Source organism: Glycomyces tarimensis (genome assembly GCF_054776215.1).
Genome location: NZ_BAAHCB010000019.1, coordinates 1 through 57,671, shown reverse-complemented (window position 1 = coordinate 57,671; position 57,671 = coordinate 1). Strand labels below are relative to the sequence as shown.

Here is a 57,671-nt window from a genome sequence, read left to right as displayed (position 1 = left end):
ACAGCGCCTACTCCGAGGGCTTCTGGGAGGACGAGACCGTCGAGTGGGCCGAGTTCGCGCCCTTTCACTACCGCTACTCAGAAGTCCGCGACGACCTGAGCGTCGGCGCCGATCTCCGCGAAGCCCTGGACGGCATCACCGCCCCCGTCTCCGACACCGCCGGAGCCGATGACCGGCTGCCGTTCGCCACCTGTGAACTCGGCGGCGGCATGCACGTGGCCTACCACCGCAGGCCCCTCGTCTCGCCTGAAGACGTCGCCAACCTGGCACTCGCCAAGATCGGCTCGGGCTCGGCCTGGCAGGGCTACTACATGTACGCCGGCGGTACCCAACGCACCGGACCCCTGGGGACCGAGCAGGAATCGCACGCCACCGGCTACCCCAATGACGTGCCGGCGCTGAGTTACGACTTCTACGCGCCGATCGGCGAGCACGGCCAGATACGCGCCCACCACCACCTCCTGCGCCGCCAGCACCTGTGGCTGCGCGAGGAAGGCCACCGCGTCGTCGTGATGGCCGCCAATGTCGGCGGTGGCAGCGAGGACCGCGACGAGCTGCGCTGGGCCGTCCGCTCCGACGGGCGCAGCGGTTACCTCTTCCTCACCACCTACCAGCCGCCCAAGCGGCCCTTGGCATCACAGGACCAGGTCCAGTTCACCGTCCACTTCGAAGACGGGACGGTCACCGTCCCGAGTGCGCCGGTGGACGTCCCGGCCGGGCTCTCCGTGGTGTGGCCGCTGCGGTACGCGCTCACGCCGGACCTCGAATTGCGAAGCGCCACAGCGCAACTGCTGACCCGCATCAGCGATGACGAGGGCGACATCGTGGTCCTCGCCGCGACCGAGGCGATCCCGGTCGAGATCGTCCTCGGCGATGGCACCGCCGTCGACCTGCCCGCCGAGCCGGGCCCGGACTGCGTCATCGAACTTCCGGGCGTTCGCCTCCTAGTCCTCGACGAAGCGAGCACGAACCGCCTTTACAAGCTCGACCTGGCCGGGCACGAACGCCTCGTCCTCGCCGACGCGCCGGTCTGGGCCGACGGCGGCGACCTCGTCGTCCAGTCCGAGCACGAGCAGGCGACCGTCGCGATCCTCCCCGCGCCCGAGGGCCTCGAAGCCGACGGCGCCGACCTCGAATCGCCTCGTGCACGAGGTCTCTGGCGGTCCTGGACCATCGGCCTCCACAACACCGGTCCCCTCCCGCTCGTCCTCGAGGCCCCGCCCATTCACGGTCCCGCGCCCGAACCGCGGCGCGGCGGCCCCATGAACCGCCTCAGCGCCCCCGACGACTACTCCGGTGCGGCGACCGTCCACATCGATGTCCCTGCCGAAGCGCTCGACGCCGACCGGACCATCCTCCGTCTGGAATGGACCGGCGACGCCGGACGCGCCCACATCGGCGACCGGCTCGTGTCCGACCACTTCTGGCACGGCCGCTCCTGGGACATCGACCTCACCGCGCACCGCGAAGCCGTCGCCGAGCACGGCGTCCGCCTCGAACTGCTTCCCTGGCGACGCGAGACCGGCGTCTGGGTCGACCCGTCCGTGCGCGGCATCGAAGACGGCGTCGCGATCACCTCCGCCACCGTGATCCGGGTCAGCAAGGCCCGGCTCCGCGCATCGAAGGAGCCGTCATGACACTCGACCGAAGGCGACTGCTGCGGATCGCCGGGCTCGCCGGTCTGGGGGCGGGGGCCCTGACGGGTTGCACCGCCGCCGATGAGGGCTCGGCGCTCGCCTCCGGGGCGGTCGATCTGAAAATGTGGACGCACGACCCCGGATACGCCACCTACTTCACCGGGGCCGCCGGCGATGCCGCGCTCGTCGGCGACAGCGCGTGGACTTACACCGTGGACGTCACCTCGATCGCGCCGCCCGACATCGTCTCGCGCCTGATCAACCAGGCCGTCGCCGGGCGCCCGCTGCCGAACATGACCGGACTGGTCATCGACCAGTTCCCGCGGCTCATGCGCGCGGACATCGCCGAGAACCTCCTCGTCGACCTCACGGCACTGACGGAGCCGCTGGGGGACCGCCTGCTCAAGACGCAGCCCTACACCGTCGACGGCAGCGTCTACGCGATCGAGTCGGACAACTCAGTCTCGGTCATGTTCTACCGGGCGGACCAGTTCGCCGAGTACGGCATCCCCGAGGACATCGCGACCTGGGAGGAACTGCTGGAGATCGGCGCCGAGGTCGCCGCGGGGACGGGCCAGGCCATCGGCATGGTCGCCAACGGCGACAACGGATCGATCGTCAACGGCTTCACGCAGATGCTGCTCCAGCGCGGCGGGAACCTCTACGACGCCGACGGGGAGTTGACGGTCCTGTCCGACGAGTCGATCGAGGTCCTCGAGCTCATGGCCGAAGGGGTGCGCTCCGGCGCGCTGCTGTCGATCGCCGACCCCTACGGGGGAGCGGCCGCGGCCGCGCTCAAGGACTCCACGCTCATCGGCACCGTCATGCCCAACTGGTACAAGGTCTACGGGCTCGAAGCGAACGTGCCCGACCAGGCCGGGCTGTGGCGGGCCCGGACCATCCCGGCGTTCGCCGGGGGCGGGCACATCGCCTCCACCATGGGCGGCACCGCGTTCGGCATCGTCAAGGACCAGGCCGAGACCGACGCCGCGGTCGACTTCCTCGAACGCGCCTACCTCACTCCCGAGGGGCAGCTCGCCCGCTACGGCGCCGGGGCGTACCTGCCGACCCTCGTCGACCTCTACGACACCCCCGACTTCCAGGAGATCACCGATCCCTTCCTGGGAGACCAGCGGGTGTTCGAGGTCTACGGGGCCGGGGCCAACGACATGCCGATCTTCTACCAGGCCGCCGGCGCGTCCGTCCTGCGCGACAGCCTCGGCGGACCCCTCCTGCGCGCGATCAACAGCGAGGCCGACCCCGAAGCGGCCCTGCGTGAAGGACTGCGCGCCTACGAAAGGCAGGCACCGGCATGAGCGCCGCAACCGCCGCACGACGACCGCGGAACGGAGCCCGCTGGGCGCCCTACGCCTTCATCTCGCCGTTCTTCATCCTCTTCGCCCTGTTCATGCTCGTGCCCGTCATCGCGGGAGCGTACCTGAGTCTCACCGACTGGGCCGGACTCGGCTCACCCGAGTACATCGGCCTCGACAACTACACGCGCCTGTTCCAGGACCCCAGCTTCGGCGCGGCCCTGGGCAACACCGCGATCTACACCGTGTTCGCGCTCGCCGTCGTGCTCCCGGCCTCGCTCCTGATCGCCCAGGCGCTCAACACCCGCGGCCTCAAGCTCCGCGACTTCTTCCGGCTCACCTACTTCATGCCGGTCGTCCTGTCGCCGATCATCATCGCGCTCGTCTTCGGGTTGATCTTCGACGGCGAGTACGGCCTGTTCAACGCCGTGCTCGAAGCCCTCTTCGGCTTCGGAGGGGTCTCCTGGCTGACCGACCCGTTCTGGGCGCGGGTGGTCGTGGTGGTCCTCGTGCTCTGGCGCTGGACCGGCTACCTCACGATCTTCTTCCTCGCCGGCATGCAGTCCGTGCCGAAGAACTCTATGAAGCGGCCGAAGTCGACGGCGCCGGACCGGTACGCCGGTTCTTCTCCGTCACGCTGCCGCAGCTCAAACCGATCACCGCGTTCATCGCCGTGATCATGCTCGTGAACACCGCGCAGATCTTCGAGGAGCCGTTCCTGCTCACCCAGGGCGGACCCGGCGAATCGACCCTCTCAGTCTCGATGTTCGTCTACCGCGCCGCATTCCAGCGACAAGAACTCGGCTACGCCGCCGCCGCGGGCGTGGTCATGTTCGTCATCGTCTTCGCGCTCGGGCGCGCCAGTTCCAGCGCCATGGGCGTGGGGAGGACCCGATGAACGCCACCGCCACCCGCACCGACGCATCACGCACACCGGACAAGACGCCCCGGCGACCGGCGCGCCCCGGCCGCATCGCCCTCTACGCCACCCTGCTCCTGCTGGTCGCGATCTACCTCGCGCCGCTGATATGGGCCCTGTCGTCCTCGTTCAAACACCGCAGCGAGATCTTCTCGTTCCCGCCCGAACTCTGGCCCGACCCCGCGACCCTGGACAACTACACGCGGCTCCTGGCCGAGCAGCCGTTCTGGCGGTGGATGCTCATGAGCACCGGCGTCGCCCTCGCCAGCACCATCGCCGTCGTGTTCCTGTGCTCGCTCGCCGGCTACGGCTTCGCCAAGTACGAATTCAAAGGCAAGCGCCTCCTGTTCGACGTCATGTTCTCCTCGCTCGCGATCCCCTTCGCGGCCATCGTGGTCCCGCTGTTCATCCTCGTCGCCAAACTCGGGCTCGCGCATCCGCTGTTCGCCCTCATCGTGCCCTGGGTCGCCCCGGCCTTCGGGATCTTCATGATGCGCCAGTACATCGAGCAGTCCATCCCCGACGAGATCCTCGACGCCGCCCGCATCGACGGCTGCTCGGAGTTCCGCATCTTCTGGACCGTCGTCCTCCCGCTCCTACGGCCCGCCCTGGGCGCGCTGGCCGTGTGGAGCTTCCTCGGCGCCTACAACAACCTGCTGTGGCCGCTCGTCATCGTCTCCGAACCGGAGTACTACACCGTCCCGCTCGGACTCCAGGCGCTGTTCGGCGCCGAAGGCCGCCAGTACGACCTGGTGCTGGCCGGCTCCGTCCTCGCGGCGATCCCCGCCATAGCCGTGTTCGTCCTGCTGCGCAAGCAGCTCGTCTCCGGCCTCACCGCCGGGGCGGTGAAGTCATGACCGCAACAGAAGGAGCCGCAGTGAACTCCCGCCATCCCGACCGCCTCGCCATCACGCTCTGGGACTTCTCCTGGTACGTGCGCACCGGCCCCGGCGAGCCCTTCGAAGACCTCGACGCCGCGTTCGCCCGGGCCGTGGACCTCGGCTACAACGCGGTCCGCATCTGCGCGATGCCGTTCCTGCTCTTCAAATCCGGCCTCGACACCACCGCCCTGCGACTCGGCCCGATCGGCGGCGGCTACGCCTCCCGCGTCCGCTGGTACGACGTCGAGCAGCCCACCCTGATCGACGCGAAAGCCCACCTGCTCGACTTCTTCCGCGCCGCCGACCGCCACGGCGTCGCGGTGATCGCCTCCTCCTGGGAGTACCAGCAGAGCCCGGCCTTCGCCCAGACCCGCGACTGGTACGACGCACTGCACACCGTCGACCCCGAGGAGCGGTTGACCGTGCTCGGCGAGGCCATGGCCGACCTCGTCGACCTCCTCGCCGCGCACGGCCTCGACCACACGATCGCGCTCGTTGAGCCGCACAACGAGGTCCAGGCCGGGCACCTCACCGCCGGGCTCCCCGGCGACGAGGACCCGGTGGTCGAACTCCAGGGCCGCCTCGAAGCCGGGATCGAGGCGTTCCTCATCCGCCACCCCGAGATCCCGTGCGCCCCCAACTACGCCCACGTCCCGGTCGCTTCGATGCGCGGCCTGCCGCGCAACGCGACCGCGCTGGCCTTCCACCCGTACGTCTACGGCGTCCTCGACGACCTGGTGCGGGAGTTCGCACTCCGCGGCGACCCCGAGGACTTCCCACAGGACCGCGCCGACGCCGAACTGCTGCGCCCGGGCGCGCCGCGCCTCGCCGATTGGGCCCCTCCCGCCGAGTCGGAATGGAAGCGGCACGCCTCCATCGTGGGGCACACCGAGATCTACGTGCACGACTGGTGCGACCCGGAGAAGGTCGACCGCTGGCTCTACGACCGCTACGGCGCGCACCGCCTCGCGATGGCCGCGCAACTGCGCGACTGGATCGACGTGGCCGCCGACCACGCCGCCCGCATGGACGTCCCGCTGGTCTTCGGCGAAGGCTGGGTCGGCTACACGCCCCGCGACTGCCGTTTCGAGGAAGGCCCGGTAGGCGCCCAGATCTGCCGCGACGCCGTCGCCCACTCCGTCCGCGTCGGCGCCTGGGGCTCGATCATCTGCTCCAACGCCGCCCCCCAGCACGCGATGTGGGCCGACCAGGACCTCCAGCGCGAATGCAACGCCCTGCTGCGCAAGGCGTAACGCTCGCACCGGTGCCGCCGTGTGCGGAGGGTGGTGGGTCGTGATCGATATAGGCGACCGTCATCACCGCAGTCGCGAAGAAGGAGGGTGCAGCCGGTGACCCAAGGCGTCCGAGAGGGACGTCATCCTCGATGGTGATGCCCTCGCTCGTCACTCCCTGCTGATGGATCGGCTGGTCTGGATCGCTGAAGACATGGTTGGCGGGAACGATGACCACGTGGGTCGCGATCCGGACCTGGTTGCCGATCTGCACGCCGCCGTGCCCGTAGATCGCGGTGTACGGGTTCACCGTGCAGTGGTCGCCCATGAGCAGTTCGCATCCGGGCGCAGCCATGCGGTCACATCGACCGCGAGCACGATCCGCCCGCGCACCCTCTTGATCGGTCCCCTGCCAGCAGCGGTCTCAGGCAAGGCAGCGAGCGCGGCCTCCTCGGCCGAGCGCGCACTGACGGCGAAGTCCAGCACGGCTACTGGGTAGCCGAACTCACCGCCCTGGCCGCCAAACCCGGCTGGCCCGAAGGCATGCGCCTGATTCGTTCTAGTGGCTGTCAGCGATCACAGGCCGATCGGGCTGTGTGCATATACCGATGTCTAGCGCCGAACGCGGCACCCGACGTGGCAGAGGAGCGAGAGTCTTCGTTCGAGGCGATACGGTTAGAAAGTGAGCGCTAACAGGACATGATGCTCGTTCACACCGAATTTCTCAGTCAAGGGGTAGACGCGAGACCCATGGAAAGCCTGAGGGCGACGTATGGAATGACGAGAGGCCACTCCTGGAAGGGGTCCGAGGTTTTCTCCGAACAGAGGTTGACGGATCATGATCGTGAGCGCTAACATCTGTCTCTGTCGATCCAGTCACTACCGATCAGCTGGGAATCATGCAGACCCTTCACGACACCGAGCCTCGCACTGTGAGCGCTCACGAGTCGGGGCGGCTCACGGCCCGACGGAGGCGGTGGCGCACCGCCCCCGAGGCCTACGGGATGCTCGCGCCGAGCATCATCGGCTTCGCGCTCTTCCTCATCACACCCATCGTGGTGGTCGTCGTCCTGAGCTTCTACGAGTGGAACTTCCTGTCCGACCCCGAGTTCGTGGGCCTGGAGAACTACCGAGAGCTCAGTGGCGACGAGCGCGCGATGCAGGCGATCGGCAACACCTTCTACTATGTGCTGCTCAACATCCCGATCCAGACAGTCCTCGCCCTGCTGCTGGCGTTGGCCGTGAACGCGAAGATCAAGGCCCGCAATGCGTTCAGGGTGATCTACGTGCTGCCGTGGATGGCGATGCCGGTCGCACTGGGCGTCATCTGGAGGTGGGTCTTCGACCCGGTGAACGGGGCGCTGAATCGCTTCCTGGCCGCGATCGGGATCGACGGCGCCGCCTGGTTGACCGACTCGACCTGGGCCATGCCGGTGATCGCCTCGGTCAATGTCTGGCAGTACACCGGCTACACCATGCTGTTCTTCCTCGCCGGGCTCCAAGCCATACCGAGCCAGCTCTACGAGGCCGCCAACGTCGACGGCGCCTCGAAGCCCTACCAGTTCTTCAAGATCACCCTGCCGCTGCTGCGGCCCGCGATGCTCTTCGTGCTCATCACCAGCGTCATCGGCTCGTTCCAGGTCTTCGACACCATCCACGTCATGACCGCAGGCGGCCCGGCCGGGGCCACCGCGACCCTCAACTACCAGATCTATCTGGAGTCGTTCACCCAGCGCAGTGCCGGATACGCCTCGATGCTCGCGGTGATCCTGTTCGCGATCATCGCCGCGATCACGCTGCTGCAGGTCCTGTTCTTCCGCAAGCGCACCCTCTACGACTTCAGCTAGGAGCCGACCGTGGTCAAGAAGATCCTCCTCTACCTCCTGCTCGTCGCGGGAGCCGCGGTCTCGCTCGCTCCGTACCTGCTGACCTTGAACGCCGCCTTCAAGTCCAAGCAGGAGATCCTCACCTCCGAGCCCTGGGCGCTCCCGGAGCACCCGATCCTGTCGAACTTCGCCGACGTGTGGAGCCGCTACGACTTCGCCACGTTCGTGGTCAACTCGATGATCGTGGCCGTGGCGGTGACCATCGGCCAGCTGGTGTTCTCCACCCTCGCCGCCTACGCCTTCGCGAGGCTGGAATTCCCCGGACGGGACCTGCTGTTCTGGGCCTACATCGCCACCTTGATGGTCCCCCAGATCGTCACGCTGGTGCCGACGTTCATCATCGTGCGCGAGCTGGGCCTGGTCGACACGCACCTCGGGCTGATCCTCCCGTTCGTGTTCGGCTTCCTCATGCCCTACGGCGTGTTCCTGGTGCGCCAGTACTTCAAGACCATCCCCGAGTCCATCGAGCACGCCGCCCGCATCGACGGCGCCGGAACCTTCACGATCCTGTGGCGGGTCATGATCCCCATGGCCAAGCCCATCCTCGGGACCCTGGCGATCATCAGCTTCGTCAACACCTGGAACAACCTGCTGTGGCCGCTGATCATCACGCACTCCGAGTCCACAAGAGTCATCACGCGCGGCATCGCGCAGATGCAGAGCCAGTTCAACCAGGAGTACCACCTGGTGCTCGCGGCCTCGGCGATGGCACTCCTCCCGCTGGTGGTGGTCTTCCTGACCTTCCAACGGCACATCGTCCGCTCCATCGCCCTCAGCGGCATGAAGTGACCCACGGCCGTGAACGACAACCTCTCGATGAGAAAGGCACAACGATGAACAAGACGCGCTTGGCGGCACTGGCCGCCGCCGCGATCACGGCACCGCTCGGGCTGGCAGCCTGCGGCGACGAGAGCGGCGACGGAGACGTCACGCTCCGGTACGCCTTCTGGGACGACAATCAGCGCCCCGCGCTCGAGGCGATGATCGAGGCCTTCAACAAGGAGCACCCCGATATCACCGTCGAGCTCGAGCAGAACCCCTGGGACGACTACTGGGCCGGCCTCGACACCCAGTTCGCGGGCGAGAGCGCGCCGGACGTGTTCTGGAACCACGTCTCCCGCTTCCCGACCTACGCCGACTCGGGCGTCCTGCTGCCGATCACCGACCAGGTCGAAGAGGACGGCGTCGACACCTCGATCTACCCGGCGAACCTCTACGACTCCTGGCAGTTCGAGGACGAGCAGTACGGACTGCCGAAGGACTGGGACTCGATCGCGCTGGTCTACCGGACCGACATGCTCGAAGCCGCGGGCATCGACCCGGCCACACTCGACGACCTGGAGTGGAACCCGGTCGACGGCGGCACCTTCGTCGAGTTCCTCCAGAAGCTCACGCTCGACGGGAACGGCAACAACGCCCTTTCGCCCGACTTCGACCCTGACAACGTGGTGCAGTACGGGATCGCGCAGACCTCCGCGACCGGGCAGACCGACTGGTGGAACTTCGCCGTCCAGAACGGCTGCGAACTGCAGTCCGAGCCGTGGGGCGAGTACACGATCGACTCGCCTGAATGCGTCGAGGCGATCCAGTTCACCGCCGACCTGTACAACAGGTGGGGCGTCGCCGTCCCGGCCGAGGTGACCAATCCGCCCAACGGCGGCGAGGCCGCCGAGCAGATGGTGGCCGGCAACGCCGCCACCGTGATGGACGGTTCCTGGATGCTCGGCTTCTACCGCGACGGCCTCGAACCGGGCACCTGGGCCGTGGCCGACAACCCCTCGGGCCCCGCTGGCTCGGGCTCGGTCATCAACGGCCTGTCCAACGCGATCTACGCCGGCACCGACCACCCCGAGGAGGCGTGGGAGCTGGTCGAGTTCCTCGGCTCGCAGGAAGCGCAGCGCATCGCCGCCGAGATGGGGTCGGTGTGGCCGGGCGTGTCATCGCTGAACGACGTGTTCGCCGAATACTGGAGCGGCCAGGGCGTCGACGTCAGCGGATTCCAGACCGCCGCCGAGGGCACCACCATCGGCTACCCGCTCTCGATGAGCGACGCCGCCTTCTCCACGGCCGCGCTCGACGAGTTCAATCAGGTCTGGCTCGGGCAGAAGGACGCCCAGGCCGCGGCCGAGGCGGTCGTCGAGATCGCCAACGCCGAATAGCCGCAACACGAATGGAAAGGTGACCGACCGACATGAGCGCAGCCGAATCCAGAGCCGTCAGCATCTTCGACGTCGCGAAGCTGGCGGGGGTGTCGCACCAGACCGTCTCGCGGGTGATCAACGATTCGCCCCAGGTCGCGGACGCGACTCGCGCCAAGGTCAACGCCGCGATCGCCGAGCTGGGCTACCGGCCCAACCGCTCGGCGCGCACCCTCGCCGGCGGCGCCGTCCGGTCGGTCACCGTCCTCACCACCGACACCTCCCTGTACGGGACGGCCGAGACCCTCCGCGGCGTCGAGGACGCCGCACGGGCCGCCGGGTTCACCGTCCTGATCTCGGTCCTCGACCCCGAGCAGACCTACAGCGAGGACGACATCCTGTCCCGGCTCCCGCACGACGGCGCCCCCGCGATCGTCATCGCCCACGACGAGACCACCACCCGAGCCATGCAGGCGCTGCAGAAGACCCAGGCGCACGCCACCGTCGCCACCGGCGGCGAGCACCTCGGCATCGAGTTGGACGGCGCAGACTGGCTCGTCTCGCTCGACGACCGCACCGTCGCCGCACGGGCGACGAAGTACCTGCTCGACATGGGCCACCGAACCGTCCACTACCTCGCCATCCCCTCCAGGGCCAGCCGCCAAGCCGGTTGGACCGCCGCGCTGGACGAGGCCGGGATCGAGCCGCCACCGGTCGTCCACTCCGGATGGACCGTCGGCTCGGCGTACGAGGCCGCGCTCGAGCTGGTCGCCGACCCCGACGTCACCGCGATCCTCTGCGGCAACGACGACCTCGCCTTCGGCGTCCTGTACGCCGCGCACCGGACCGGCCGCACCGTCCCCGGCGACCTGAGCGTCATCGGCTTCGACGACAGCCCGCTGGCGGCTTACCACGTGCCGCCCCTGACCACCGTCGACCTCGACTTCAGAGGCGTGGGAAGGGGAGCCTTCGAGCTGCTGCGGCAGAAGCTCGAAGGCGGCGGGCAACCCCGCCCCACCTGGCGGTCCCCGGAACTGATCGTCCGAGAGACGACCGGTCCCGCGGACCGACGATCCACACCGAAAGGAAAGCCATGAAATCCCATCTACGAAGCGGCCTCACGGCCGCGGCCGCGATCGGTCTGCTCGGCAGCCTGACCGCCGCACCGTCGGCCATCGCCCAGGAGGCGCCAACCCTGACCGTGGACTTCGGCACCCTGACCGGCGAACCGACGCACGGCGCCATCGGCTCCCTCTACGGCATCTCCGACGCCGGCGTACCCGGCGACAACCTCATCGACCCACTGAAGATCCCCACCATGGCGGGCAAACCCACCCTCGGCACCCAGCACCCCAACGGGGACGCGAGCGCGGTGCTGGAGACCCTCGCCCGGCACGACGAGGGCGACGCGTACATCAACCTGCAGGACTGGTACCCCGACTGGCCCTACCAGAACGACGGCATCGAGGCCTACCTCGCCGAGATCGACCAGATCGTGCCGCTCATGGAATCCGATGAGCACGCCGACCGCCTCGTATACGTGCCGTTCAACGAGCCCAACTGGATCTGGTACAACCGGGGCGAGGACTACGAGGGCACCGTGGAGCGCTTCCTCCACGACTGGGACCTCGTCTACAGGCACCTCAAGGAGATCGCGCCCGACACCCCTCTCGCCGGACCCAACGAATCCCACTACGACGCCCGGTTCATGCGCGACTTCATGGAGCACACCGCCGAGGCCGGCACCGTGCCCGACGTCATCACCTGGCACGAGCTCTCCCCGAACTCGCTCCAGTACTACCAGGACCACTTCGACACCTACCGCGCACTCGAAGCCGAGCTCGGCATCGAGCCCCGGCCGATCAACATCAACGAGTACGGCAACAACCGCGACTTCGGCGTGCCGGGCCAGATGGTGCAGTGGGCATCGATGTTCGAGGACACCGACGCCTACGCGGACATGGCCTACTGGACCGCGGCCGGCGGCTTCTCCGGCAACGCGCCGCAGACCAACGTCCCCAACGGCGGCTGGTGGTTCCTCCACGCCTACTCGAGGATGACCGGCCAGACCGCCGAGGTGACGCCGCCCCAGGAGAATGAGATCGACACCCTTCAAGGCATCGCCACGTTCGACGAGTCCAAGGAACAGGCGCACGTCCTCCTCGGCGGCGCCGACGGTGAGGCCGCAGTCGACCTCGAAGGCCTCGACCTCGGCAGCAAGGTCACCGCCACCGTCCATGAGATTGGCTGGACCGCCAACGAGGGCTCCTCGGGACCGCCGCAGGTCGTCGACCAGATCGCGCTGCGTCCCAAGCACGGCGAAGCGACCATCGACCTCCGGAACCTGGACTCGATGTCCGCGTACTGGATCACCCTGACCCCGGGCAAGGGCGAGGTCGACCCGGTCGAGGCCCCCTGGAGCGGCACCTGGGAGTCCGAGGACGCCCGGATCACCGCCGGCGTCGTCTACGACGAGGGCGGCGTCGCCAACGGCAACGGATTCCCCGCCTCCAGCGGCCAGTCCGTCGGCTCGCTGAACCAGGCCGACAGCCGCATCGAGCACGACGTCGAGGTGCCGGAGGCCGGAAACTACGATCTCACCATCACCTACGGCAACACCTACGGGCGCGGCCTGCCCGAGGGCGGCTCCCCGACCGAGCAGTTCCTCACCGTGAACGGCGGCGAGGCGACCACCGTCACCTACCCCTCGACCATGCAATGGGCCGCGCGAGGCCAGGTCACCGTCCAGATCGAACTCGAAGCGGGCGCGAACACCATCGCGCTGGCCAAGTCCGACCCCGAGGCCGGCACCGCTTACGGCGAGGCCGGACTCGACAAGATCGACCTGACACCGTCCGAGATCCACGAGCACACGTATCCGGCCGTGCTCGCCCGCACCGAAGGCGAGGTCGAATTCGACTACGGCAAGAAGGAAGGCGTCACCGTATCGGGTGACGCCAGGGTGGTCTTCGACGTCTACGCCCCCGCCGACGGCTACTACAACGTGACCGTCGATGCCGACGGCAAGGGCAAGGGCACGGGCGGCCTGACCGTCCTCGGCCCGCATGGCGAGGACGCCGAACTCGACCTCGCCGATGAGCAGGTCCTGGCCCTCCACCACGGCGTCAACCGCATCGCGATCGACGCCGGCGACGCCAAGCGCCTGAACGTGCACGGCCTCACCCTCACCGGCGACGGCGACACGAACGGCTTCACCGAGACCGCCGCGGCCGACGCGGAGCTGTCCGGAACGGCGAGCTTGACCGACAACGAGTGGGCAACCGACGGCGAGACCATCACCGGCGTCGGCGGCGGCGAAGGCAACACCGCGACCATCACCGTCCAGGCCGACCAGGCCGGTCCCCACATGCTGTTCGTCCACTACTCCAACGACGAGCGCACCGGAGGCCACGCCTACAACACCGACATCATCTCCCGCTACGCCGAATTCACCGTCAACGGCGAGGTGATCCGCACGGTGCCCATGCGCGGCACCTGGAGCTGGAACGACTTCTGGTCCTACCCGCTCATCGTCGACCTCGAGGCGGGCACCAACACCATCGAGATCGGCAATCCCGGCCTGTACACCGACATCGGTGACCGCGAAGGGCGCACCGCCGACTTCGACCGCTTCGAAGTCGCACCGCTGAACCCATAGCCGCCGAACGAAGGAAGCCCGCCCCGCCACCTCGGGGCGGGCTTCCGCCCGAACACCCAATGTGAAAGGAAAGCGCATGCCAGCGCTCGACTCCCGACTCTGGGCCGTCAACACCCCGAACACCACCTACGTCGTGGTCCTCGACCCCGACGACGGACTCCGGGGGCTCCACTGGGGCACGAAGTTGACAAAGGCGCAGGCCGACTCGCTCCTGGAGTCGCCCCGAGCAGTGCACCGGTCGGTCACCGACGGGCGCGACGCCGTCCTGGACCTGACCCCGGCATCGGCGTTCAGGTACGGCGCCAACGGCCTGCAGGTCCAGTTCGTCGACGGCACCCGCGACCTCGAACTGGCCTTCACCGAGGCGGTCGAGACCGAGCGGGAGCTCACCCTCGTGTTCACCGACGCCCACTACGGACTGGAGGTCCGTACGACCTACCGCACCCACGCGGACACCGATGTGATCGAACGGTCCACGGCGCTGCGCAACCGGAGCGACGAGCCGATCGAGGTGATCCGGGCCGACTCGGCCACCTGGGTCGTGCCCGAACGCGAGGACTACCGGCTCACCCAGCTGTTCGGCGAATGGGGCGCCGAGACCCGGCTCAACCGCACCTTCCTGCCGTACGGCGAGACCCACCTCGGGTCGCGGCGCGGCCACACCAGCCACCAGGCCAACCCGTGGGTCGCCGTCGACGACGGCACGGCCGACCAGACGCGCGGCGAGGTCTGGTCCACCGCGCTGGCCTGGAGCGGCACCTGGCGGCTGACCGCGGAGCGGGCGCCGACCGACCGCGTGGCGGTCTCGGTGGGCTTCGGACACGACCCGGTCTCGGTCGCGCTCGCGCCCGGGGAGACGCTCGAGACCCCGGTGGCCGCCGGCCTCTACGTCCCCGACGGCTTCGCCGCCTCGGCCGCGGCCTGGCACGACTACGCCCTCCGGCACGTCCTCCCGCATCCCGAGGAGGTCCGGCCGGTCCTCTACAACTCCTGGGAGGCCACCGAGTTCGACATCTCGGCCGACGGCCAGGCCGCGCTCGCCGAGCGCGCCGCGGCGATGGGCTGCGAGCTGTTCGTGATGGACGACGGCTGGTTCGGCTCACGGGTGCACGATCGCGCGGGCCTCGGCGACTGGCATCCGAATCCCGACCGCTTCCCCGACGGGCTCGGGCCGCTGATCAAACGGGTCCACGATCTCGGCATGCGGTTCGGGCTCTGGGTCGAGCCCGAGATGGTCAACCCCGACTCGGAGCTGTACCGGCGTCGGCCCGACTGGGTGTACCACCAGCCGCACCGGCGGCGCAGCGAGATGCGCAACCAGCTGGTGCTCAACCTGGCCCGGTCCGATGTGGCCGAGTGGATGCACGGCCGGCTCGACGAACTGCTGGCCGGCGACGAGATCGACTTCCTCAAATGGGACATGAACCGGCCGTTCAGCGAGGCGGGGTGGCCCGGCGCCGAGGACCCCGACCGGCTCTGGTTCGATCACACCAGGAACCTGTACCGGATCATCGACCGGCTCAGGGCCGACCACCCGAATCTGCGCATCGAGTCCTGCGCCTCGGGTGGCGGAAGGGTCGACTTCGGCATCCTCCGCCGCACCGACCAGGTGTGGACCTCGGACAACACCGACGCGGTCGACCGGATCGAGATCCAGGAGGGCTTCGCCCAGGTGTACCCGGCCCGGGTGATGGGCGCTTGGGTCACCGACTCGCCGAACCCGTTCACCCGCAGGGAGGTACCGCTGGACTTCCGCTTTCGCGTGGCGATGGCGGGGGCCCTCGCGGTCGGCGGCGACCTGCTCGAGTGGACAGAGGCCGAGTCCCGGCGCGGCGCCGAGTTGGTCGCCGACTACAAGCGCATCCGCGAGACCGTCCAACTCGGCAGGAGGCGTCCGCTCCGCGTCGGCGAGATCCGTGGCGCGCAGTACAGCCGCGGCGACGAGACCGTGGTCCTGGCCTGGCGCCGCTCGCGCCGCCTGGGCTACCGCGACCCGCTGGTGAAGCTCGCCGGCCTCGAATCCGGCGCCCGCTACCGCGACGAGCGAACCGGCCGCGTCCACCACGGCGCGGTCCTCGCCGCGCACGGTCTCGACCTGGACCTCGAACCGGGGGACTACGCCTCCACGATGGTCGAGCTGATGCGCCTGCCGTGACCGCGCCTCGGCGCCACCGCAAGACGATTGTGGAGGAACCGCCTCGGACAGTGCCTATCGTGGAAGGAGCCATCCAGGGGTCGAGGGCACATCATGCAACGCTCAGATACTCGGGCCGAGACTGCGCCGCTGGCGACGTTCTCGAGCACCGTGAACGAGCCGGTCCGCAAGCGGACCCAGATCGGCCACGTGCAGTCGCTCCAGATCGGCGTGACCGAGCCGCGCGCCTCCGCTTGTATGGATCAACGCCGCCTCCCGCCTCCGCATGGAGTCGGGCTAGCTGTTCCAGATGGTTCGGTCGGTCAGTGGGACGATGCTCGGGCGTTCGCCGGAGGTGACCACGGGGAGGCGTCGGCCGACGGCCGCCGACCGAAGCACTGCGGTCATCACTTCGAGGATGTGGAGCGCGAGGGCACCGTTCGCCCGGGCCGGGTGGTCCGAGTCGGCGAGCAGCATGTCGACGAGGCCGATGCCGCGACCGGCGTCCGCGTAACCGGCGCTCACCGGGAGCGTAACGCTCTGGTCGCGGCCGAGGGGGCGAAGCGTCACGTCCCCTTCGAAGCGGTTCGGGTCGGGGATCGCGAGTGACCCCTCGGTGCCGTGGACTTCGATCGGCGGCGCCGCCGTGGCGACCCCGTCGAAACTCATCAGGACCGTGCTCATCGCGCCGCCCGCATGCTGGAGGATGCCGGTCACGTGGGTGTCGATGGTGACCGGCACTTGTTCCCCGGCACGTGGGCCGGTGCGAATCGTGCGCACATCGCGGGACCGGCTCGTGGCGCCGGAGACCGAGACGACCGGGCCGAGCAGGTGCACTAGGGACGTGACGTAGTACGGTCCCATGTCGAATAGTGGTCCGCCGCCGTCGGTGTAGTAGAAGTCGGGATTCGGGTGCCAAAGCTCGTGCCCTGGAACGACCATGGTGGCGGTCGCGGATGTGGGCGTTCCGATGCGTCCGGAGTCGACGGCGGCTCTGGCCGTCTGGATTCCCGTGCCGAGGACGGTGTCGGGAGCGCAGCCGAGCGCCAGGCCCGCGTCGCTCGCTGCTTCGACCACGCGCTCGGCATCGTCGAGGCTCGCCGCCAGCGGCTTCTCGCCGTAGACGTGTTTCCCGGCCGCAAGCGCGCGCATGGCGACGTCGGCGTGCGACGCGGGGATCGTGAGGTTGAGGACGGTGTCCACTCTGGGGTCGTTGACGAGTTCGTCGACCGTGACCGCCTCCGCTCCGATCTCGGCGGCGACATCGACCGCCCGGGTCACGTTCAGGTCGGCGACGGCGACGATCTTGATGAGCGGGTGCGCCGCGATCGTCGCCAGGTATTGGGACGAGATCGCACCCAGTCCGACTATGCCGATACCGTACGGGTCGCCCATAGCATGCCTCTCTCGATGATGATGCGGACGCTTTCGTGGCGAAGGATGTCGACGCTGTGGCCCGGTGTCGCGACGACGATGCGTCCGGCGCCCCATTGTCGCGTCCAGACGGCCGGCGACACGATCGGCCGGTGCCACTGGTGCCAGGGCCGGGTGGGGTGCGTGGTCGTCGCGAGGATGTCGATCAAGTCGTCGTGCAGCACCCAGTACTGCTCGGTGTGCAGTTCGAAGGCGTCGATGCCGCGGGTGATCGGGTGCTCTCGGCCGAGGTCGGATATCTCCACGGTGTGCGGCAGGTAGTAGTCCGCCTGGGCGCCGGTGCGCAGTTCGGGCTCTTTGGCAGGGTGGCAAGCGAACTGCCCGCCGATGAGCTGGAGGTAGTCGGAGGAGGAGCGGTATGAGTCCGCGATCCCGCCGTGCCAGCCGATGAGTCCCGTTCCCGCCGCGACCGCGTTCCGCAGGCCGTCGAGCTGCGGTTCGGTTATCTCGGACATGGTGACGCACTGGACGATCAAGTCGACCGCGCCGAGGTCCTCGGCGTACGCGGCCGGGGATGCTTCGATGCGGACGGTGTAGCCGTTGTCCTCGAGGAAGGGAAGAAACAACTCCGTCGCTTCGACCGGCGCGTGTCCCTCCCAACCGCCTCGGACGATCAGCGCGTTCGGTCGTTTCATCGGGACTCCTCGTCGATTTCGGTCCATCGCGATCCGTCACCGGCCGGCACAGCGTCGACCATCAGATCCCACTTTCGAATCTCCTCACCGGGTGAGGCGGCGCACCGACGTCGCGCGCGACGCGACGGCCTACCGGCGCACGGTAACAGACGGACCGCGACCCAGCGAGCTCCGAGTGAGGTGCGTTGTCGTGCTCCGATCGACCTCGAGAGCAAAGTTTCCGGACAGTTCCGGAAATTACCGTACCGCATATAGGGTGATCGCGGCACGTTGGCCGGAGGTCGAAGGGATGGGAACCGGCTGAGCGGCGCCCCGCGCCCTCGCTCTGCGAGCCGATCCTGGACGCGACGAAAACGCCACCGCCTGCGGAATCTTTCGTCCAATCCCTGGCAGGTCAGTGTCGCTCCGGCTCTACGGCAGCGAGTATCGGCGATTGGTGCTCGCTCAAAGTGATGCGTCAGTTTCCCGCGGGGACTCATTGACATCAATCTCCCGGGCCACTAGGCTCTGGAAATTATCGGAACGAGGCCCGAAAATTTCGACAGAAGCGATCATGTGATCGTACACATATGTCGGATTTTCGAGCGATAACCCCCCAATCCCCAGGAGAAACGTCATGTCGGAAGTATTCGGGCATAAGCCCCTCCAGGCGAGCCGTCGCAAATTCTTCGGCATCTCGGCCGCCGTGTCGAGCGCCATCGCGCTCGCGTCGTGTAGCAGCGACGACGACGGCGGCGAGGTGGACGTCGACCAGCAGTCGAAGGGCGCGATGGACGACTTCACCGCGGACATGCAGTTCACCGCGACAGAGGCGTTCACACTGTCGCTATTGTGGACGGACTGGCCCGAGCTCCCGATCAAGGACTCGTGGCAGTTCTTCGACGAGCTGGAGAAGCGCACGAACGTGAAGTTCGAGCTCACCAACGTTCCGTTCAGCGACGTGGAGGAAAAGAGGAGCTTGCTCATCAGCGCGGGCGACGCCCCCACGGTCATCCCACTGATCTACACCGGTGACGAGACCTCGTTCGTCTCCTCGGGCGCGCTCCTGCCGATCAGCGACTACGTCGAGCACATGCCGAACTTCCAGAAGTACGTGGAAGAGTGGGACCTCGCTGAGATGATCGAGAACCTCAAACAGGCCGACGGCAAGTACTACATGCTGCCCGGCCTGCAAGAGGTGTCGGTGCCCGTCTTCACACTCGTCATTCGCAAGGACGTGTTCGATGCCGTCGGCGCGGGCGTGCCGGAGACCTGGGAAGACATGCGCGAGGCACTCCTGAAGATCAAGCAGGAGTATCCCGACTCCAAGCCCCTCGCCGACGGATTCGAATCCGCCTCGCTGCTGAACTTCGCCTCGCACGCCTTCGGTGCTCGGGCCGGATGGGGCTTCGGCAACGGCATGGTCGACGACGGCAGCGGGAACCTCGAGTACACCGCCGTATCCGCCGGCTACAAGGAGATGGTCGAGTTCTTCCGCGGCCTCGTGGAAGACGGCCTCGTCGACACGGAGTCGTTCACGGCGTCCAACGACGGAAGCGGCGGCGGGAGCGTGGCCGAGAAGTTCGCGAACGAGACCGTGTTCGCGGCATCGGGTTCGGCCGGCACCGCGATCGAGTTCCAGCAGGCCTTGAACGAGACGGTCGGCGAGGGCAACTTCGAGGTCCTCCAGATCGCCCCGCCCGGAGGCCCGGCCGGCCAGGTGGTCGAACCGCGCAACTTCTGGAACGGGTTCATGCTGAACTCCGAGGTCGCCGAGTCCGAGAACTTCCTCGCCACCCTGCAGTTCCTCGACTGGCTCTACTACAACCCCGAAGCCCGCGAACTGCTCCGTTGGGGCGTGCTCGACGAGACGTACACGAAGGACGCCGACGGCAATATCGAGCTCAAGCCGGAGTACTCCCTCAAGGCCTTCAACATCAATCTGGAGGGAGCGACCGACATCCAGGAGGATCTCGGCTGGTCGAACAACGTGTTCGCCGATTCGACCGAGTCGCGAGCACTCAAGGAGTCGTACAACACCGAGTCTTTCGTGGCGTACATGGACACCGTGCTCTCGACGCGCACGCCGCGCGATCCGTACCCGCCCGCTCCGCTCGACGAGATGGAACTCGAACGGGCGTCGCTCCTGGCCACGCCGCTCCAGGACACGGTCGACACGAACACCTTGAAGTTCATCCTGGGCGAACGCGACATCGCCGAGTGGGACGACTACGTGTCCGAGCTCGAATCCCAGGGCCTCGCGGACTACGTCGACCTCATCAACGGCGCGCGCGAGCGCTTCGAGGAGGAGAACTCCTGATCCGCGGTCGGGGCGCCCTCGCGCCCCGACGACGCGGACGGGAGGGAGTGGACATGCCCCTTACACAAGACGAGAAACCCCCGCAGCCGGTCACCGGCGAACCGACCGACGGTGCCGCATCGGACATGACCGAACGCGCCGCGGCGCCGCCGCCGACAGGACCGCGCCGGCTGTCCAAGCGCAAGCGCCAGACCTGGCGAGAGGCGTTGCGGCGTGACTGGCAGCTGTACAGTCTCGCCGTACTGCCCCTGATCTTCCTCGCGATCTTCAAGTACGGCCCCATGGTCGGAAACATCATCGCGTTCCGAAGGTTCCGGCCCGGCGGAAGCATCTTCGGCGACGAGTGGGTCGGCCTCCGCTACATCGAGCTGTTCATCAACGACCCGACGTTCTGGCACGTGTTCGCGAACACGGCGATCCTGGGAGGACTGACCCTCGTGGTCGGCTTCCCGCTCCCGATCGTGCTGGCACTCATGCTGAACGAGGTGCGAAAGAAGTACTTCAAGAGGATCGTGCAGTCGATCTCCTATCTGCCGCACTTCCTGTCGGTCGTCATCATCGTCGGCATGCTCATGCAGCTCTTGTCATTGCAGGGCACGGTCAACCAGGTCATCGAGGCATTCGGCGGCGAGAGCATCCCGTTCTTGCAGCGACCGGAGTGGTTCCGCGCCATCTACGTCGGGTCCGAGGTGTGGCAGACCGTCGGTTGGGGGACCATCCTCTACCTGGCGGCGCTCACCACGGTCGACGACGCCTTGTACGAAGCGGCGAAGATCGACGGGGCGGGCCGCTGGCGGCAGACCTGGCACGTCACCGTGCCGGGCATCCGCCCGATGATGGTCACGCTCCTGATCCTCAATATCGGGATGTTCCTCCAGGTCGGCTTCGAGAAAGTCCTCCTGCTGTACAACCCGCTGACGTATGAGACGGCCGACGTTATATCGACCTACCTCTACCGGGTCGGCCTCGTGTCGAACAATCTCAGCTATGCGGCGGCGATCGGCCTGTTCCAGGCGCTGATCGGACTGGTGATGGTGCTTTCCGCGAACCTGATCTCGCGGCGGATGGTGGGGACGAGCCTGTGGTAACCGAGATGAGTACGAAAAGCTCGACGAAGCCGGCGGACCGCGGGCCGCGACGGAAGAAGGAGACGACCGGAAGGCGCGTCTTCGTCGCCGTCAACGCGACCTTGCTCGTCCTCCTGTGCGCGGTCATGCTGTACCCGTTCGTCACGGTGCTCGCCCAGTCGTTCAGCTCGGCGGGAGCGATCAACGCCGGCAAGGTGAACGTCTGGCCCGTCGGCTTCAACGTCGACACCTACACCGCGGTGATGTCCAACAACACGTTCTGGCGCAACTACGGCAACACCGTCATGTACACCGCGGTGGGCACGACGATCGCCATGGTCCTGACCACGACCTACGCGTACGTCCTGTCGAAGAAGCATCTCAAGGGACGCAACGTCCTCATCGGGATCGCCGTGTTCACCATGTTCTTCAACGGCGGCCTCGTGCCGAACTACGTCCTCATCTCCTCGCTCGGGATGAAGAACACCATGTGGGCGATCGTGCTGCCCAACGCGATCTCGGTGTTCAACCTCCTGGTCATGAAGTCATTCTTCGAGAACCTGCCCAAGGACATCGAGGAGGCCGCCCAGATCGACGGGCTCGGCTGGTACGGCATCTTCGGGCGGATCGTGCTGCCCCTGTCGAAGGCGGTGATCGCCACGATGGTGCTCTTCTACTCGGTCCAGTACTGGAACGACTGGTTCCTGGCGTTCCTCTACCTCGACAAGAGCGAGCTGTTCCCCGTCACGCTGTTCCTGAGGAACCTCATCGCGGGAGCCTCCACCTCGGCGTCCGAAGGAGCGGCGGCCGCGGGGTCGACCACCGCGCTGGTCTCCACGAATATCCAGGCGGTGACGATGATCCTCACCGTCATCCCGATCCTGTGCGTCTATCCGTTCGTGCAGCGCTACTTCGTGTCGGGCATCATGCTGGGCTCGGTCAAGGGATGACGGGGACCGCGCACTGTACGGGCACGACGCTCGAGAACCGGGCGGGACTGGCCGAAAGGGGAGGAGCATGAGCACGGAGCACGCCGGCGAGATCGGCCCAGGGGTGCTCTCCCGGCTGACCGCCGCGGTCTATCGGTACCTCGTCCTGGGATTGTTCCTCGCCGTTTTCGGTCTGCCGACCCTGCTGTTCTGGACCCTGTTGTCGCCCGAACCCTCGAACGTCGTGCTCTTCATCGCCGCGCTCCTCCCGGTCGCGCCCGCGCTCTCGGCGGCCTTGTACGCCCAACGGGCATGGTCGGCCGAACCGGACCTGAGCCCGGCGCGACCGTTGCTCCGCGGATTCCGACTGAATCTGCGGGACACGCTTTCCTGGTGGATTCCCGTGCTCGCGTTCACGACGGTGCTCGCCGTGAACGTCCTCTTCGCGGAGGGAGTCGCCGGAGGCGAAATCCTGAGACCCGTGTGCGTCGTGCTCATCGTGGTGCTCGCCGTGTGGTCGGGGCACCTGCTCGTGGTGACGTCCTTCTTCTCGTTCCGTTTCCGGGACGTGCTCCGCGTCGCGGCGGTGGAGTTCTTCCTCTCCTGGAAGTCGTCCCTCGGCATCCTCTCGCTCCTCGTCGTCGCGACGGCCACCGTAGTCGTGAGTTCCGAGGCGCTGCTGCTCCTGCTCGGGTGGGCGTTCTCTCTCTCGCTGTGGCTGGTCACACGGCCGGTCACCGCGGACATCACCGAAAGGTTCACGAGACATGACTGACGCGAGACGGCGGTGGAGAGGCCCTCCCCTCCGACCGCCGATCTCCTCTGCTGTCTAGACGAACCTCCACAGGTGGTCGTCGGTGCCGTTGTCGTCCCAGATGACGATCTCGGTGCCAGCGGTCCTCGATCGGTCCAGCACGCCCAGCATCCTGCCGCCATTGGCGCATTGGATGCGGAAACACCCATCGGTGCCGTAGCGCAGGCGCCAGAGATGGTCGGCGGTGCCGGTATCGGACCACTGGATCGCCCGGGAACCGTTGCCGGTGCCCATGTTCGCGACACCGAGGACCTTGCCGCTGTGTGAGTTGCGGAGTTTGAAGTAGCCGTCTTCGGCGGGTTCCGCGGTCCAGAGGTGGTCGGCGGTGCCGGTGTCGGACCACTGGACGACGGCCGCGCCGTCGGCCTCGGACATTCCCTGGATTCCGAGGACCATGCCGCTGTAGGCGTTGACAATGCGCCGAGCGCCGGAGGGCATGATCCGCCACTGGTTGTCCCGGGTGCCGTTGTCCGAGTCCTGGACGGCCGCCGCTCCGGCGGCAGTCGACCCGTTTTGTACCGCGAGGAGCTTGCCGCTGTTGCCGTTCCGAACCTGGTGCGTCCCGTCCTCGGAGTCGACGAGCGTCCAGAGGTGGTCGGCGGTGCCGGTGTCGGACCACTGGACGACGGCAGCGCCGTCGGCGGTCGACATGTCGCGCACACCGAGGACCTTGGCGCTGTGGCTGTTGCGCAGCTTCAAGGCCGAGCCCACGGTGACCATCTCCCACAGGTGGTCGGCGGTGCCGCTGTCGTGCCACTGCAAAGCGGCCGCGCCGTCTGCCGTGGACATGTCCTGGACACCGAGGACCAGGTCGCTGCTGGCGTTGTACAGCTTGAACGCCGCGGCCCCGCCGCCAGTGCCGGGAGCGTTCCAGTAAACGGTGTAGTTGTGGCCGTGGGCGTCGTAGAACGGTCCGAGGTGCACCGTCGAGCCGTTCGCGGTCGCGGTGAAGGCGAGCGAGTCCTCGCCGACCCGCTCGATCGAGTCGGCCTCCAGCTCCGGCAAGGTCCCGAGGTCCGTGTTCCCGTAGTTCCCGGACAGGACCGTCGGGCCGTAGAGGATCGCCGAGACGTTCGGGTCGTCGCCTGTCGCCTCCGCCACGATCCGCATCGGCAGGCGCACGGTGACGGTGTCGCCCGAGTTCCAGGAGCGGTTGAGTGAGGCATAGGTCCCCGGCGTCGTGTCGACGTCCTGGGTCTGGCCGTTGACACTGATCGTCGCGTCCTCGGTCCAGGCGGGGATGCGCACCCGCAGCGTCCACTCCCCGCCGGACCCGCCGGAGACGGTCAGGGTGGTGGTGTCGCCTACGGGGTAGTCGGTGGCCTGCGTGACGGTGACGCCCCGGTCACTCCAGTCGAGGACCGAGGGCATGAACAGGTTGACGTACAGGCCGGCCTCGTCGAAGCCGTAGACGGAGTCCATCAACCTGGTGAACGTCTCGAGGCCGGTGCCCTGGCAGCACCAGAACGAGTCGTAGTCGGTGCTCCAGGTGCCACCGCCCCACGCGGGTCCCACGCCGCGACGGCCTCCTGGATTGAGCGGCGTGAAGTAGGTGATGTGCCCGTGGGAGTCCTCCGGGTTCTGCCAGCCGAGCATGTGGCCCAGCAGCGCGCGTTCGTAGAAGTCGAAGTAGGCCGTGTCGTCCGGGTCGAGCGCCCACAGCTCGCGGGTGAGCTTGAGCATGTTGTAGGTGTTGCAGCCCTCGCAGGTGTCCTCCTCGAGGTACGCGGCGATGGCGTTCGGAGGCCTGAAGTGCTCGGCCTGGCTGTTGCCGCCGATGACATAGGAGTGGGTGCCGACGACCATCCGCCAGAAGTTCTGTGCGATGTCGCGGTACCGGTCGGTTCCGGTGGCCTTGAACTCGCGGGCGGCACCGACGGCCTTGGGCACCTGCGTGTTCGCGTGCAGGCCGTTGAGCCGGTCCTGGTTCGAGGCGAGCGGGTCGAACACGGCGGCGTGGTCGAAGCGCTGGGCGGTCGTCAGCCACCGCTGATCGCCGGTCTGCTGGTACAGGTCGGTCAGCACGTCGTTCATGCCCCCGAACTCGGTGCCCAGCATCGCCTGCATCTGGCTCGAGCTCAGTCGGCCGGTGCGCCGGTCGACCCATCCGGCGAATTCCAGCAGTACGTCGCGGGCCTGCGTGTTCTCCAGGTACCGCCAGGCATCAAGCAGTCCCGCCAGGGTCTTGTGGACGCAGTAGTACGGCACGTTGCCGTTGGAGAGCGTGCGGTCCTCCAGGGCGGTGAACTCGGACTCGGGGAATCCCGAGAGGTAGCCGGCGGAGAATCCGGCGGCGTTGTTGTTCGCCTGGCACTCGGCGAGTCCGGCGACCATGTGGTTCGCCTTGTCGCGGCACGTGGTGTCGCCGAGGACGACCCCCGCGTAGGCCCAGGCGGTGAGGAAGTGGCCCTGAAAGTGCGTGCGGAACGGGAAGGTCGGGGAGTCCCAGCCGCCGTTGGAGGAGGCGCCGTTCGTCGACAGGCGGTGGTTGGAGCGGAAGTTGTACAGCAGCCGGTCGACGTCGACGTAGCGCAGGTATGACAGGGTGCGGTCCTGGCTGCCCTTCCATCGGCTCGAGGTCAAGGCGACCTCACCGAGTGCGAACTGGTGAGCCGAGACGCCGATCTCGGATCGGGCGGGCGGGAGGACGGCGTGCGCAGCGGTGCCGCCGATGCCGGGTGCGGCGGCTGTGGCAACGGCGGCCGCTCCGGCGGCATGAAAGAGCCGACGGCGGCTCAAAGGTGATGACTGCACGGTGAGGGTGTCTCCTTCTCCTGAGATGTCAGCCGGGCAACGCGGGGCGCACCGGCAAATGTTATCGGTCACAGTTCAATGGTCGTCAAATCGGTCGCTGGGGCGTGATCGGTTGCGGCAGGATCCCACCGGCGCATGTGGATTGGGCGAGTCGAGATGACCCGAGGTAAATTTCGAATATTTCCCCGAAAATTACGGTGGCAATACCATAGACATTTATCGATGTCGTGTCAAGCGGAGCGGCTCGGGCGCAGCGCTCAGGCCGAGGGGGCGGGGCCCGTCGAGTCCCGGACGCTGAGCGCCGTCGCCAGTTGGAGATGCCGGAAAGCGGGCTGGACGCCGTCCGCCATGCCGAGGACGGTCTCGACGGCCATGCGCCCCATGCCCGCGAGCGGCTGGCGCACGGACGTGAGACTCGGCGTGGTCCACTCCGTCTGCGGCGTGTCGTCGAATCCCGTGACCGACAGCTCGCCTGGGACGTCGATTCCCAGTTCCTTGGCGGCGGCGAGGACGCCGATGGCGATTTCGTCGTTGCCCGCGACGATGGCCGTCGGCCGGGCCGTGAGCGCGAGGAGGTCACGGCCGTGCCTGAATCCCGCCTCGACGGAGAACGTGTCGTGGTGGACCAATGCTCGATCCGGCGTGAGGCCAGCGGCGTCGAGGGCGGCCTGGTACCCGTGGAAGCGCTCGGATGAGGGAGAGGAGCTGAGCGGGCCGCCGATCCAGGCGATCCTGCGGTGGCCGAATCCGAGCACGTGCTCGGTCGCCGAGCGGCCACCTTCCCAGTTGGTGGAGCCGATGCTGACGACGCGGGAGTCCGTCGCGTCGATCGGGTCGATCGTCACCACCGGCAACTCCAGCTCCTTCGCGGCGTCGAGCACCGGATCGGCGACGGCGACGGCGAGTTCGATGATGCCGACGGCGCCCGCCGCCTGCAGCCCCGCGAGCCAGGCGTAAGACGCGTCGGGGCCCGTGCCGATCAACCGATCGGGCGGAAGCCGGAGGAGGAGCTCGGTTTCGGCGGACGTCGCGGCGACGAGAATGCCTTGGAGCACCGTTCCGGCGTAGCGCGACTCCACGAAGTCGAGCACCGTGACCAGGGCTCGATCCCGCACGCGCTCCCGCCGTTCCGTCGTCGGTCTGTAGCCGAGCTCGTTGATGACGCGGAGGACGTGGTCCCTGGTGCCGACCGCTACGTCGCCGCGTCCGTTCAGGACCTTCGAGGCGGTCGCCGAGGAGACGCCGGCCGTCCGTGCGACATCCGCCAAGGTGACTCTCCTGGAATGGGGTCGACGAGCCATCGCGGTTCCTTTCACTGTTCGAAAGTTTTTCGAGCCTACCATGGCCCCTCGTCCAGCCTCCGAATGCACGAGAATCCGCACGCCAAAGTGGCAATTGACTTCGATTGATGTCGCGCGGTAGTGTGACGAGCAGTCGAATAGTTTTCGAAATATTTTCGAACGATCCGAAACGAAGTGAGACCATGACAGGCACGAGTGCGTCCGAATCCCGAATCCGCATCGACGGCGAGTCGCACGAGGAGAAGGCCCTGCCGCACGTCTGGAGCGAATGCGTCGGCGCCGGACGGGCGAACGAAGCGCTGCGCGCGGACTGGCAGCGGCAGTTCGCCGAGGCCGTCGACACGCTCGGGTTCCGCTACATCCGCTTCCACGGGCTGTTCCACGACGACATGTTCGTCTACCGGGAGAGCGACGGCGGCGGTTTCGGCCCGAACACGCCCCTGGAGTCACCGGTCCACACGTTCAGCTATGTGGACAAGGTGTTCGACTTTATCTTGGACACCGGAGCCCGCCCGTTCGTGGAACTGGGCTTCATGCCCCGCGAACTCGCGACCGAGACCGAGACGCTGTTCTGGTGGCGCGCGCACTGCAGCCCGCCCAAGGACATGTCCCGCTGGACCGAGATGGTGACGCGGACGGTCGAGCACTGGATCGGCCGGTATGGACTCGCCGAGGTCCGCAGGTGGCGGTTCGAGGTGTGGAACGAGCCGAACCTGGTGCCCCACTTCTGGACCGGAACGAAGACCGAGTACTTCGAGCTCTATGAGCAGACCGTGAATGCGATCAAGCGGATCGACTCCGACCTGCTGGTCGGCGGACCCTCCACGAGCGTCTTCGTCCCCGACGACCGCTATAAGGGCGAGTTCGAAGACCGCTCCAAGACTCACGAGACGGCCGCCGCCGACGACGTGGACGCGCTCGACTGGCGTCCGGTGTGGATCGAGGACTTCCTGGCCTGGTGCGAGAAGCGAGCGGTCCCGGTCGACTTCGTCACGACCCACCTGTACCCGACCGACTTCGCGTTCGACTCCGACGGAGCCGGCGTGCACATCTCCCGCTACGCCGATGCGACCCTCGACGACCTCACCCTCCTGCGGAAGCTCATCGCGGACAGCGCCTATCCCGACGCGGAGATCCACATAACGGAGTGGTCGACGACCCCGTCCTCCCGCGACCGCATGCACGACACCGTGTTCGCGGCCGCCTCGATCACGCGCTCGTACCTCCAGTGCGCCGCACTCGCCGACTCGATCTCCTACTGGGCCTTCACCGACGTGTTCGAGGAGGGAGGCGCCGGTATCGGACCGTTCCACGGAGGGTTCGGCCTGGTGAACGAGGCCGGCGTCCACAAGCCCACCTACCACGCGCTCAGGATGCTCCATCGACTCGGCGACCGGCTGCTCCTCACCACGCCCCACGGTGCCGTGTCCCGCGACAGCCGGACGTCGGCGGTGTCGGCCGTGTTCTTCAACTACCCCGACGACATGGGTACGAAGGCAGTCGGCTCGGCGGGCTCGTACCAGGAGACCCGCGCACTGGCGGACATGGGCCCGAGCCGGCGGATCCGGCATTCGATCAGTGGACTCGAGCCGGGCACCGTCTTCTTCGTCGAGATCGTGGACTGGGAGCACGGAAACCCCGCCGAGGCCTGGTACCGGCTGGGAAGCCCGATCAACCCGTCCCGTGAGGAGAGCCGGTTCCTGAGCACCATCGCGGACGCGCTCCTCCGATACACGCTGACCGTGCCCGAGTCCGGCGTGCTCGACCTCGATGTCGAACTCGCACCGTGGGCGGTGATGTCCTTGTGGCAATCGGGGGCGGAGCGGTGAGCGCGTCAGCGGGGGCCCCGGCCGCGACCCCGCTCCGCGAACGCCGCCGAAAGACCCGCGGGCGCAAGCTGCGCCGGCATTGGCAGCTCTACGTGCTGCTCATCCTCCCCGTCGCCTACTTCGTCATCTTCCATTACCTCCCGATGGCGAACAACGTGATCGCGTTCAAGGACTACAACGTGGTCGACGGCGTCTGGAACAGTCCCTGGGCCGGGCTGGCGAACTTCGAGCGCTTCTTCGCCAACCCGATCGCCTGGGACCTCATCCGCAACACGCTGGTGCTGAGCCTCTACGGATTCCTGGCCGGATTCCCTATTCCCGTCATCCTGGCCCTGGCCCTCAACGAAGTCCGGCTGCGCTTCTTCCAGCGGACCGTCCAGATGGTCACCTACGCCCCGCACTTCATCTCGACGGTCATCGTCGTCTCGATGATCATCTTGATCCTGTCGCCCCGGATCGGGTTCCTGGCCGACTTCCTCGGCTTCTTCGGGATGTCGGAGAACCTCCTGGCCGATCCGAACTCCTTCCGGCACGTCTATGTCTGGAGCGACGTCTGGCAGACCGCCGGGTACTCGGCGATCATCTTCATGGCCGCCCTGGCGGGCGTCAACCCGAGCCTGTACGAGGCCGCCCGTCTCGACGGCGCCAGCCGCCTCCAGAAGATCTGGCATATCGACCTGCCCGGCATCGCGCCCACCGTGGTCGTGGTGATGATCCTGAGTGTCGGCAACATCATGGCGGTCGGTTTCGAGAAGGCGTTCTTGCTGCAGAACCCGCTCAACCTCTCGCAGTCCGAGATCATCGCGACCTACACGTACAAGATCGGCCTGCTCAGCGCCGACTTCAGCCTCGCGACGGCGATCGGGCTGTTCAGCTCCGTCATCAACCTCATTCTGCTGCTGACCGTCAACACCGTCTCCAAGCGCGTGACCGGCAACGGACTGTGGTGAAGGGAGCGCATGCAATGACTCTCAAGACCGCGAACCGCGCGGACCTCGAAGCCGAGCCGGAGACCGTGCGCCAGAAGGCACGGGGACGGCGCCGCACCCGCGTCCACGACACCACCACCGACCGGGTCTTCATGGCAGGGGTGTACATCCTCCTGACGACCTTCCTGCTCGTCGTGCTCATTCCGCTGATCAACATCGTCGCCAGTTCCTTCTCGAGTCCCGCGGCGGTGTCGGGCGGGCGGGTGTTCCTGTGGCCGGTGGACTTCACGCTCATCGGATACGAAGCGGTGTTGAGTAACAGGGACGTCCTCACCGGCTTCGGCAACTCGCTGTTCTACGCCGTGGTCGGCACGCTCGTCAGCGTCACCCTCACGGTGATGATCGCCTACCCCCTCTCGCGCACCGAGCTCGTGGGGCGGCGGGTCCTCATCGCGGGCGTGTTGTTCACGATGCTGTTCAGCGGCGGCCTGATCCCGACCTACATGGTCGTGCGGGCCCTCGGTCTGCTGGACACGCGGTGGGCGCTGATCCTCCCCGTCGCGATCGGGGCCTGGCAGGTGCTCATCGCGATGACCTTCTTCCGCTCCTCGATACCGGACGAGTTGTACGAGGCTGCCCAGCTCGACGGCGCCTCGGACCTGCGCTTCCTGTGGTCAGTGGTGCTACCGCTGTCGAAGCCCCTGCTGGCGGTCATCGCGCTCATGTACGGCATCGGGCAGTGGAACTCATACTTCAGCGCCTTGATCTACCTGCGAAGCGAGGAACTCTATCCACTCCAGCTCGTGTTGCGGAACATCTTGATCGTCAACAACACCGCGGGGACGAACATCTCGGACCAACTGGCGGCCGAACAGATGGCCGACCTGATGAAGTTCGCGCTCATCGTCGTATCGACCGTGCCCGTCCTGCTCGTCTACCCGTTCGTGGCGCGGCACTTCAACAAGGGCGTGATGCTCGGCTCAGTGAAGGGCTAGTGCGGCCGCCTCCAGATCCTCCCTCGAAGCAATCAACTCCTCAGTGAAAGGCAGTCAACGATGACCAGCAGATTCACCCGAGCGGCAGCGGCCGGAACGGCATTGGCAGTGTCGACCGGCGCATTCGCCGCGTGTACCTCGGAGCCTGAGACCACTCCGGACGACGTGATCACCATCTTCGCCCCCCAGGACGCCGAGGTGGACCTGGAAGAGAACGCGTTCACGAAGGTGATCGAGGAGAAATTCGACGTCGAACTCGAGTTCGAGACGACCACCTGGGACGGCACCGCCGCCGCCGAGAAGCGCCAGATCTCTCTCGCCAGCGGCGACTACCCGGACGCCTACATGCTCATCCCGTGGATCGACCAGTTCAGCGACGAGGAGTTGGTGAGGCTCGGCGGCCAGGGCGTGATCGTGCCGCTCGACGACCTGATCGGCGAGGACACTCCGAACCTCACCGCCGCGTTCGAGAAGGAACCCGGATTCAAGGAACTCGCCACGTCGCCGGACGGGACCATCTGGGGCATTCCCGCGTGGAACGACTGCTACCACTGCTCCTACCCTTCAAAGCTGTGGATGAACTCCGCCTGGCTGGACACACTCGGCTTGGAGCAGCCCACCACGCCTGAAGAGCTGCGGACGGTGCTGGAGGCGTTCAAGAGGCAGGACCCCAACGGCAACGGCGAAGCCGACGAGATCCCCCTCTCCGCGTCGGGCGGCAGTTCGCTCCTCTCGTACCTGATGAACCCGTTCGTCTACACCGCGGAGATGTACTCGAACGCGGAAGGCGTGACCCCCGCCTCACTCGGCACCGACGGCGACGAGGTCGTCCTGCAGCCGACCCTCGACGAATGGCGCGCCGGGATCTCCTACGTCACCTCCCTGTACGAGGACGGGCTGATCGACGAGGGCGCCTTCACGCAGAACGGCGATGCCCTCAGTGCCAAGGGCAACAGCGCGGAGGGCGTGATCCTCGGATCGGTCGCCATAATGCACCCGTGGTTCGTCACCGAGGACAGCGAGGGCGGGCGCTACAGGCAGTACGACGCGATCCCGCCGTTGACCGGCCCGAAGGGCAGCGACACGTTCTGGAGCGCCGGCGGAGCCGGCGCCGCGCCCGGCGCCACCTTCGTCATCACGAACCGCTCCAGTGAGGCCAAGCAGAAGAAGCTCATGCAGATCTTGGACTTCATGGTCTCGTACGAGGGTCACCTTCTGGGCGAGTTCGGTGTCGAGGGGGTCAACTGGGCCAGGCCCGAGGAGGGCGATGTGGCCCTCGACGAGACCCTCGAGCCGAGCTTCGAAGTCCTCACGCCTCCCGAGGGTGAGGGACTGAACAACTCCTGGGGCCCGATAGCGCAGTTCTTCAGCGACGCGGAGTTCCGCAACAGCCAGGTCACCTCGACCGACATCTACAGCGCCGAAGGCTATGAACGACGCCTGTTCGAGGCCACGACGCTCTATGAGGGCCACGAGTCCGACGACTTGTTCCCTTACTGGGACGTCAAGATCACAGGTGAGACCGCGACGGAGCTCGCGACCGTCCAGACCAATGTGGAGAACTTCGTCGTCCAAGCGAGCGCGGAGTTCGTCACCGGCATCAGGGACATCGAGAGCGACGAGGACTGGGCCGCGTTCCAGCAGCACCTCACCGATCTCGGCGCCGACCGGTACGTCGAGATCTACCAAGGGGCCTGGGACGCCTCGAAGTAGCACTGGCTTTTCCCGAACGCGTGGGCCGCCTCCGCGCCAATTCAAGGAGGCGGCCCACCGCTACGGCCCCTACTGAGAGGCCGGGACCACCGGCGCCAAGGGCAAGAGCACCGTGGACGACGCGGTGCTGTTCCTCGCCCGGATGAGCGGCGGCGCTCTGGCGAGTTTCGAGTCCACCCGCCTCGCCACCGGCTACCACAATGCCAACCGGTTCGAGATTCACGGAGAGAAGGGCGCGCTCCGGTTCGACTTCGAGCGGATGAACGAACTCGGCTTTTACAGCACGGAAGCCGAACCCGCCGTCCGAGGCTGGACCACGATCGACGTCACCCGAGGCGGCGACGGCCACACCTACGCCCAGGCCTGGTGGCCCGACGGTCACGGCCTCGGCTACGAGCACACGTTCATCAACCAGGCCGCCGACATCCTCGCCGTGCTCGGCGGGGGAGCACCGCGAGTGCCGCTCCCGGACTTCGCCGACGCTCTCAGGACACAGCGAGTACTCCACGCGGCCGTCGAGTCGGCCCGCCACCGCAGCCCGATATCACTGCAGGAAGGGACATCATCGTGAATCTCTCCAGACCCCGAAGGCGCGCCGCGACAGGCGTCTTCGCCACCGCGCTGGCAGCCTCGCTCCTCACGGTCGCCGCCCCGGCGTCGGCGATCGAGGAAGAGACCTCCGCACAGCAGGCCGATCCGTTCACGGCGCTGGTCTACAGCGAGACTGCCGGATTCCGACACGACGCCATACCCGACGGCATCGCCGCCATCGAGAACCTCGCCGCCGAGAACGGCTTTGAAGTGGACACTACCGAGGACTCGGGGCAGTTCATTGACGACAACCTCGCCCAGTACGACGTGGTCATCTGGCTCAACACCACCGGGGACGTTCTCGACAACGCCCAGCAGGGCGCGTTCGAACGCTACATCCAGGCCGGCGGCGGCTATGTCGGCGTCCACGCCGCATCAGACACCGAATACGACTGGTCGTGGTACGGCGAACTGGTCGGCGCGTACTTCAACAGCCACCCGGCCCCACAGACCGCGACCGTCAAAGTGGAGGATCTCGCGCACCCGTCGACCGCGCACCTCGATCCGCTCTGGGAACGCTTCGACGAGTGGTACAACTTCCAGGCCAGCCCGCGCGACGACGTACACGTGCTCGCCTCCCTGGACGAGGGCTCCTACGACCCCGGCTCGGGAGCGATGGGCGCCGAGCACCCGATCGCCTGGTGCCACGACTACGACGGCGGCCGGTCCTGGTTCACCGGGCTCGGCCACACCACCGAGTCGTACAGCGAGCCGGCCTTTCTCGACCATCTGCTCGGCGGCATTCAGACCGCGGCGGGAGCGGCGGCCGCCGACTGCGGCGCGTCGCAGCCCGACGGCTTCGAGAAGGTGGCGCTCGACGAGTCCACGCTCAACCCGATGAAACTCGATATCGCCGACGACGGCCGGGTCTTCTACGTCGACCGCGGCGGCGACGTGCGCATCATCCGACCCGACGGGTCGACGGCGACGGCCGGCCACGTCGACGTCTATACAGGACAGGAATTCGGGATGCTCCGCCGATCGACGAGCAGCCGGGCCGCCAGTACCGGGACGCGCAGCGCACGTCCGCCAACTCGAACGTCCTCAACGGGAAGGTCCTGCGCATCCACCCGAGGACGACGGCGGCTACACGATCCCGTCCGGCAACCTGTTCACTTCCCCGATGCTTCCGCATGCTCAACGCCATCGGCTACGACGGGCCGATCTCCATCGAGTGGGAGGACGCTGGCATGGACCGCCTCGTGGGAGCCCCCGAGGTGCTGGAGCACGTCCGTCGACTCGCCTTCGACCTGCCGGAGGCCGCGTTCGACGCCGCTTTTAGCTCGAATTGACGGCAGACCACGCCGTGCGAGATACGCGGGGAGCCCCGGCGGCCCGAGCCGGGGCCGGGGCTCCCCGACTCAACCTGTCGACGACGCGGGACCAATGCGAACCGCCGTCCGACCGGGCGGGCCCGAAGTCTCTCGGACGATGAGTTCGGGAGCTTTCCAGGCCGGCTCATCCGGGACCGAGGCGCCTTCGAGACGAAGCCGGAGCATCTCGAAGGCGCCGCGTCCGATTCCCCGGTAGTCCAGGGCCACGGTGGTGAGCGCCGGAGTGAGGTAGGCGGCGAACGGGCAGTCGTCGAAGCCGACGACGCTCAGATCGCCCGGCACATCCCGTCCCGCCTCCCGGGCCGCACGCAGCACCCCGATGGCGAGTTCGTCGGTGCCGCACAGGATCGCGGTGACGTCCTGATCGGTCACGAGTGGGCGGGCGGCCTCGTGGGCCGAGGGAATCATCCAGCCGCATTCGACGGCGGGCGGGACAGCCCTATCCGCTTCCAGCAGTGCCGAAGCCCACCCGAGCACACGGTGAGTGCTGGACCGTACCGCCAGATGGTGGACGGTCCGGTGTCCGAGACCGACCAGAAAGCGCGTGGCCTCGGCGGCGACGGCCCGGTCGTCGAAGCCGACGACCCTGTCCGCCGCCTCCGGCCCTTCCACCAGGTCCTCGCTCCCCACCGCGACGGTGGACAGCGGCTGCACGCGGCGCAGGATGCGCGCGGCCTCGGTGGTGGCCTCGTCCTGGGCGATCACGATCGTCGGCGCCTCGGCGTGGGGGAGCAGCGCCGTGAGATCGGCTTCCTCATTCGGCCGGTCGGGGTCGAGGACCGCGACCGAGACCGAGAACCCCGCCTGTCGCGCGACCTCTTCGACGCCGCGGATCGTCTCGCCGGTCGCGTACAGCGAGGTGTCGGAAGTGAGGACGGTGACCGACAGCGGTGCACGCTCGACCAGGGCCCGTGCCAGACGGTTGGGCCGATAGCCCAACTGCTCGATCGCGGCCAGGACGCTGTCGCGAGTCGCGTCGGTGACACGCGGGGACCGGTTGACGACCCGGGATACGGTCATCCCCGAGACGCCGGCCAGTTTTGCGACGTCCCATATGCTCGCGGATTTGAATCGATCATTCCCCATTGCGGTCGGTCACCTCCTCTTCCTCCTCCGAGGACGGTCAGGCGAGGTCCCACCGCTGGTTGGATCCGCCATGGCAGGACCACAGTTGCACCTGGCTGCCGTTGGCGATCGCGGCGCCCGACACGTCGAGGCACAGTCCTGACTGCGCGCTCGTGATGGAGCCGTCGGCGTTGAGGCTCCACCGCTGGTTCGTGCCGCCGTGACAGGTCCAGATGATCGCCGCGGTGCCGTCGGCGGTCCCGCCGCCGTCGGCGTCCAGGCACTTGCGGGTGCCGCCTGAGTAGACGCTCAGCTCACCGGCCGTGGTGTAGGTCCACTGCTGGTTGGATCCGCCGTTGCAGTCCCAGATATGCAACTGCGTTCCGTTCTCGGTCGACTGGTCGGGCACGTCCAGGCACCGGTTCGAACCCGCGCCGCGCAGCTCGCCGGAGGTGGGGTTCGGGCCACCACTGGTCGGGCCCGCGTTCGCCATGATCTCGGCGGCCTCGGGCGGGACGGCGCCGGCGGAGAAGACGGTGTTGTTCTGGACCGTGTTCCCGCGCTCTCCATGGGGGATGCCGGTGATCGCCGAATTGGTCGAGTAGTTCCCGGTCAAGGTAAGGTCGCCGGTGTTGTGGCCGCCGGCGATGTTCGCGTGGGCCCACTGGTCCGTGGTGTTCATCAAGACGTTGCGGCTCACGTTGAAATAGCGGGAGCCCTCGTCGAAGTACAAGCCGAGCTGACCGGAGCCGTCGCAGAAGTTCCCCTCGATCGTGCTGTTCGGCTGCGCTGAGAGCGTGTAGATGCATCCCGCGTCCCACAGCGAGTTCACCGTATCGACGAGGTGGTTGCCGACGATGTGGACGTCGGTGAGCGTCGTGGGCGAGTCGTAGACCGGCTGGAAGTCGTAGAGTCCGCGGTCGACGTACTCCTGGCTTCCGCCCGGGTCGTTGGCGCCCCAGCCGTAACCGACGCCGATGCCGCTGTACGGCATGTGGGCGATGTAGTTGTGCTCGATCGTGAGCCGGGTGGCGTAGGTGGCGAGGATCGCGACGTTGTCGAGGTATTCGAGCGCCGTCGAGTAGACGCTGTTGTCGCTGATCAGGATGTCGCGGTTGACCATGCGCTCGTCCGAGGGGTGGTGCGCGTCGGGGCGGACCCCGCCGACCGCGATGCCGCCGCCGGCGCTCTCGGTGAAGGTGTTGCCGACGACCGACACGTCATGGGCGCCGAGGCCGACGCCGGAGGCGTGGGCGTTGGCGTCGTTGCCGATGCCCAGTCCGATCGAGCCGAGGTTCACGAAGGTGTTGTCGGCGAACGAGATGTGCTCGGCCGCCGAGACCTGCACGGCCGCGGGTGTCTGCGACCAGTTGTTGCGGGAGCCCTCGAATTCGTAGCAGCCGCGCGAGCAGGTGTCGAACGCGTCGGCCGGCCGGTGTGGCTGGTGCCCGGTGAGGAAGGTCCCGGTCTGCTGGTTCGCGTAGCCGTCGGAGGAGTTCGGGTGGAGCCAGGAGGTGCCGGTGAACGTCAGCCCCTCGAATCGGAGATCGTGGACCGGCTGGTCGTAGGTGCCGCCGACCTCGATCAAAGTCTCGAGCCGGGGCAATTCGACATTGGCGTTCGCCAGGTCTTGGCCCTGCAGCGGCTTGTAGTACAGCGTTCCGGCGTTCGGGTCCAGGTACCACTCTCCGGGCTCGTCGAGGAAGCTCCTGGAGTTCACCAGGAAGAACCGAGGGCCCACGTACGGGTTCTGGATCGTGTCCCATCCCCAGGTGTTGTTGTCCCAGGCGGGCTGCCGCATCGTGACCGTCGCGCCGGAGATGGCATCCACCGGGGTGATCCGGGTGCTCCACGTCAGGTACGCGAGGAGTTCGATGCGCCGCTGGTCGGGCAGGCCGGAGAGCCAGCCGAGGTTCTGGTTCTGGACGGTGAACCCGCTCGAGTTGAGCGAGATGTCCGAAGGGGACAGACTGAGGCGGGCGCGCCGGGCCATGACACCGTCGACATAGAGCTGCCTGGAGTCGAAGCCGGTGCCGACCTCTGCCCGGTAGACGCCCGAGGCGGCGTCGTCGAGTACCCAGCCGGTGACGGGCTGGGCACCGGTCACGACGGGTTCGGCGTCGGGGGCGGCGCGCCAGGTCACGGTGTAGCCGTTGCGTCCGGAGTCGGCCGCTTCGAATCGGAGCGGGGAGTCGAGCCGGAAGGTGCCGTCCAGGAGGGTCACGGCCACGTCGCCGTCGCCCGCAGCGGCGGCCCGGCGAGCCCGCTGCTGTGCCTCCTCAAGGGAGCCGAGCGGCTCGTCGACGGTGCCGGGTCCGCCGTCGTCGCCGTTCGGGGCGACGAAGAATTCATACGCGGGGGCTTCCTGGGCCTGGGCCGGGGCGACCGCGAGACCGACGAATGCTCCGGTGGCCGCCAGGACGCCGATGGCGGCCAGCGCGGCCGCGCGTGTGCGGAGCGGGGGTGAGTACCGCATGGTTCTTTCTCCTTCTGCGTTGCGGTGAGCGATCAGTTGTGGATGGGGGGATCGGGTTCTTGGGAGGGGAGCAGGCGCTGTCCGGCGTGCTCCGGGCGGATGTTGGGGCCCTCGGGCCTGGGGCCGGTGGGCGGCGAGACGACCGCTATGGCGGACTCGTCGACCTTGATGCCCAGGCCGGGAGTGTCACCGAGGACGAAGGCGCCGTCCTCGATGTCCAGATCGACGGCGAGGCCGACAGGCGGCCTGAGGTCCTGCAGTTCGCTGCCGATGTGGTTGGGCACGGAGGTCGCGGCGTGGAGCAGCCCGACCGGGATGTTCCCGATCGGGCTGACGGGGAGGTCGTGGGCGTGGGCGAGAGCGGCGACGCGCAGGAAGTGGGTGACCCCGCCGACCGCCGCCGCCTGCACGATGTCGAGCCCGCCGGCCTTCAGCAACGGGAGGTACTGTTCGAGTCCGGTGAGGTTCTCACCGCTCGCTACTGAAGCGCGCACACCGCGCTGGACCACGGCCAGGCCTTCGGCGTCCCAGCGCCGTACGGGTTCCTCGATCCAGAGCAGATCGATGGTGCGCTCGAGCTCGCGGACGTGGCGGACCGCCTCCTTGCGCGTCCAGGCCTCGTTCGCGTCGAGCATCAGGCCCGGGCGGGCCCCGGGCCCCGTTCCAGCCAGCACCTCGCGCACCAGGTTCAGCCGGTGCCGGTCCCGTTCGACGTCGAGTCCGCCTTTGAGCTTGGCGGCCCGCAGGCCGCGCTCGGCGTAGAGGCGGTAGGCTGCGGCGAGTCCGTCGTCGTCCAATCCGATGTCGAGCCCGGAGGCGTAGGCCGGGACGGTCCGGTCGCGTCCGCCGAGGAGGCGCCACAGCGGCTCGTCCGCCGCCTGCGCCTTGATGTCCCACAGTGCGGTGTCGATCGCGCCGACGGTCCCGAACACGGCTCCGGCGTGTCCCGCCTTGAAGGTGTGGCGCAGCATCCGGTCGTACAGCGCGGTCACCGAGCGCGGGTCCTGGCCTTCGACGGCGGCGAAGACGGTGTCCAACTCGACGTGGGATCCCAGGCCGACGCCGGTGACGCCTTCGTCGGTGTCGACCAAGATGATCGGCACGGTGGTGACACCGTCGGCGAAGACGCCGTTGGCGTCACCGACGGGCCTGTCCCACTCCTGGACTGTCGTCAGTGTGCGGTAGCCGGTGATCCTCATGTCAACCCTTCGTGGAGCCGGCGGTGATGCCGGTGGCGATCTGGCGCTGGAAGAACAGATAGAGCAGCAGGACCGGCAGTGCGGCGATGAGCACTCCTGCCGCGAACGTCGGGATGTCGGCGGAGTACTGGCCGCGCAGCGAGGTGACGCCGACCATCAGGGTGCGGTGGTCGGGCGAGGGCATCATGAGCAGCGCGATGAGCACGTCGTTCCAGCAGAACAGGGCGTTGAGGATGCCGACCGACAGTAGGGCCGGCCGGCCGAGGGGCAGCATGATCCGCAGGTACACGCCGTACACGGAGTTCCCGTCGATCCTGGCCGCGTCGATGATCTCAGCCGGAATGCCGCTGTAGTAGCTGGTCATCAGGAAGATCGTGAAGGGCAGGAACTGCGCGGTGTAGGCGAGGATCAATCCGGGGTAGGTGTCCATGAGGCCGATCTGTCCCATGGTCCTGGCGAGCGGCACCATGATCACCTGGAACGGGATGAACAGTGCCGCCAGACAGCCGAGGAACAGCGCCCGTGAGCCGCGGAACCGCAGTCGGCTCAGCGCGAACCCGGCCATCGATCCGACCAGGAGGAGCAGGGCCACCGCGCCGGAGACGACGACGACCGAGTTGACGAAGTAACGTGCCATGCCGGCGCTGTTCCACGCGGTCGCGAAGTTCTCCAGACGCGGTGCCTCGGCGGGGGAGAAGCGGTCGAGGACGTACTCGTGCCGAGTCTTGGACGCGACGTTGGCGGTGAACACCAGCGGGTAGATCGTCGCCACCGCGAGGGCGGCCATCGGGACCGTGATGAGCCATCGGCCGATTCGGGTGCGGGACATCAGTCCTCCCTTCCCGAGCGGCGAAGCACGGCGATCTGGAGCAGCCCCACCACGAGCATCACGCCGAAGAGGACGGTGGAGGCGGCTGAGGCGAGCGCCGGACGGTTCATCTGCCCCTGCTGGATCCAGATGTAGTACTCCGGCAGGTAGGTCGAGCCCTCCGGGCCGCCGCCGGTCATGACGTACAGCAGCCCGAACATCGACGTGAGCAGCCCGATCATCGTCGTCACGAAGACGAACTGGATGGTGCGCGACAGCCCCGGGACGATCACGTGCCGGACGACCTGGGGGAGTGAGGCTCCGTCGATGCGCGCGGCGTCGATGAGCGCGGCGTCCAGGGTGGAGAATCCGGCGAGGAACACCACCAGCGCCATGCCGAAGGTCGCCCACACGTGCACACCCACGACGGCGAGCATGGCCACGTCCGGATCGCCGAGCCAGTCGACCGGACCCAGGCCGACGGCGCCGAGCACGGCGTTGACCGTACCGTCGAAGGCCAGCAGGAGGTTGAAGATCGCGCCGACGATCACCGGAGAGAGCACGGCCGGGAAGAAGTAGACGCTCCGGTAGAACCGGTGGCCCGGCACCCGCAGGTAGAGGAACGTCGCCAGCGTCCCTGGGATCGCCACCGCGATCGGCAGGAGCAGCACCAGCAGACCGACGTTCTCCATGGCCTGGCGGAACAGCGGGTCGTCGAACAGGATCGCGTAGTTGTCGAGCCCGACCGACTGCCCGTTCCGATCGCCGTCGCCGGTGAAGGAGAAGTTGACCCCGAGCGCCAGCGGGTACAGCCGCAGCCCCGCGATGATGAGCACGGCGGGCGCTACGAGGACGTACGGCGCGAGGCGTTCGGCGCGGGGCCGGCGTGAGGCCCGTCCGCGCCGTCGGCCCCGCGTTTCCCGGGGAGCCTGTGCGGGCGCCGCGCCCTCGGGCCGTCCGACCACGGCGGGACGGACCGAGGGCACGGGGTGTCCGGTCGGCATGCCCTACCCCGCCTGATCGCTTTCGGCGAGCTGGTCGAGCGCCTCGTCTACGGTTACCGAGCCGCTCAGCAGTTGCTGGGAGAGCCGTCCCGTCAACTCGAGCGTCTCGGAGGACAGGGCGACGTGCATGGCGGGCTCGCCGTCCGGAATCCGGGAGACGATCGCCGACGCGGCCGGGCCGGCGTCGGAGGCGTCGATGGTGGTGTCGGACGCGATCGCACCGGCATCGGCATGGAAGGCCTCGAGCGCGCCGGGCGAGGTCAGCGAGCGGACCAGGTCCGCCGCCAACTCGGGATCGTCGGCCCATTCGGCGACGCCGTACCCGATTCCGCCGTCGTACGGCAGGCTCGGGGTCGACTCGGGGTTGATCACCGGAGTCTCCATCACGCCGACGTTCTCGGCGCCGAGGAACTCGTTGAAGTCCTTCCAGTGCCCGACGTCGGACATCAGACCGATGACGTGGGCTGCCTCGGCGGCCTCGAAGACCGCGAACATGTCGTTGAACATGGCGGTCGAGTTCGCGCCGTCGTTGAACAAGCCGGTGTCGCCGGCCTCCTGCCACAGTTCGAAGACCCGTTTCACGTTCGGCGAGGTCCAGTCCCGGTCTCCGGCGATCCAGTCGTCGTACTCGGCGTCGGTGAGCACGCCCGAGCCGAGCCCGGAGAGCCAGAACTGAATGCCGTAGCCCTCCTTGTTCCCCTGCGCGAAGCAGACCGCACCGCTCGCCTCGGTGATGGCCGCGCAGTCGTCGACCAGCTCGTCCCAGGTGGCGGCCGGATCGTCCGAGTCGAGGCCCGCCTGCTCGTAGAGGTCCTTGTTGTAGTAGATCGGGTGGCCCTGCAGCGTGACCGGCGCCGCGTAGACGCTGCCGTCCTGGCTGAACGCCTCCCAGCCTGCGAGGCGCTCCCGGTCCTCGGCGACGTAGTCGTCGAGGGGGACCAGGGCGTCGACCCGGTCCCGCAGCTGACCGCCGCCGTTGAACATCATGACGTCGGGGCCCTCGCCGGTCTGTATGGCGGTCCCCAGCAGGTTGTAGTACTGGTCGAACGGCTGGGCCACGAATTCGACCGCGACGTCCGGGTGCTTCTCGGTGAAGTCGGCCTTCGCCTGTTCGACGTAGGATGCCGCGGTCTCGTCTCCGGATTTCCAGTCCCAGACGACGAGTGTGCCGTCGGAGTCGCCGGAGGAGTCGGGTTCCGCGGCGCTGCCGCAGCCGGCCAGCGCCAATGCCGCGATCAGGGCGGTCGCCGTTCGTGCTCGCTGCTTCATCGCGGTTCACTCTCCAGAGGGGTGGCCGGTCGCCCGGTGTTCGATGTCCAATGCGAAACGTAACTCGTATGACGTCTTATGTCAATGGAATGACGTATACTGTGCTGGCGAGTCGCGGCCCAGCGGCCTGCGCAGACGGAGGGAACATGACTGCAGTGCGGCAATCCGCCGCGGGCGATCCGGCGCCGGCGCCCGCCTGGGCCAGACGGCCCACCAATCTGGCGAAGGCGGTCACCGCGGAGCTGGTGCAGCGCATCGTTCGCGGCGAGTATCCGGCGGGCGCCCCGCTGCCGCCGGAGCCGGCCCTGTGTCAAGCGTTCTCGGTGAGCCGCACCGTCGTCCGTGAGGCCGTGAAGATCCTGCAGGAGAAGGGCCTGGTCCAGATCCGCCAGGGCTCGGGGACCACCGTGCTGCCCTCGACCGCGTGGAACATGCTCGACGAGCTCGTGCTCGGCGCCAGCATCGCCGAGGACGAGAGCCTGGCGATCCTCGACGACCTCGTCGTCACTCGGCGCCTGCTCGAATCCGACATGGCGCACGGCGCCGCCCGCATCGCCGACCAGGACGCGATCGACCGGATGCGCGCGCTCGTGAACCGCATGGACGGGCTCGTCGACGACCCCGCCTCGTATCACGAGCAGGATCGGGCCTTCCACGACACGGTCATGCGGGCCTCGGGCAACCGCATCGCGCGCGCCGTCGTGCGTTCCCTGGAGGGCCAGGTCATCAACACCGCCAGCTACATGGGCCGCACCGAGCGGTCCCTGTGCCTGGCCTCCAATCAAGGGCATCGCCGCGTCTACGAGCGCATCGCCGAGCGCGACGCGGACGGCGCCGCCGAGGCGATGTTCACGCACATCACCGACGCGTGGCTCGTCCGCCGCAGCGGGCAGGGCGATCCCGAGCGCCTCGAGCGATGAGGCCGCCGAGTGACGCCGCATGATAGATCTGATGAATCCTCCAGATGCTTTCGCCGTAGTCGAACTTTACGGCGAAATATTCGCATACTTGACTCGATAGATCCAATCTTTATAGGCTGTCTTCGATATTCAGAGTCCTGGCCGCGTTCGCGACCACCCTCGGAGGATCGACATGGCAGCGCTGCGGCGAAGACAAGTGATCAAATACGGAGCGGTGGGGGCTCTCGCCGCGCCACTGCAGTGGGCGGCACCGGTCGCGGCTTCGGCAGCGCCATCGGCGGTGCGGGACGCCGGTGACCTGGCGCTGTGGTACGACGAGCCGGCGGGCAGCGACTGGCTGCGCGCCCTCCCGGTCGGCAACGGCCGGCTCGGCGCGATGGTGTTCGGCAACTACGCCTCAGAGCGATTGCAGCTCAACGAGGACACGGTCTGGGCGGGCGGCCCGCACGATTACGGCAATCCCGCCGGGGCCGACGCCCTCCAGCAGATCCGCCAACTGGTCTTCGCCGACCGGTGGAGCGAGGCCCAGGACCTCATCGACCAGACCATGCTCGGCAGCCCCGCCGGCCAGCTCGCCTACCAGCCCGTCGGCGACCTCAACCTCGCCTTCCCCGGCATCGGCGGGACCTCCGAGTACGAGCGGTGGCTCGACCTGACCACGGCCGCCACCGGCGTCGCCTACCTCGCGAACGGCGTGCGCTACCGGCGCGAGGTCATCGCCACCGCCCCGGACCAGGTCATCGCCGTGCGCCTCACCGCCGACACCGCCGGTCGGATCTCGTTCACCGCCTCGTTCGACACCCCGCAGCTAGCGTCGGTGTCCAGCCCCGACGGCCGCACGATCGCCCTCGACGGCAGGTCAGGCGACCAACGGGGCATCGCCGGCCCGGTCGGGTTCCTCGCGCTGGCGCGGGCCGTCGTCGAAGGGGGCAGCGCGAACGCCGCCCGTGGCACGCTCCAGGTGTCGGACGCCGACGCCGTGACGCTGCTGATCTCGATCGGGACGAGCTACGTCGACTATCAGAGCGTTAACGGTAACTACCAAGGGATCGCCTGGGACCACCTCGACTCGGCGACGAACGTCCACTACGACGACCTCCGGTCCCGGCACGTGGCCGACTACCAGAACCTCTTCGGCCGCACCACGATCGACCTCGGCCGGACTGCCGCGGCCGACTGGCCGACCGATGACCGCATCGCCGACCACGGCTTCGTCGACGACCCCCAGTTCTCGGCCCTGCTGTTCCAATACGGCCGGTACCTGCTGATCTCCTCCTCGCGTCCCGGCACCCAGCCAGCCAACCTCCAAGGCCTCTGGAACGAGTCGATGAGCCCGGCGTGGGAGTCGAAGTACACGCTCAACGCCAACCTGCCGATGAACTACTGGCCGGCCTGCACGACGAACCTCGCCGAGTGCCTCGAGCCGGTGTTCGACATGGTCGAGGACCTCTCGCGCACTGGGGCTCGGGTCGCCGACGTGCAGTACGGCGCGGGCGGCTGGGTGACCCACCACAACACCGACGGTTGGCGGGGCGCCTCAGTCGTCGACGGGGCGCTGTGGGGAATGTGGCAGACCGGCGGCGCCTGGCTCGCCACCCAGATCTGGGAGCACTACCGCTTCACCGGCGACGCCAAGCTCCTCCAGGCGAACTATCCGCTGATGAAAGGCGCCGCACAGTTCTTCCTCGAGACCCTGGTGGAGGAACCGAACCTCGGATGGCTGGTCACCAACCCGTCGAACTCACCAGAACTGCCTCACCACAACGGCGTCAGCGTCTGCGCCGGCCCCACTATGGACATGCAAATCCTGCGAGACCTGTTCGACGCCTGCGCGGACGCCGGCGAGGTGCTGGACATCGACTCCGACTTCCGGTCGCAGGTCCAAGCCGCGCGAGACCGATTGGCGCCCACGCGGGTCGGCTCACGCGGAAACATCATGGAATGGCTTCACGACTGGATCGAGACCGAGACGGACCACCGCCACATCTCGCACCTCTACGGTCTCCATCCGAGCAACCAGATCACCAAGCGCGGCGCCCCTGAACTGTTCCAGGCCGCCCGCCGGACCCTCGAGCTGCGCGGCGACGCGGGCACCGGCTGGTCGCTGGCCTGGAAGATCAACTACTGGGCGCGCATGGAGGAAGGCACCAGAGCACACGACCTGATCCGTCACCTGGTGACGCCCGAGCGGCTCGCTCCCAACATGTTCGACCTGCACCCGCCGTTCCAGATCGACGGCAACTTCGGCGCGACCTCAGGCATCGCCGAGATGCTGCTCCAGAGCCACAGCGGCGAACTCCACCTGCTGCCCGCGCTGCCGTCCGCCTGGCCGACCGGGAACGTCGTGGGCCTGCGCGGCCGCGGCGGCTTCACCGTCGGCGCCGTCTGGAGCGCGGGCTCGATCGACGAGCTCACCGTCACACCCGATCGCGACGGCGCGGTCAAGGTCCGCAGCCGGATGTTCACGGGCGACTACGAGCTCGTGGACGAGACCAACGGTGCGGCGATCGATCCGAGCCAGCCGGAGGGCGACCTGATCGAGTTCGACGGCCAGGCCGAACACCTCTATCGCGCGACCGCTCTCGGCGGAGGATCGGTGGTCGAGCCCGGCGTGCATTACCGGTTGGTGGCGCAGCACAGCGGGAAGGCTGCCGACATCGAGGGCGCCTCGACCGCCGCCGGGACCGCGCTCGTCCAGTGGTCGCTCCACGGGGGCACCAATCAGCAGTTCGACTTCCTCGACTCCGGCGGCGGGTTCTGGCGCATCCGGGCCCGCCACTCTGGTCTGGTCTTGGAGGTGTCCGGCTCCGGGACCGGTGCCGACATCACCCAGCAGCCCGACACCGGCGCGGCGAGCCAGCAATGGACGGTCACCGACCACGGCGGCGGCACCGTCAGCCTGATCAACCGCCACAGCGGCCTGGCCATGGACGTCTGGAGCCAATCCACCGACGACGGCGCCCGCATCTCCCAATGGAACCCCACAGGCAGCGCCAACCAGCTGTTCAATCTCCAACGCACCTGACACACCCAGCCGGTGCGCCGCCGATGGCGCGCCGGCCGAACAAGAAGGAGTACCGATGTCCCAAGACGAAGCCTCTGCCCCCGCGCGGCGTCCGGCCCCGCGGGCCGGCCAGCGACCGCCGCGAACCCTGCGGGCCAGGATCCTCGCGCTGTCGGCGATCGTCCTCACCGTGTTCGCCGTCGGAGTGACCGCGAACGGCGCCTCCGCGCAGGAGGCGAACGAGAGCGCAGGATGCGGCACCTCGCCGAACCTGTCGAGCGGCACGCACAGCATCAATGTCAACGGCACCGACCGCAGCTTCACCCTGAAGGTGCCCGACAACTATGACAACAGCTACGCGCACCGGCTGATCTTCGGGCTCCACTGGTGGGGCGGCACCGCGGGCGACGTCGCCTCGGGCGGCAGCGACGGCGCCGTCTACGCCCACTACGGGCTCGAAGCACAGGCGAACGGCACCGCGATCTTCGTCGCGCCTCAGGGCATCGACAACGCTTGGCCTGACACCGGAGGCAGGGACGTGGCGTTCTTCGACGCCATGATCCAGCGAATCGAGCGCACCCTGTGCGTCGACCAGTCGCAGCGCTTCTCGCTCGGGTTCAGCTACGGCGGGGCCATGAGTTACGCGCTCGCGTGCGCGCGGCCGAACGAGTTCCGCGCGGTCGCGGCCATCGCCGTCCCCGGACCGGTCAGCGGATGCAACGGCGGCGACCAGGCCGTCGCGTATATGGGCATCCAGGGCGTCACCGACAGCATGCCGCAGGCGCGGGGGATGCGCGACCGGTTCGTCAACAACAACGGCTGCAACTCCCAGAACCCGCCCGAGCCCGCCTCGGGCAGCGGTACCCACATCACCACGGCCTACTCGGGCTGCCAGGAAGGCTATCCGGTCGTCTGGGCCGCGTTCGACGGCGGACACCAGCAGGGACCCGTGGACGGATGCACCGGCTGCGAGAGCGGCGCCAGAAGCTGGGTCAAGGGCGAGGTGTGGAACTTCTTCACTTCGCTCGGCGACTTCGAACCGCAGCCGCCCGGATCGAGCGGTCATGTGGCGTCGGTGGGGTCGGGGCGGTGTCTGGATGTGCCGGATCAGTCGACGGCGGACGGGACGCAGGTGCAGATCTATGACTGCTGGAGTGGGGCGAACCAGCAGTGGACGTACTCCGATTCCGGTGAGTTGAGCGTCTACTCGGGTGGTTCGCGCAAGTGCCTGGACGCTGAGGGCGGGGGTGCGGCCGATGGGACGGCGGCGATCATCTGGTCGTGCCACGGCGGGTCGAACCAGCGGTGGAACGTGAACGCGGACGGCTCGATCACGAACGCCGAATCGGGGCTGTGCCTGGACGTGTCCGGCGCCTCCACCGCCAACGGCGCCCTGGTCCAGCTGTGGACCTGCCACGGCGGCGACAACCAACGCTGGAATGTGCAGTGATCGTTTCGTGTCGTCTCCGGCTCCGATATCAGGCCGTGGCCCCGATACCGGCACACTGAACCGCTACGCCGTCGCCGCGATCTGACCGCGGCCGACACAACGACCGGGTGGCCCGAACGGGCCACCCGGTCGTTTCCCTCCGGAATAAAGCGCGAGATGGGCCTATGCGAGGGCCCATCGCTGGTTGGATCCTCCGTGACAGGTCCACAGCTGGACGAGACTTCCATTGGCGGTGGAGGCGCCGGACACGTCCAGGCACAGCCCCGATTCGGCGTTCGTGATCGAGCCGTCCGCGTTCACGTCCCACCGCTGGTTCGACCCGCCGTGGCACGACCAGATGATCACCGCCGTCCCATTCGACGTTCCGCCTCCGGACGCGTCCAGGCACTTGCGTGAACCCCCTGAATAGACGCTCAGCTCAGCGGAATCGGAGTACGTCCACTGCTGACCGGAACCGTTGTCGCAGTCCCAGACCTGCACCTGGATGCCGTCCTCGGTGGACGCGTTCGGCACGTCCAGGCACTTCCCGGCCCCCACCGCGCGCAGTCCGCCCAGACCGCCGCCGCTCCCGGACGGATCGAACCGCCACCAGTCCATGTTGAACAGGTAGCCGCTGCCGCCGGTGAACCGCAGATACAGATCCTGCGTGCCCGTCGCGCCGCTGACCGGGCACGAGACTGTCGTCCAGGTCTGCCAGCCGCCGGTGGCCGGGACACCGCACGTGCCCGCCAGCGTGCCGCTGGGGCCGCCGAGGCGAAGTTCGATGTCGCCGCCGCTTCCGGCCGATGCGACGCTCGCGTTGAACGAGGCCGCGCCGGAACCGAAGTCGACCCCCTTGACCTTGATCCAGTCCCCGTTCTCGATCCACCCGACGTTCATGCCGTCCGCGCCGGAGGACTCGGTCTCGACGCCGTTCGCCCAGGCGATCGTCTCGGCCTCCTGCCGGACGTAGGGGTCGAGGACGCCGATCTGCGGTGCTCCGGTCTCGGTCATGTTGATGGTCGGAATGGTGCCGTCCGGATTGTAGGAGAACCGCTCGACGGCGACCGATCTGGTGAAGCCGCCGCCGCCCGGCAGGGCGCCGTTGTGGTAGAAGAAGTACGATCCGCCCTTGTAGTCGATGACTCCGGGATGGTTGGTGAAGCTGCTGCCCTGCGTCGGCATGACCGTCCCCCGGTAAGTCCACGGACCGGTCGGTCCCGGGGCGGTCGAGTAGGCGATGTGCTCCGAGCAGCATTCGGCGGCGAACACCATGTAGTACAGGCCGTCGCGCTTGTAGACCCAGGGGCCCTCCTCGTAGAGCGTGGGGCGGTCCGAATCCCCCGATCGCTCGCCGAATCCCTGAGCGGTGAGCGGGATCTGAGTCGGACTGCCGGAGAAGGAGATCATGTCCTCGTTGAGCTTCAGGTACCACAGGTTCGGGTTGCCCCAGTAGAGATAGGCCTGCCCGTCATCGTCGATGAAGACCGACGGGTCGATCTCGCCGTTCTCGACCAGCGGATGTCCTAGGGCGTCCTCGAACGGACCGGTCGGGCTGTCCGAGACGGCGACGCCGATCGCCATCCGGCCGGTCGCGTCATTGACGACCGGAACGTACCAGTAGAACCTGCCGTTCCGCTCGACGGCCTGGCCGGCCCAGGCGTCCTGCCTCGCCCAGCTGAAGGTGTCGAGGCTCAGTGGGGAGCCGTGGTCGGTCCAGTTGACCATGTCGTCGGACGACCAGACCCGCCAGTCGCGCATGTCGAACCAGGTGGCGCCGTCTTCGTCGTGGCTGGTGTAGAGGTAGACGCGGCCGTCGTGCACCAGCGGTGCCGGGTCGGCGGTGTAGACGGTCTGGATGATCGGATTGTCGGCCTTCGCCGTGGTCGGCGCCAGTGCCACGGCAAGTATCAGTGTCGCGGCCGCTGCGAGGCTGCGCCGGAATACAGCGCCTGCGCGCCGGGTCCGTCTCATGGTTCATGTTCCTCTCGGGGGCGATGTTCGGGAAGTCGGAGTGTCCCTCGTCCGGTCAGGACCGAGCACTGACCTGACGATCAGAGGCGTTGGAGATTGAACAGCTGGTTGGCGCTGCCGGTGGGGTTCCATTGGGAGATGCGGGCGCCGTCGTCGGTGGATTGGCTCCAGACGTCCATGGCCAGGCCGCTGTGGCGGTTGATCAGGCTGACGGTGCCGCCGCCGTGGTCGGTGACCGTCCATTGCTGGCTCGCCGCGCCGGTGTCGGGCTGCTGGGTGATGTCGGCACCGGTCCCGGACCCGGACACCTCCAAGACCAGACCAGAGTGGCGGGCCCGGATGCGCCAGAACCCGCCGCCGGAGTCGAGGAAGTCGAACTGCTGATTGGTGCCCTCGTGGAGCGACCACTGGACGAGCGCGGTCCCGGCGGCGGTCGAGGCGCCCTCGATGTCGGCGGCCTTCCCGCTGTGCTGCGCCACCAACCGGTGATACACGCCGGGCTCGGGGCCGGACGAGCCCGAACCGTCCGGCGTCGACAACTCGAAACGTCGTACGGTGACCGCGCCGCCGAGCGAACCGGTGGCGTAGTTGAAGACGGCGAAGCGGTAGCCCATGAAGAACTGCCACGCGTTCTTCAAGGTGAAGCCCGGTCCCAGGCGGGTGAAGTCGGTTCCGTTCGCGCTGTAAGAGAACAGCGCTTGGCGGCCCGAGCCCGGGCGGATGTCGGTCTCGACGCGGAGCCAGACCGTGTCGCCGGCCAAGCCGGTTCCGGCGGCCTCCGATCCGGTGGAGATCGTGTTCCAGTCGCCGTCCATCTCGATGTTGTTCACCATGGCGACTCGGTTGGCACCGTTGTCGCGTTTCACGCCGATCCAGGCCGAGGAATCGCGCAGCATCGCCAGGCCGGCTCGGTCCCCGTCGCGCATGGAGGAGCAGTCGAGTTCAATCGTGGCTGTCGAAGTCGGGCCTTGGACGCGGTGAGTGAGGGTGTTCCGCGCCCAGTACAGGTCGCCGGTGACCGTCGCGGTCTGCAGTCGCAGGCCACCGCCGGTCGACCATCGTCCGTTGTCGGGGTTGTGGTTCCACTCCCACTTGGGATTCAGGGCCGGACCGTCGAAGGTGTCGACGCCGGTCAGCGGTGCGGTTTCGCGCGGCGGCAGGTTCGGCAGTGGATACTCTCGTCCCCAGGCGCCGTTGACGGTCTGGAGTTGCGGCCAGCCGTCACCGGTCCAGGTGATCGGGGCCAATGTGGGGACCCGACCGCCGGGGTAGGCGTCGGTGAAGGCCATGTAGTACCAGTCGCCCCCAGGGGTGTCGACGAGACCACCCTGGTGGGGCACGCCACCGCCGTCGATTGGGCCCGGCAGGTCCAGCAGCAGCTGCCGCATTTCGTACGGCCCCCAAGGCCCGGAGGTCGATTTGAGGATGTACTGGCCGTTGGCCGGGCGAGTCACGAAGATGTAGTAGTTCCCGTTGATCTTGTAGAAGCGGGCGCCTTCGAGCACGCCGGGCGGGCTCGGCGTCTGGAAGACCGCCTGGTCGCGGACCTCGCGGCTCGCGTCGGCCGAGAGCTGGGCGACGCGGATCTCCGTGTTGCCGTAGGCGACGTAGACGGAGTCGTCGTCGTCGAACAGCAGACCGGCGTCGAAGTAGGACCGGCCGATCTGCGCGTGCCGGCTCCAGGGTCCCTCGGCGGCCGGGGCGGTGTAGACGTAGGTGTTGGCGAAGTCGATCTGGCCGATCCAGTAGAACCGTCCGTCGCTCGGACGGTGATTCAGCGAGGACGCCCAGATGCCGCGGACGTAGCCCCTGGCGCCGTCGAGGTCGTATTTGGCGCCGAAGTCGAGCCGCGGCACCGAGTGGCCGGCGAACTCCCAGTTGACCAGGTCCCACGAGCGGAGGACCGGGGCGCCGGGGGAGTAGTGCATCGTGGAGGCCGACAGGTAGAAGGTGTCGCCGACGCGGATGATGTCGACGTCGGCGAAGTCCTGCCAGATCACCGGGTTGGTGAAGGTCTGCTGGGCCTGGGCCCCGGTCGCGGGGATGTTCACGACCGAAGCCGCGAGCACCCCCGCCCCGGTGGCCAGGACCGCGCGGCGAGTGCCGGTGCGATCAAGCCATGACATTGGAGATCACTGCCCTTTCAGCGTTTTATGCGAGGTTCCAGCGTTGGTTGTCGCCGCCGTGGCAGGTCCACAGCTGGACCAGGGCGCCGTTGGCGGTGGAGGCGCCGGACACGTCCAGGCACAGCCCCGATTCGGCGTTCGTGATCGAGCCGTCCGCGTTCACGTTCCACCGCTGGTTCGACCCGCCGTGGCACGACCAGATGATCGCCGCCGTCCCATCGGCCGCACCCCCGCCCTCAGCGTCCAGGCACTTGCGCGAACCACCCGAGTAGACGCTCAACTCACCGGAATCGGAGTACGTCCACTGCTGGTTCGCCCCACTCCAGCAGTCGTAGATCTGCACCTGCGTCCCGTCCGCCGTCGACTGATCCGGCACATCCAGACACCGACCCGACCCCACCGACGCCACATGGCCCCCGTCGCCACCACCACCGGTGCTGCCGCAGTCGGAGGTGGGGTTCGTGTGGGTGAGGAGTCCGAGGCGGTAGGGCAGTTGCGAGTAGTCGCCGCCGGAGTTCGGGTCCCTGCCCTGATAGAGGTACTGCATGTTGCACGGGTCGATCTCCATGGTCTGGTCGCCGTCGGTGCGGACCAACTCGCCGTGGCTGATGTCGGACGTCCAGGAGCCGCCGGGGAAGGAGACGTTGTTGGAACGGGCGAACGGGTTGGACTCGGTGTCGGCCAGCGGGGTCCACTCCCCGAAGTTCGCGTCCAGCCGGTTCGAGGTCCACGAGCGGAAGTACCGGGCGCCGTTCGAGCCGATGGCCTCGATGATGAGCAGATATTGGTCGGTGTCGCCGACCTTGTAGACGTTGGTGGCCTCGAACAGGCTGTTGTCGGGCGCCTCCATGAACAGCTCGACCTCGCCGAAGCCGTTCGGGAACTCCGCCACCGTCGTCTGGGCCCGGTAGAACTGCTGCTTGTCGTTGTTGAAGAACATGTAGCAGTTCACGTCGTCGCAGGTGATCCAGTAGTCGACGACGTATGAGGAGTTTCCGTCGGCGATCCCGTGCGAGCTCATGAAGTTCTGCGCCGGCGAGGCGGTCTGCGGCTGCGAGGGGTGGTCGATGGTGGAGAAGGAGGGCAGGCCGGTCTGGTAGACCAGGTACCACTGGTCGTCCGGTGCGAAGTAGAACACCTGCGGGGCGGCGCGGTAGCCGCCGCCGATGGCGGTCTGGGACAAGTGGTACTGGGAAGCCTGCCCGGCCTGCGACCAGTCGGTGAATCCGCCGAAGTAGGTCAGCGACCAGCCGCCGTTCGTGTCGGCGGTGGTGGCGTACACGTGGTATTGCCCGTCGACCTGGACCACCGAGGGGTCCTTGACCGATACCAGAGTGCGCCCCGGAGCGGTCTGCTGCGGCGCGACCAATGCGCCGGTGGATTGCCACTGGAAGGTCGAGGGCAGGGGCTCGGCCTGTGCCGGGGAAGTGGCGGCGGTGAGGGTGGCCGCTACGAGAGCGGTTACGAACGCGATCGCCAGCCAGGCGATCCGCGCTCGAGCTGCTGATGGTTTCATTGTGGGCCTTTCTGATAGTGACCGCGAGCACCTGTTACCGCTCACAAGCTCGCGAGTCTCCGAAAGTTTCCACGACTCCACCGAAAATACGGAGCCGTGGACACAGGATAACCAGAGACCTTCGAACATGTAAATAGGTCGATGTGTGGCAACTATCTTCCCGGGCACCGGCGCCTGCCTCTATGGGCCGCCGCGCCGTTGTGCTTCACCCGCCGCGGGAGGCGGGAGGGGCGGTGCTGGCACGCACGATGAGTTCGGTGGCGAGTTCGACGCGCTGCCGAGGGAGCGCCTCGCCGCGGGCGAGGGTGAGGAGCATGTCGGCGGCCGCGGACGCCATTGCTCGCAGCGGCTGGCGAACGGTGGTGAGCGGGGGGATGTTCCACTCGGCCATGGGCAGGTCGTCGTAGCCGACCACGCTCAGATCCTCCGGGATGCGCAGTCCGGCTTCGGCCGCGGCCTGATACACGCCCAGGGCCTCGCCGTCGTTGCCGGCGACGACCGCGGTCGGCGGGTCGCTCAGTCGCAGCAGCTCGCGGGTGTGGTTCCTGCCGTCGGCGATCTGATAGTCGCCGATGCGCACCAGCGCAGGATCGACCGAGACCCCCGCCAGGTCCATGGCGGCCCGGTAGCCGTCGAGCCGGGCCCGGGCCGAAAGGACGTGCTCGGGTCCGGTGATCGCTGCGATGCGGCGGTGGCCGAGCCCCAGGAGGTGGCGGGTGGCCGTGAGCCCGCCGTTCCAGTTGTTGGCGCCCACCGCTGCTGACTCTAGGTCGGGGTCGCCGGCCGGATCGACGAGCACGAGCGGGATGTCGCGGCTCCGGAGCTGCTCGCGCTGCTCGGCGGTGAGCTCGGTGAATACCGCGATGACACCCGTGGGGCGGTGGGCCAGCACATCCTCGACCCAACCGCGTCCGGGGGTGTGGCGACCCTCGAGCTCGGAGACGACCACCCCGAGCCGGTGTTCCCGGGCCACCTGTGCGACGCCGTTGATGATCTCGATCCCGTATAGGCCCTGCAGCTCGTGGAAGACGACCTCCAGCAGCGGGGCCGCCTTGACCGGTCGTTTCTGGCGTCGGTAGCCGTATCGGCGGATGAGGCCCTCGATCAGCTCACGGGTCTCCGGGGCGACGTTGTCACGCCCGTTGACCACCTTCGAGACCGTCGCGACCGACACGCCCGCGTGATCGGCGATCTGCGCGATGGTCAGTGGCACGCCGTCGCCCTTGGCGTGGGTGGAAGCGCTTTCGTCGGCCGAAGTCATTGAGGAAGCTTAGCGTTCCAATGCCCGATCGTTCTGCCCAGTGGCGGCAGAGGCGGCGGCGCACTTGACGAGACATCGATCTATATCTATAGTTCGACGCAAGTAAGTTTCCAAGAATATACGGAAACTTTCGTATGCTCTGGAATCGTGCGCGGTTCGCCTCCCGGTACCGCTGGCCGCGCCGTCTGCTGAGCACTCGATCGCAAGGAGAAGCACACGGACATGAGAGCGATAACATGGCGTGGCCGCGCCGCGATGACGATCGGTGCCGTATTGGCGCTGGTGGTGGCGGCGTTGGTCGTGACGCCCGGTGAGAGCCGCGCGCAAGTGTCACTCAACGTGGACCTGGCCTCTGAAGTGGGGCCGTCGAAGGACGTCGGCCTGGGGTTCCTGTACGGCGTCACCGGGGACGGTCGGCAACCGGCGGATGAGTTCCTCGAACCGCTCCGCATGAACGCCTTCCGAGCAGGAGGGCACATGACGCGCGGCTGGATCGAGGACGGCTACCAGTTCGGCCCCGCAACACAGACCATCATCGATTCGCTCGTCGCCCAAGCCGAGCGTTTCACCGCCCCGCCCTATGAGGCGCAGTACCAGGTCATCCTGAGCGACGTCTACGGCGCGTTCGGAGGCCAGGGGGCCGACACGATGTACCCGTGCGACAACGGCGACTGCTCGAACTGGGCCGACTTCGTCGCCACCGTGGTCGAAACCCTCAGAGACACCGGGATGCCGATGTCGTACGACATCTGGAACGAACCCGACATCGAGATCTTCTGGACCCGCGGAGTCAACAGCGAGCAGTACTTCCAGATGTGGGACACCGCGGTCCGAGAGATCCGACGCGTCGACCCCGACGCGATCATCCTCGGCCCGTCCTTCGCCTACACGCCGGAACGCCGACCAGAGCAATGGCAGACGTGGCTGGCGCACACCAAAGCCGCCGACACCCTGCCCGACTGGATCGCCAACCACACCCTCGGCGTGGTCGACGACCCGGTGTCCGTCGGGCGATCCACGCTCGACGCCCTCGCCGCGAACGGAATCCCACCGCTGCCGATGTCCGCCAACGAGTACCAGCCCGCCGACATGCAGACGACCAACGTGCTGGCCTGGTACCTCGCCCGCTTCGCCCAGTCCGACTACGCCAACGCGCTGCGCGGCAACTGGGTCTGCTGCCTGACACCCAACCTGACCGGCCTCCTGACCGAGACCGCCGGCGGCTGGCAGCCGACCGGACTGTGGTGGACCATGCGCGCCTACGCGGACATGACCGGAACCCTGGTCTCCACCTCCGAGCAGGTGGGTGGCACGGCCATCTCCGCGGCCAAGGACAGCGACAACCAGCGGGCCGTCGCCATCGTCGGCGACATCAACGGCTACACCGGCTCGGCGTCGGTCACCTTCGACGGACTCGCATCGACGCCCTGGCTCGCCGCCGACGGCAACGTCCACGTCACCGTCCAACGGTTGCCGGAACAGGCGCCCCTGAACGCGCCGCAAGTCGTCTTCGAGCAGGACATGAGCGCCTCCAACGGCTCGATCACGGTCCCGTTGAACTTCCAGCAGTCGAACGATGCCTACGCCGTCTACCTGACGCCCGGCGGCCAATCCGGTGATCAGTCCGGGGAGCTGGCCGCCGTCGAGGCGAACCGGTGCCTGGACGTGCCGAACCAGTCCACCCAGGCTGGCACCCAGGTGCAGATCTGGAACTGCTGGGGCGGGTCGAACCAGACCTGGACCCACACCGCCGCAGGCGAGTTGTCCGTCTACAGCGGCGACTCGCGAATGTGCCTGGACGCCTACGAGAACCAGGCGAGCCCCGGTAGCCCGGTCGTCGTCTGGCCATGTCACGGCGGCACCAACCAGCAATGGCGGCGCAACTCGGACGGCACCGTCACAGGAGTCCAGTCCGGACTCTGCCTGGACGCGGCTGAGTCCGGGACGGCCAATGGCACCCAAGTGATCCTCTGGACCTGCAACGGCGGCTCCAATCAGCAATGGACCCTTCGATAACTATTCCTCCCGACAACAAAGGAAGCTCAATGATCAACAGTTCACCGAGGCGACGGCGCCGCGGCTGGTCGGCGATCGCCGCCGTCACGACCGCGACCCTTGCCGCCACGACCGCGCTGGTGATGTCCTCCGGGACCGCCCAAGCCGCCGATACGCTCGGCGCCTCGGCGGCCGAGAGTGGCCGGTACTTCGGCGCGGCGGTCGTCCCCAGCCTCCTCAACGACTCGCGCTACTCGTCCGCGCTGAACGGCGACTTCAACAGCGTCGTCGCCGAGAACGCCATGAAGTGGGACGCCACTGAACCGAACCCGGGCCAGTTCAACTTCAGCGGCGGTGACCAGATCGTCGCCTACGCCCAAAGCCACGGCATGAGCGTGCGCGGACACACCCTGGTCTGGCACGCCCAGCAGCCGGGTTGGGTCCAGGGCCTCACCGGGAACAGCCTGCGCGAGGCCATGCTCAACCACATCAGCGGCGTCGCCGGTCACTGGCGCGGCGACATCGAGTCCTGGGATGTCGTCAACGAGGCCTTCGAGTGGGACGGCAGCCGCCGCCAGTCGAACCTCCAGCAGCAGCTGGGCGACGGCTGGATCGAAGAGGCGTTCCGCGCCGCCGACGCGGCCGACCCGAACGCCAAGCTCTGCTACAACGACTACGGCACCGACGCGATCAACGCCAAGAGCACCGCCATCTACAACATGGTGCGCGACTTTCAGTCCCGCGGCGTCCCGATCGACTGCGTCGGCTTCCAGAGCCACCTCAGCTGGGATTCCGACCTCAGCACCTACCAGGCCAACCTCCAGCGTTTCTCGGACCTCGGCGTCGACGTGGAGATCACCGAACTGGACATCGGCGGCTCCGGCGGCGGTCAGGCCGCCGCCTACCGGACGGTGACCGAAGCATGCATGGCCGTCGCCCGCTGCACCGGCATCACGACGTGGGGCATCACCGACCTCCATACCTGGCGCCCGAACGACTCGCCGCTCCTGTGGGACTCGAACTACCAGAAGAAGGAGGCCTACTACGCCGTGCTCGACGCTCTGAACAACGGCAGTACCGGTGGTGGTGGCGACGGGGGCCATGTGGCGTCGGTGGGGTCGGGGCGGTGTCTGGATGTGCCGGATCAGTCGACGGCGGACGGGACGCAGGTGCAGATCTATGACTGCTGGAGTGGGGCGAACC

General features: G+C 67.6%; 38 protein-coding genes and 6 pseudogenes (1 of these 44 running past the window's edge). 27 read left to right on the top strand and 17 right to left on the bottom strand.

Features of this window, described 5'->3' with window-relative positions:
• The 5 genes in view from ACYVK3_RS14285 to ACYVK3_RS14265 are tightly spaced (at most 20 nt apart) and all read left to right on the top strand, a layout consistent with a single transcriptional unit that may run on beyond the window.
• A protein-coding gene (locus ACYVK3_RS14285; RefSeq protein ID WP_460497998.1) for an alpha-amylase family protein crosses the window boundary here: on the top strand, positions 1–1,637 show its 3' portion. Its footprint begins 691 nt before the window's first position; 1,637 of the gene's 2,328 nt are visible here — the last part of the coding sequence; its start codon lies beyond the left edge, outside the window; its stop codon occupies positions 1,635–1,637.
• Complete coding sequence (locus ACYVK3_RS14280; protein ID WP_460497997.1) at positions 1,634–2,953, top strand: ABC transporter substrate-binding protein; 1,320 nt, start codon at positions 1,634–1,636, stop codon at positions 2,951–2,953. Before ACYVK3_RS14285 ends, ACYVK3_RS14280 begins: the two co-directional genes overlap by 4 nt.
• A complete protein-coding gene (locus ACYVK3_RS14275) occupies positions 2,913–3,848 on the top strand; it encodes a carbohydrate ABC transporter permease (protein WP_460498075.1) in 936 nt (311 codons plus the stop codon). Before ACYVK3_RS14280 ends, ACYVK3_RS14275 begins: the two co-directional genes overlap by 41 nt.
• Positions 3,845–4,726 (top strand): carbohydrate ABC transporter permease, encoded by an 882-nt coding sequence (locus ACYVK3_RS14270; RefSeq protein ID WP_460497996.1) that lies wholly within the window; start codon positions 3,845–3,847, stop codon positions 4,724–4,726. Before ACYVK3_RS14275 ends, ACYVK3_RS14270 begins: the two co-directional genes overlap by 4 nt.
• A 20-nt stretch (positions 4,727–4,746) precedes the next feature.
• Positions 4,747–6,003, top strand: a complete 1,257-nt coding sequence (locus ACYVK3_RS14265) for a cellulase-like family protein (protein WP_460497995.1) — start codon at positions 4,747–4,749, stop codon at positions 6,001–6,003.
• 285 nt (positions 6,004–6,288) lie between these two features.
• Here ACYVK3_RS14265 and ACYVK3_RS14260 read toward each other — a convergent pair whose 3' ends face one another.
• Complete coding sequence (locus ACYVK3_RS14260) at positions 6,289–6,468, bottom strand: hypothetical protein (RefSeq protein ID WP_460497994.1); 180 nt, start codon at positions 6,466–6,468, stop codon at positions 6,289–6,291.
• 446 nt (positions 6,469–6,914) lie between these two features.
• On the opposite strand from ACYVK3_RS14260, the gene ACYVK3_RS14255 reads away from it, so the two are divergent.
• The 6 genes from ACYVK3_RS14255 to ACYVK3_RS14230 all read left to right on the top strand — a co-directional run bounded on the left by ACYVK3_RS14255 (position 6,915) and on the right by ACYVK3_RS14230 (position 15,819).
• A complete protein-coding gene (locus ACYVK3_RS14255; protein WP_460497993.1) occupies positions 6,915–7,829 on the top strand; it encodes a carbohydrate ABC transporter permease in 915 nt (304 codons plus the stop codon).
• 9 nt (positions 7,830–7,838) lie between these two features.
• Positions 7,839–8,657: a carbohydrate ABC transporter permease gene (locus ACYVK3_RS14250; RefSeq protein ID WP_460497992.1), complete on the top strand. Its 819-nt coding sequence runs from the start codon at positions 7,839–7,841 to the stop codon at positions 8,655–8,657.
• A gap of 44 nt (positions 8,658–8,701) precedes the next feature.
• On the top strand, positions 8,702–10,027 hold the full coding sequence (locus tag ACYVK3_RS14245) for an ABC transporter substrate-binding protein (RefSeq protein WP_460497991.1): 1,326 nt from the start codon (positions 8,702–8,704) through the stop codon (positions 10,025–10,027).
• Between the two features lie 32 nt (positions 10,028–10,059).
• A complete protein-coding gene (locus ACYVK3_RS14240; protein ID WP_460497989.1) occupies positions 10,060–11,103 on the top strand; it encodes a LacI family DNA-binding transcriptional regulator in 1,044 nt (347 codons plus the stop codon).
• Positions 11,100–13,664, top strand: a complete 2,565-nt coding sequence (locus ACYVK3_RS14235; protein WP_460497987.1) for a CBM35 domain-containing protein — start codon at positions 11,100–11,102, stop codon at positions 13,662–13,664. Before ACYVK3_RS14240 ends, ACYVK3_RS14235 begins: the two co-directional genes overlap by 4 nt.
• 76 nt (positions 13,665–13,740) lie before the next feature.
• Positions 13,741–15,819, top strand: coding sequence for an alpha-galactosidase (locus ACYVK3_RS14230; RefSeq protein WP_460497986.1), 2,079 nt, complete (start codon positions 13,741–13,743; stop codon positions 15,817–15,819).
• A 276-nt stretch (positions 15,820–16,095) separates the two neighbouring features.
• Here ACYVK3_RS14230 and ACYVK3_RS14225 read toward each other — a convergent pair whose 3' ends face one another.
• Complete coding sequence (locus ACYVK3_RS14225) at positions 16,096–17,193, bottom strand: Gfo/Idh/MocA family protein (protein WP_460497985.1); 1,098 nt, start codon at positions 17,191–17,193, stop codon at positions 16,096–16,098.
• Positions 17,166–17,867, bottom strand: coding sequence for a ThuA domain-containing protein (locus tag ACYVK3_RS14220; protein ID WP_460497984.1), 702 nt, complete (start codon positions 17,865–17,867; stop codon positions 17,166–17,168). The genes ACYVK3_RS14225 and ACYVK3_RS14220 overlap by 28 nt, the downstream gene beginning before the upstream one ends.
• 616 nt (positions 17,868–18,483) lie before the next feature.
• Here ACYVK3_RS14220 and ACYVK3_RS14215 point away from each other — a divergent pair.
• The 4 genes from ACYVK3_RS14215 to ACYVK3_RS14200 all read left to right on the top strand — a co-directional run bounded on the left by ACYVK3_RS14215 (position 18,484) and on the right by ACYVK3_RS14200 (position 22,937).
• Positions 18,484–20,166 (top strand): ABC transporter substrate-binding protein, encoded by a 1,683-nt coding sequence (locus ACYVK3_RS14215; protein ID WP_460497983.1) that lies wholly within the window; start codon positions 18,484–18,486, stop codon positions 20,164–20,166.
• A 125-nt stretch (positions 20,167–20,291) separates the two neighbouring features.
• Positions 20,292–21,254, top strand: coding sequence for an ABC transporter permease (locus ACYVK3_RS14210; RefSeq protein ID WP_460498074.1), 963 nt, complete (start codon positions 20,292–20,294; stop codon positions 21,252–21,254).
• A gap of 5 nt (positions 21,255–21,259) precedes the next feature.
• Positions 21,260–22,183 carry a carbohydrate ABC transporter permease gene (locus ACYVK3_RS14205; protein ID WP_460497982.1) on the top strand — a complete coding sequence of 308 codons (924 nt, stop codon included), beginning with the start codon at positions 21,260–21,262 and terminating at the stop codon, positions 22,181–22,183.
• 67 nt (positions 22,184–22,250) lie between these two features.
• Positions 22,251–22,937 (top strand): hypothetical protein, encoded by a 687-nt coding sequence (locus ACYVK3_RS14200; protein ID WP_460497981.1) that lies wholly within the window; start codon positions 22,251–22,253, stop codon positions 22,935–22,937.
• A 54-nt stretch (positions 22,938–22,991) separates the two neighbouring features.
• Here ACYVK3_RS14200 and ACYVK3_RS14195 read toward each other — a convergent pair.
• The 3 genes and pseudogenes from ACYVK3_RS14195 to ACYVK3_RS14185 form a co-directional block, all read right to left on the bottom strand.
• Positions 22,992–23,282 (bottom strand): annotated as a pseudogene (locus ACYVK3_RS14195) (RICIN domain-containing protein); the annotation flags it as partial.
• Between the two features lie 18 nt (positions 23,283–23,300).
• A pseudogene (locus tag ACYVK3_RS14190) lies at positions 23,301–25,730 on the bottom strand (beta-L-arabinofuranosidase domain-containing protein); the annotation flags it as partial.
• A gap of 257 nt (positions 25,731–25,987) precedes the next feature.
• Entirely contained in the window at positions 25,988–26,998 is a 1,011-nt protein-coding gene (locus tag ACYVK3_RS14185; RefSeq protein WP_460497980.1) for a LacI family DNA-binding transcriptional regulator, read from the bottom strand.
• A 215-nt stretch (positions 26,999–27,213) separates the two neighbouring features.
• On the opposite strand from ACYVK3_RS14185, the gene ACYVK3_RS14180 reads away from it, so the two are divergent.
• The 7 genes and pseudogenes from ACYVK3_RS14180 to ACYVK3_RS14150 form a co-directional block, all read left to right on the top strand.
• Positions 27,214–28,860, top strand: a complete 1,647-nt coding sequence (locus ACYVK3_RS14180; RefSeq protein ID WP_460497979.1) for a GH39 family glycosyl hydrolase — start codon at positions 27,214–27,216, stop codon at positions 28,858–28,860.
• Positions 28,857–29,810: an ABC transporter permease gene (locus ACYVK3_RS14175; protein WP_460497978.1), complete on the top strand. Its 954-nt coding sequence runs from the start codon at positions 28,857–28,859 to the stop codon at positions 29,808–29,810. The genes ACYVK3_RS14180 and ACYVK3_RS14175 overlap by 4 nt, the downstream gene beginning before the upstream one ends.
• A gap of 14 nt (positions 29,811–29,824) precedes the next feature.
• Positions 29,825–30,784: a carbohydrate ABC transporter permease gene (locus ACYVK3_RS14170; protein WP_460497977.1), complete on the top strand. Its 960-nt coding sequence runs from the start codon at positions 29,825–29,827 to the stop codon at positions 30,782–30,784.
• A gap of 60 nt (positions 30,785–30,844) precedes the next feature.
• On the top strand, positions 30,845–32,497 hold the full coding sequence (locus ACYVK3_RS14165) for a type 2 periplasmic-binding domain-containing protein (RefSeq protein WP_460497976.1): 1,653 nt from the start codon (positions 30,845–30,847) through the stop codon (positions 32,495–32,497).
• A gap of 112 nt (positions 32,498–32,609) precedes the next feature.
• On the top strand, positions 32,610–33,068 hold the full coding sequence (locus ACYVK3_RS14160; RefSeq protein WP_460497975.1) for a Gfo/Idh/MocA family oxidoreductase: 459 nt from the start codon (positions 32,610–32,612) through the stop codon (positions 33,066–33,068).
• A pseudogene (locus tag ACYVK3_RS14155) lies at positions 33,065–33,775 on the top strand (ThuA domain-containing protein); the annotation flags it as partial. The gene ACYVK3_RS14160 and the pseudogene ACYVK3_RS14155, both read left to right, overlap by 4 nt.
• A 437-nt stretch (positions 33,776–34,212) precedes the next feature.
• Positions 34,213–34,380, top strand: a pseudogene (locus ACYVK3_RS14150) (sugar phosphate isomerase/epimerase); the annotation flags it as partial.
• Positions 34,381–34,449: 69 nt separating this feature from the next.
• On the opposite strand, the gene ACYVK3_RS14145 reads toward ACYVK3_RS14150, so the two are convergent.
• The 6 genes from ACYVK3_RS14145 to ACYVK3_RS14120 are packed head-to-tail and all read right to left on the bottom strand — an operon-like array spanning position 34,450 to position 42,243.
• Entirely contained in the window at positions 34,450–35,508 is a 1,059-nt protein-coding gene (locus ACYVK3_RS14145) for a LacI family DNA-binding transcriptional regulator (RefSeq protein ID WP_460497974.1), read from the bottom strand.
• A 37-nt stretch (positions 35,509–35,545) separates the two neighbouring features.
• Positions 35,546–37,963, bottom strand: a complete 2,418-nt coding sequence (locus tag ACYVK3_RS14140; protein WP_460497973.1) for a lectin — start codon at positions 37,961–37,963, stop codon at positions 35,546–35,548.
• 32 nt (positions 37,964–37,995) lie between these two features.
• Positions 37,996–39,162, bottom strand: a complete 1,167-nt coding sequence (locus ACYVK3_RS14135; RefSeq protein WP_460497972.1) for a mandelate racemase/muconate lactonizing enzyme family protein — start codon at positions 39,160–39,162, stop codon at positions 37,996–37,998.
• A gap of 1 nt (position 39,163) precedes the next feature.
• Positions 39,164–39,991, bottom strand: coding sequence for a carbohydrate ABC transporter permease (locus tag ACYVK3_RS14130; RefSeq protein ID WP_460497971.1), 828 nt, complete (start codon positions 39,989–39,991; stop codon positions 39,164–39,166).
• Positions 39,991–40,974, bottom strand: coding sequence for a carbohydrate ABC transporter permease (locus ACYVK3_RS14125; protein WP_460497970.1), 984 nt, complete (start codon positions 40,972–40,974; stop codon positions 39,991–39,993). The genes ACYVK3_RS14130 and ACYVK3_RS14125 overlap by 1 nt, the downstream gene beginning before the upstream one ends.
• A 3-nt stretch (positions 40,975–40,977) precedes the next feature.
• Entirely contained in the window at positions 40,978–42,243 is a 1,266-nt protein-coding gene (locus ACYVK3_RS14120; protein WP_460497969.1) for an ABC transporter substrate-binding protein, read from the bottom strand.
• 146 nt (positions 42,244–42,389) lie between these two features.
• Between ACYVK3_RS14120 and ACYVK3_RS14115 the strand changes: the two genes are divergently transcribed.
• From ACYVK3_RS14115 to ACYVK3_RS14105, 3 genes are all read left to right on the top strand, one after another.
• Positions 42,390–43,163, top strand: coding sequence for a FadR/GntR family transcriptional regulator (locus tag ACYVK3_RS14115; protein ID WP_460497968.1), 774 nt, complete (start codon positions 42,390–42,392; stop codon positions 43,161–43,163).
• Between the two features lie 172 nt (positions 43,164–43,335).
• Positions 43,336–46,188, top strand: coding sequence for a glycosyl hydrolase family 95 catalytic domain-containing protein (locus ACYVK3_RS14110; RefSeq protein WP_460497967.1), 2,853 nt, complete (start codon positions 43,336–43,338; stop codon positions 46,186–46,188).
• Between the two features lie 55 nt (positions 46,189–46,243).
• Positions 46,244–47,617 (top strand): RICIN domain-containing protein, encoded by a 1,374-nt coding sequence (locus tag ACYVK3_RS14105; RefSeq protein WP_460497966.1) that lies wholly within the window; start codon positions 46,244–46,246, stop codon positions 47,615–47,617.
• A gap of 162 nt (positions 47,618–47,779) precedes the next feature.
• On the opposite strand, the gene ACYVK3_RS14100 is transcribed toward ACYVK3_RS14105, so the two are convergent.
• The 5 genes and pseudogenes from ACYVK3_RS14100 to ACYVK3_RS14080 form a co-directional block, all read right to left on the bottom strand.
• Positions 47,780–49,570 (bottom strand): family 43 glycosylhydrolase, encoded by a 1,791-nt coding sequence (locus ACYVK3_RS14100; RefSeq protein WP_460497965.1) that lies wholly within the window; start codon positions 49,568–49,570, stop codon positions 47,780–47,782.
• 80 nt (positions 49,571–49,650) lie between these two features.
• Positions 49,651–50,064, bottom strand: a complete 414-nt coding sequence (locus ACYVK3_RS14095; RefSeq protein WP_460498073.1) for an RICIN domain-containing protein — start codon at positions 50,062–50,064, stop codon at positions 49,651–49,653.
• Between the two features lie 33 nt (positions 50,065–50,097).
• Positions 50,098–52,084, bottom strand: a pseudogene (locus ACYVK3_RS14090) (family 43 glycosylhydrolase); the annotation flags it as partial.
• Positions 52,085–52,255: 171 nt separating this feature from the next.
• Positions 52,256–53,212: pseudogene (locus ACYVK3_RS14085) on the bottom strand (non-reducing end alpha-L-arabinofuranosidase family hydrolase); the annotation flags it as partial.
• A gap of 205 nt (positions 53,213–53,417) precedes the next feature.
• The gene (locus ACYVK3_RS14080) at positions 53,418–54,473 is read right to left on the bottom strand and encodes a LacI family DNA-binding transcriptional regulator (RefSeq protein WP_460497964.1); all 1,056 of its coding nucleotides are present in this window, start codon (positions 54,471–54,473) and stop codon (positions 53,418–53,420) included.
• Between the two features lie 222 nt (positions 54,474–54,695).
• Between ACYVK3_RS14080 and ACYVK3_RS14075 the strand changes: the two genes are divergently transcribed.
• Positions 54,696–56,489, top strand: a complete 1,794-nt coding sequence (locus ACYVK3_RS14075; protein ID WP_460497963.1) for a ricin-type beta-trefoil lectin domain protein — start codon at positions 54,696–54,698, stop codon at positions 56,487–56,489.
• A gap of 29 nt (positions 56,490–56,518) precedes the next feature.
• Positions 56,519–57,671: endo-1,4-beta-xylanase (locus ACYVK3_RS14070; protein WP_460497962.1), on the top strand; the 1,153-nt coding region annotated here is incomplete at its 3' end.

What these genes read in the sequence shown, in the direction of transcription:
- ACYVK3_RS14280 (WP_460497997.1), top strand. Translation starts at nt 1,634, where the DNA reads ATGACACTCGACCGAAGGCGACTGCTGCGGATCGCCGGGCTCGCCGGT.
- ACYVK3_RS14270 (WP_460497996.1), top strand. Translation starts at nt 3,845, where the DNA reads ATGAACGCCACCGCCACCCGCACCGACGCATCACGCACACCGGACAAG.
- ACYVK3_RS14245 (WP_460497991.1), top strand. Translation starts at nt 8,702, where the DNA reads ATGAACAAGACGCGCTTGGCGGCACTGGCCGCCGCCGCGATCACGGCA.
- ACYVK3_RS14240 (WP_460497989.1), top strand. Translation starts at nt 10,060, where the DNA reads ATGAGCGCAGCCGAATCCAGAGCCGTCAGCATCTTCGACGTCGCGAAG.
- ACYVK3_RS14235 (WP_460497987.1), top strand. Translation starts at nt 11,100, where the DNA reads ATGAAATCCCATCTACGAAGCGGCCTCACGGCCGCGGCCGCGATCGGT.
- ACYVK3_RS14230 (WP_460497986.1), top strand. Translation starts at nt 13,741, where the DNA reads ATGCCAGCGCTCGACTCCCGACTCTGGGCCGTCAACACCCCGAACACC.
- ACYVK3_RS14225 (WP_460497985.1), bottom strand. Translation starts at nt 17,193, where the DNA reads ATGGGCGACCCGTACGGTATCGGCATAGTCGGACTGGGTGCGATCTCG.
- ACYVK3_RS14220 (WP_460497984.1), bottom strand. Translation starts at nt 17,867, where the DNA reads ATGAAACGACCGAACGCGCTGATCGTCCGAGGCGGTTGGGAGGGACAC.
- ACYVK3_RS14215 (WP_460497983.1), top strand. Translation starts at nt 18,484, where the DNA reads ATGTCGGAAGTATTCGGGCATAAGCCCCTCCAGGCGAGCCGTCGCAAA.
- ACYVK3_RS14210 (WP_460498074.1), top strand. Translation starts at nt 20,292, where the DNA reads ATGACCGAACGCGCCGCGGCGCCGCCGCCGACAGGACCGCGCCGGCTG.
- ACYVK3_RS14205 (WP_460497982.1), top strand. Translation starts at nt 21,260, where the DNA reads ATGAGTACGAAAAGCTCGACGAAGCCGGCGGACCGCGGGCCGCGACGG.
- ACYVK3_RS14200 (WP_460497981.1), top strand. Translation starts at nt 22,251, where the DNA reads ATGAGCACGGAGCACGCCGGCGAGATCGGCCCAGGGGTGCTCTCCCGG.
- ACYVK3_RS14180 (WP_460497979.1), top strand. Translation starts at nt 27,214, where the DNA reads ATGACAGGCACGAGTGCGTCCGAATCCCGAATCCGCATCGACGGCGAG.
- ACYVK3_RS14170 (WP_460497977.1), top strand. Translation starts at nt 29,825, where the DNA reads ATGACTCTCAAGACCGCGAACCGCGCGGACCTCGAAGCCGAGCCGGAG.
- ACYVK3_RS14165 (WP_460497976.1), top strand. Translation starts at nt 30,845, where the DNA reads ATGACCAGCAGATTCACCCGAGCGGCAGCGGCCGGAACGGCATTGGCA.
- ACYVK3_RS14145 (WP_460497974.1), bottom strand. Translation starts at nt 35,508, where the DNA reads ATGGGGAATGATCGATTCAAATCCGCGAGCATATGGGACGTCGCAAAA.
- ACYVK3_RS14140 (WP_460497973.1), bottom strand. Translation starts at nt 37,963, where the DNA reads ATGCGGTACTCACCCCCGCTCCGCACACGCGCGGCCGCGCTGGCCGCC.
- ACYVK3_RS14135 (WP_460497972.1), bottom strand. Translation starts at nt 39,162, where the DNA reads ATGAGGATCACCGGCTACCGCACACTGACGACAGTCCAGGAGTGGGAC.
- ACYVK3_RS14130 (WP_460497971.1), bottom strand. Translation starts at nt 39,991, where the DNA reads ATGTCCCGCACCCGAATCGGCCGATGGCTCATCACGGTCCCGATGGCC.
- ACYVK3_RS14125 (WP_460497970.1), bottom strand. Translation starts at nt 40,974, where the DNA reads ATGCCGACCGGACACCCCGTGCCCTCGGTCCGTCCCGCCGTGGTCGGA.
- ACYVK3_RS14120 (WP_460497969.1), bottom strand. Translation starts at nt 42,243, where the DNA reads ATGAAGCAGCGAGCACGAACGGCGACCGCCCTGATCGCGGCATTGGCG.
- ACYVK3_RS14115 (WP_460497968.1), top strand. Translation starts at nt 42,390, where the DNA reads ATGACTGCAGTGCGGCAATCCGCCGCGGGCGATCCGGCGCCGGCGCCC.
- ACYVK3_RS14110 (WP_460497967.1), top strand. Translation starts at nt 43,336, where the DNA reads ATGGCAGCGCTGCGGCGAAGACAAGTGATCAAATACGGAGCGGTGGGG.
- ACYVK3_RS14105 (WP_460497966.1), top strand. Translation starts at nt 46,244, where the DNA reads ATGTCCCAAGACGAAGCCTCTGCCCCCGCGCGGCGTCCGGCCCCGCGG.
- ACYVK3_RS14100 (WP_460497965.1), bottom strand. Translation starts at nt 49,570, where the DNA reads ATGAGACGGACCCGGCGCGCAGGCGCTGTATTCCGGCGCAGCCTCGCA.
- ACYVK3_RS14080 (WP_460497964.1), bottom strand. Translation starts at nt 54,473, where the DNA reads ATGACTTCGGCCGACGAAAGCGCTTCCACCCACGCCAAGGGCGACGGC.
- ACYVK3_RS14075 (WP_460497963.1), top strand. Translation starts at nt 54,696, where the DNA reads ATGAGAGCGATAACATGGCGTGGCCGCGCCGCGATGACGATCGGTGCC.